The organism is Georgenia sp. Z2081 (assembly GCF_055326445.1).
In genome coordinates, this window is the sequence record NZ_JBUZNK010000014.1 from 53,562 (window position 1) to 95,670 (window position 42,109).

At 72.7% G+C, this 42,109-nt stretch carries 46 protein-coding genes and 1 other RNA gene (1 of these 47 running past the window's edge); 15 read left to right on the forward strand and 32 right to left on the reverse strand.

The annotated features are described in order from the left end of the window. Positions 1-296 carry the 3' portion of a nicotinate phosphoribosyltransferase gene (locus ACZLKG_RS15305; RefSeq protein ID WP_425708148.1) on the forward strand. It extends 1,063 nt beyond the left edge of the window, so only the last 296 of its 1,359 coding nucleotides appear in the window; its start codon lies off the left edge, out of view; the stop codon is at positions 294-296. A gap of 86 nt (positions 297-382) precedes the next feature. On the opposite strand, the gene ACZLKG_RS15310 is transcribed toward ACZLKG_RS15305, so the two are convergent. The 5 genes from ACZLKG_RS15310 to ACZLKG_RS15330 all read right to left on the reverse strand — a co-directional run bounded on the left by ACZLKG_RS15310 (position 383) and on the right by ACZLKG_RS15330 (position 4,817). Next, entirely contained in the window at positions 383-589 is a 207-nt protein-coding gene (locus ACZLKG_RS15310) for a hypothetical protein (protein WP_425708149.1), read from the reverse strand. 142 nt (positions 590-731) lie between these two features. Further along, positions 732-2,570, reverse strand: a complete 1,839-nt coding sequence (locus ACZLKG_RS15315) for a DEAD/DEAH box helicase (RefSeq protein WP_463649199.1) — start codon at positions 2,568-2,570, stop codon at positions 732-734. Beyond that, positions 2,567-2,896 (reverse strand): DUF3039 domain-containing protein, encoded by a 330-nt coding sequence (locus ACZLKG_RS15320; RefSeq protein WP_425708151.1) that lies wholly within the window; start codon positions 2,894-2,896, stop codon positions 2,567-2,569. Before ACZLKG_RS15320 ends, ACZLKG_RS15315 begins: the two co-directional genes overlap by 4 nt. A gap of 165 nt (positions 2,897-3,061) precedes the next feature. After that, the gene (locus ACZLKG_RS15325) at positions 3,062-3,346 is read right to left on the reverse strand and encodes an HU family DNA-binding protein (protein WP_425708152.1); all 285 of its coding nucleotides are present in this window, start codon (positions 3,344-3,346) and stop codon (positions 3,062-3,064) included. A 196-nt stretch (positions 3,347-3,542) separates the two neighbouring features. Continuing rightward, positions 3,543-4,817 carry an NAD(P)/FAD-dependent oxidoreductase gene (locus tag ACZLKG_RS15330; protein ID WP_463649200.1) on the reverse strand — a complete coding sequence of 425 codons (1,275 nt, stop codon included), beginning with the start codon at positions 4,815-4,817 and terminating at the stop codon, positions 3,543-3,545. A gap of 71 nt (positions 4,818-4,888) precedes the next feature. Here ACZLKG_RS15330 and ACZLKG_RS15335 point away from each other — a divergent pair, with 71 nt between their 5' ends. The 5 genes from ACZLKG_RS15335 (at position 4,889) to ACZLKG_RS15355 (ending at position 10,204) form a co-directional block, all read left to right on the forward strand. Beyond that, positions 4,889-5,599 (forward strand): response regulator transcription factor, encoded by a 711-nt coding sequence (locus ACZLKG_RS15335; protein ID WP_463649201.1) that lies wholly within the window; start codon positions 4,889-4,891, stop codon positions 5,597-5,599. Between the two features lie 10 nt (positions 5,600-5,609). Beyond that, positions 5,610-7,286, forward strand: a complete 1,677-nt coding sequence (locus ACZLKG_RS15340) for an N-acyl-D-amino-acid deacylase family protein (protein ID WP_463649202.1) — start codon at positions 5,610-5,612, stop codon at positions 7,284-7,286. Further along, the gene (locus ACZLKG_RS15345) at positions 7,283-8,707 is read left to right on the forward strand and encodes an SLC13 family permease (RefSeq protein ID WP_463649203.1); all 1,425 of its coding nucleotides are present in this window, start codon (positions 7,283-7,285) and stop codon (positions 8,705-8,707) included. Before ACZLKG_RS15340 ends, ACZLKG_RS15345 begins: the two co-directional genes overlap by 4 nt. Beyond that, on the forward strand, positions 8,704-9,549 hold the full coding sequence (locus tag ACZLKG_RS15350; protein WP_463649204.1) for a serine hydrolase: 846 nt from the start codon (positions 8,704-8,706) through the stop codon (positions 9,547-9,549). Before ACZLKG_RS15345 ends, ACZLKG_RS15350 begins: the two co-directional genes overlap by 4 nt. Before the next feature lie 226 nt (positions 9,550-9,775). Beyond that, positions 9,776-10,204, forward strand: coding sequence for a VOC family protein (locus tag ACZLKG_RS15355; RefSeq protein ID WP_425708158.1), 429 nt, complete (start codon positions 9,776-9,778; stop codon positions 10,202-10,204). Positions 10,205-10,222: 18 nt separating this feature from the next. On the opposite strand, the gene ACZLKG_RS15360 is transcribed toward ACZLKG_RS15355, so the two are convergent. The 5 genes from ACZLKG_RS15360 to ACZLKG_RS15380 form a co-directional block, all read right to left on the reverse strand. Then, positions 10,223-11,389, reverse strand: coding sequence for a mandelate racemase/muconate lactonizing enzyme family protein (locus ACZLKG_RS15360; RefSeq protein WP_463649205.1), 1,167 nt, complete (start codon positions 11,387-11,389; stop codon positions 10,223-10,225). A gap of 90 nt (positions 11,390-11,479) precedes the next feature. Further along, entirely contained in the window at positions 11,480-11,950 is a 471-nt protein-coding gene (locus ACZLKG_RS15365; protein WP_463649206.1) for a tripartite tricarboxylate transporter TctB family protein, read from the reverse strand. Between the two features lies 1 nt (position 11,951). Then, positions 11,952-13,613 carry a tripartite tricarboxylate transporter permease gene (locus ACZLKG_RS15370; protein ID WP_463649207.1) on the reverse strand — a complete coding sequence of 554 codons (1,662 nt, stop codon included), beginning with the start codon at positions 13,611-13,613 and terminating at the stop codon, positions 11,952-11,954. A gap of 25 nt (positions 13,614-13,638) precedes the next feature. Beyond that, the gene (locus ACZLKG_RS15375) at positions 13,639-14,607 is read right to left on the reverse strand and encodes a tripartite tricarboxylate transporter substrate binding protein (protein WP_425708162.1); all 969 of its coding nucleotides are present in this window, start codon (positions 14,605-14,607) and stop codon (positions 13,639-13,641) included. 114 nt (positions 14,608-14,721) lie between these two features. Then, positions 14,722-15,843: a tartrate dehydrogenase gene (locus tag ACZLKG_RS15380; RefSeq protein ID WP_463649208.1), complete on the reverse strand. Its 1,122-nt coding sequence runs from the start codon at positions 15,841-15,843 to the stop codon at positions 14,722-14,724. A 197-nt stretch (positions 15,844-16,040) separates the two neighbouring features. Between ACZLKG_RS15380 and ACZLKG_RS15385 the strand changes: the two genes are divergently transcribed. Next, positions 16,041-16,925: a LysR family transcriptional regulator gene (locus ACZLKG_RS15385; protein WP_463649209.1), complete on the forward strand. Its 885-nt coding sequence runs from the start codon at positions 16,041-16,043 to the stop codon at positions 16,923-16,925. Between the two features lie 263 nt (positions 16,926-17,188). Further along, positions 17,189-17,461 (forward strand): hypothetical protein, encoded by a 273-nt coding sequence (locus ACZLKG_RS15390; RefSeq protein WP_425708165.1) that lies wholly within the window; start codon positions 17,189-17,191, stop codon positions 17,459-17,461. 160 nt (positions 17,462-17,621) lie between these two features. On the opposite strand, the gene ACZLKG_RS15395 is transcribed toward ACZLKG_RS15390, so the two are convergent. From ACZLKG_RS15395 to ACZLKG_RS15415, 5 genes are read right to left on the reverse strand one after another with little or no spacing between them, the layout of a single operon-like run. Next, the gene (locus tag ACZLKG_RS15395; protein ID WP_463649210.1) at positions 17,622-19,046 is read right to left on the reverse strand and encodes a TRAP transporter large permease; all 1,425 of its coding nucleotides are present in this window, start codon (positions 19,044-19,046) and stop codon (positions 17,622-17,624) included. After that, positions 19,043-19,648, reverse strand: coding sequence for a TRAP transporter small permease (locus ACZLKG_RS15400; RefSeq protein WP_463649211.1), 606 nt, complete (start codon positions 19,646-19,648; stop codon positions 19,043-19,045). The genes ACZLKG_RS15395 and ACZLKG_RS15400 overlap by 4 nt, the downstream gene beginning before the upstream one ends. Then, positions 19,645-20,748, reverse strand: a complete 1,104-nt coding sequence (locus tag ACZLKG_RS15405; protein ID WP_463649212.1) for a C4-dicarboxylate TRAP transporter substrate-binding protein — start codon at positions 20,746-20,748, stop codon at positions 19,645-19,647. The genes ACZLKG_RS15400 and ACZLKG_RS15405 overlap by 4 nt, the downstream gene beginning before the upstream one ends. Then, complete coding sequence (locus tag ACZLKG_RS15410) at positions 20,745-21,548, reverse strand: carbon-nitrogen hydrolase family protein (RefSeq protein WP_463649213.1); 804 nt, start codon at positions 21,546-21,548, stop codon at positions 20,745-20,747. The genes ACZLKG_RS15405 and ACZLKG_RS15410 overlap by 4 nt, the downstream gene beginning before the upstream one ends. A 1-nt stretch (position 21,549) precedes the next feature. Next, a complete protein-coding gene (locus ACZLKG_RS15415; RefSeq protein WP_425708170.1) occupies positions 21,550-22,308 on the reverse strand; it encodes an HpcH/HpaI aldolase family protein in 759 nt (252 codons plus the stop codon). A gap of 108 nt (positions 22,309-22,416) precedes the next feature. Between ACZLKG_RS15415 and ACZLKG_RS15420 the strand changes: the two genes are divergently transcribed. Further along, positions 22,417-23,103 (forward strand): GntR family transcriptional regulator, encoded by a 687-nt coding sequence (locus tag ACZLKG_RS15420; RefSeq protein WP_463649214.1) that lies wholly within the window; start codon positions 22,417-22,419, stop codon positions 23,101-23,103. A 204-nt stretch (positions 23,104-23,307) separates the two neighbouring features. Here the strand turns inward: ACZLKG_RS15420 and ssrA are convergent. The 8 genes from ssrA to ACZLKG_RS15460 form a co-directional block, all read right to left on the reverse strand. Then, positions 23,308-23,676, reverse strand: a transfer-messenger RNA (tmRNA) gene (gene ssrA, locus ACZLKG_RS15425). Positions 23,677-23,826: 150 nt separating this feature from the next. Beyond that, the gene (smpB, locus tag ACZLKG_RS15430; protein WP_463649215.1) at positions 23,827-24,345 is read right to left on the reverse strand and encodes an SsrA-binding protein SmpB; all 519 of its coding nucleotides are present in this window, start codon (positions 24,343-24,345) and stop codon (positions 23,827-23,829) included. Between the two features lie 211 nt (positions 24,346-24,556). Beyond that, positions 24,557-26,056 (reverse strand): peptidoglycan DD-metalloendopeptidase family protein, encoded by a 1,500-nt coding sequence (locus ACZLKG_RS15435; RefSeq protein WP_463649216.1) that lies wholly within the window; start codon positions 26,054-26,056, stop codon positions 24,557-24,559. Between the two features lie 7 nt (positions 26,057-26,063). Next, complete coding sequence (ftsX, locus tag ACZLKG_RS15440) at positions 26,064-26,978, reverse strand: permease-like cell division protein FtsX (RefSeq protein ID WP_463649217.1); 915 nt, start codon at positions 26,976-26,978, stop codon at positions 26,064-26,066. Further along, complete coding sequence (ftsE, locus tag ACZLKG_RS15445; RefSeq protein WP_463649218.1) at positions 26,975-27,718, reverse strand: cell division ATP-binding protein FtsE; 744 nt, start codon at positions 27,716-27,718, stop codon at positions 26,975-26,977. Before ftsE ends, ftsX begins: the two co-directional genes overlap by 4 nt. A gap of 153 nt (positions 27,719-27,871) precedes the next feature. Then, the gene (gene prfB, locus ACZLKG_RS15450) at positions 27,872-28,978 is read right to left on the reverse strand and encodes a peptide chain release factor 2 (protein WP_463649219.1); all 1,107 of its coding nucleotides are present in this window, start codon (positions 28,976-28,978) and stop codon (positions 27,872-27,874) included. 14 nt (positions 28,979-28,992) lie between these two features. Then, a complete protein-coding gene (locus ACZLKG_RS15455; RefSeq protein WP_463649220.1) occupies positions 28,993-30,561 on the reverse strand; it encodes a hypothetical protein in 1,569 nt (522 codons plus the stop codon). 221 nt (positions 30,562-30,782) lie between these two features. After that, entirely contained in the window at positions 30,783-31,553 is a 771-nt protein-coding gene (locus tag ACZLKG_RS15460; RefSeq protein ID WP_463649221.1) for a septum formation family protein, read from the reverse strand. Between the two features lie 136 nt (positions 31,554-31,689). Here ACZLKG_RS15460 and ACZLKG_RS15465 point away from each other — a divergent pair, with 136 nt between their 5' ends. Beyond that, complete coding sequence (locus ACZLKG_RS15465) at positions 31,690-32,085, forward strand: Fur family transcriptional regulator (RefSeq protein ID WP_425708178.1); 396 nt, start codon at positions 31,690-31,692, stop codon at positions 32,083-32,085. 98 nt (positions 32,086-32,183) lie between these two features. Here the strand turns inward: ACZLKG_RS15465 and ACZLKG_RS15470 are convergent, their stop codons facing one another. Both ACZLKG_RS15470 and aztD read right to left on the reverse strand, forming a co-directional pair. Beyond that, positions 32,184-33,083, reverse strand: coding sequence for a metal ABC transporter substrate-binding protein (locus ACZLKG_RS15470; RefSeq protein ID WP_463649222.1), 900 nt, complete (start codon positions 33,081-33,083; stop codon positions 32,184-32,186). Between the two features lie 136 nt (positions 33,084-33,219). Beyond that, on the reverse strand, positions 33,220-34,659 hold the full coding sequence (gene aztD / locus ACZLKG_RS15475) for a zinc metallochaperone AztD (protein ID WP_463649223.1): 1,440 nt from the start codon (positions 34,657-34,659) through the stop codon (positions 33,220-33,222). 268 nt (positions 34,660-34,927) lie between these two features. Here aztD and ACZLKG_RS15480 point away from each other — a divergent pair, with 268 nt between their 5' ends. Then, positions 34,928-35,785 carry a GTP pyrophosphokinase gene (locus tag ACZLKG_RS15480; protein WP_463649224.1) on the forward strand — a complete coding sequence of 286 codons (858 nt, stop codon included), beginning with the start codon at positions 34,928-34,930 and terminating at the stop codon, positions 35,783-35,785. A gap of 53 nt (positions 35,786-35,838) precedes the next feature. After that, complete coding sequence (locus tag ACZLKG_RS15485) at positions 35,839-36,327, forward strand: hypothetical protein (RefSeq protein WP_463649225.1); 489 nt, start codon at positions 35,839-35,841, stop codon at positions 36,325-36,327. On the opposite strand, the gene ACZLKG_RS15490 is transcribed toward ACZLKG_RS15485, so the two are convergent. From ACZLKG_RS15490 to ACZLKG_RS15505, 4 genes are all read right to left on the reverse strand, one after another. Continuing rightward, positions 36,296-36,949: an NUDIX hydrolase gene (locus ACZLKG_RS15490; RefSeq protein WP_463649226.1), complete on the reverse strand. Its 654-nt coding sequence runs from the start codon at positions 36,947-36,949 to the stop codon at positions 36,296-36,298. The two genes, ACZLKG_RS15485 and ACZLKG_RS15490, sit on opposite strands and share 32 nt — an antisense overlap. Before the next feature lie 130 nt (positions 36,950-37,079). After that, positions 37,080-37,595, reverse strand: a complete 516-nt coding sequence (locus ACZLKG_RS15495; protein ID WP_463649227.1) for a pilus assembly protein TadG-related protein — start codon at positions 37,593-37,595, stop codon at positions 37,080-37,082. Continuing rightward, the gene (locus ACZLKG_RS15500; protein ID WP_463649228.1) at positions 37,592-37,978 is read right to left on the reverse strand and encodes a pilus assembly protein; all 387 of its coding nucleotides are present in this window, start codon (positions 37,976-37,978) and stop codon (positions 37,592-37,594) included. The genes ACZLKG_RS15495 and ACZLKG_RS15500 overlap by 4 nt, the downstream gene beginning before the upstream one ends. 137 nt (positions 37,979-38,115) lie before the next feature. After that, positions 38,116-38,418 (reverse strand): pilus assembly protein, encoded by a 303-nt coding sequence (locus ACZLKG_RS15505; protein ID WP_463649229.1) that lies wholly within the window; start codon positions 38,416-38,418, stop codon positions 38,116-38,118. Here ACZLKG_RS15505 and ACZLKG_RS15510 point away from each other — a divergent pair. From ACZLKG_RS15510 to ACZLKG_RS15520, 3 genes are all read left to right on the forward strand, one after another. Beyond that, positions 38,392-38,565 carry a hypothetical protein gene (locus ACZLKG_RS15510; protein ID WP_463649230.1) on the forward strand — a complete coding sequence of 58 codons (174 nt, stop codon included), beginning with the start codon at positions 38,392-38,394 and terminating at the stop codon, positions 38,563-38,565. The genes ACZLKG_RS15505 and ACZLKG_RS15510 overlap by 27 nt on opposite strands. A 295-nt stretch (positions 38,566-38,860) precedes the next feature. After that, complete coding sequence (locus ACZLKG_RS15515) at positions 38,861-39,082, forward strand: hypothetical protein (protein ID WP_463649231.1); 222 nt, start codon at positions 38,861-38,863, stop codon at positions 39,080-39,082. A 70-nt stretch (positions 39,083-39,152) separates the two neighbouring features. Next, a complete protein-coding gene (locus ACZLKG_RS15520) occupies positions 39,153-39,542 on the forward strand; it encodes an Aca2/YdiL-like domain-containing protein (RefSeq protein WP_463649232.1) in 390 nt (129 codons plus the stop codon). Between the two features lie 852 nt (positions 39,543-40,394). Here the strand turns inward: ACZLKG_RS15520 and ACZLKG_RS15525 are convergent. From ACZLKG_RS15525 to ACZLKG_RS15535, 3 genes are all read right to left on the reverse strand, one after another. Further along, entirely contained in the window at positions 40,395-40,919 is a 525-nt protein-coding gene (locus ACZLKG_RS15525) for a hypothetical protein (protein ID WP_463649233.1), read from the reverse strand. 52 nt (positions 40,920-40,971) lie between these two features. Continuing rightward, positions 40,972-41,508, reverse strand: a complete 537-nt coding sequence (locus ACZLKG_RS15530; protein ID WP_463649234.1) for a hypothetical protein — start codon at positions 41,506-41,508, stop codon at positions 40,972-40,974. A gap of 266 nt (positions 41,509-41,774) precedes the next feature. Next, positions 41,775-42,109: integrase core domain-containing protein (locus ACZLKG_RS15535; protein ID WP_463649235.1), on the reverse strand; the 335-nt coding region annotated here is incomplete at its 5' end.

Here is a 42,109-nt window from a genome sequence, read left to right on the forward strand (position 1 = left end):
CGGGCCGGATCGTCGACGGCGCCGGCCGCGCGGTCGAGGAGCTCGTCGTGTCCGGGACGTCGTCGGAGCAGGTGTGGGCGGAGGTCGACCGACAGGGGGCGCGCCGCCTCATGGTCGACCTCGTCGTCGGCGGCGAACCGGTCGCCGAGCACCACGGCCCGGGTGCGCTCGGGGCCGCCCGGGAACGGCACGCCGAGGCGCGCGCGGCGCTGCCGTACCCGGCATGGCGACTCTCGGAGGGCGAGCCGGCGATCCCGACCCGGCACGTCGACGTCGACGCGAGCGACGACACCTAGCAGCCGAGGGGTCTCGCGTCCCTGCCCCCGGGTCGCCGGGACTGCGGATGGTGGTCAGCGAGTGTGCGGCTGTCGACCCGCCCAGGTCAGCTGAAGTACGGGCCGGCCGCGCCCCGGACGTCCGACGGGCGCCCCGTCTTCTGCCTCGTGCCACCGGGCCGGGCGATCGACACGGCGAGCCCGACGACGACCAGCCCGACGCCGATCCACTGCAGCCAGCCGATCTCGTGCTCGTGGACGCCGACGACGATCGCGAGCGCGCCGAGCAGCAACGGGGTCAGCCACCAGCCCACGGGGTCCTCCTCGGTCGTGCTTCTCGTCGGTGCGTGGTCAAGGTTCTCACGCGCCGGTGCCCGCGGGCCGTGGCAGTCCTCCCCGTCCGGGCGTCGCGCGCACTCGCCGAGCAGAACTCCGCTCACTCGTCGGTGGCGGGGGTCAGCGACCGCCGACGAACCACTTCCTCACGAGCGCGATGCGTGCCTCGATCTCCTCCGTCGACGCCGTGGCCACCTCCGGGCCGCCGCACCGCGAGCGCAGCTCGGTGTGGATGACACCGTGGGGCGTCCCCGCCCGGCGCGACCACGCGGACACCAGGGAGGACAGCTCCTTGCGGGCCTGGGCGCGCCGCTTGTGCTCGTCGACCCCCGCGTTCGCCGCCCGACGACGCGCGGCCGCCGCCTGGTCCTTCTGCGCGGCAGCCTGCTTGGCCTGCCGCTCGCGCAGCAGCGTCGTCACCTGCTCCGGCTCGAGCAGCCCGGGGATGCCGAGGTACTCCTGCTCCTCGGGCGACCCGACGTCGGCCTCGGTGCCCCAGTGCCCGCCGTCGAACAGGACCCGGTCGAACGTCGCCTGCGAGCCGAGGGCGGCGAAGCCGGGGAGCGCGAGCTCGTCGGAGGCCTTCTCCTCGCGGTTCGCCTCTGCCAGGAGCGCGTCCTCGGGCACGACGAACTCCCCCTCCCGCACCGGTCGGTCGAGGGCGTGGTCCCGCTCGGCCTCGAGCTCGCCGGCGAGCGCCAGGAGCGGACCCACCGAGGGTAGGAACAACGATGCGGTCTCCCCGCGGCGCCGGGCGCGGACGAACCGTCCGACGGCCTGCGCGAAGTACAGCGGGGTCGCGGTCGTCGTGGCGTACACGCCGACGGAGAGCCGGGGCACGTCGACACCCTCGGACACCATCCGCACGGCCACCATCCAGCGCTGCTCGCCGCGGGCGAAGTCCTCGATGCGGTCCGACGAACCGGCGTCGTCGGACAGGACGACGACCGGCTCCTCGCCCGCGATCCCGGCGAGCACCCGCGCGTAGGCGCGAGCGGCCGCCTGGTCGGTGGCGATGACGAGGCCGCCCGCGTCCGGGACGGTCCGCCGCACCTCCGTGAGCCGGGCGTCGGCGGCCGCGAGCACCGACGGCACCCATTCGCCGTCGGGGTCCAGCGCGGTGCGCAGGGCCTGGGCGGTCTGGTCCTTCGTCAGCGGCTCGCCGAGCGAGGCGGCGATCTCGTCGCCCGTGCGGGTGCGCCACCGCATGAGCCCGGAGTAGGCGAGGAAGATGACGGGCCGGACCACGCCGTCAGCGAGCGCCTGGCCGTACCCGTAGGTGATGTCGGCGCGGGAGCGTCGGATGCCGTCGGCGCCGGCGACGTAGTCGACGAACGGGATCGCGGCCGTGTCGGAGCGGAAGGGGGTGCCGGTCAGGGCCAGGCGGCGACGCGCCGGCTCGAAGGCCTCCCGGACGGCGTCGCCCCAGGACAGCGCGTCCCCGCCGTGGTGCACCTCGTCGAGGATGACGAGGGTGGGCTCGGTCTCGGTGCGCGCCCGGTGCAGCGCGGGGTTGGCGGCCACCTGCGCGTAGGTGAGGGCGACGCCGTCGAAGTGCGCCCCGTGGCGCCCCTGGGCGTTGGTGAAGGACGGGTCGAGCGAGATGCCGACGCGCTCGGCCGCGGCCGCCCACTGGGACTTCAGGTGCTCGGTCGGGCACACGACGCTCACGCGCCGCACCTGACCGGTCGAGAGCAGCTCGGTGGCGACCCGCAGCGCGAAGGTCGTCTTGCCCGCGCCGGGGGTCGCGACGGCGAGGAAGTCCCGGGCGTCGAGCTCGCGGAACCGGTCGATCGCCTCGGCCTGCCAGGCACGCAGCGGAGCGACCGTGCCCCAGGCGGCACGCTGCGGGAAGGCCGGCGAGAGCTGCTCGGCCGCGGCGGTCGACGGCGCCTGGGGCGCGGGCGGTCCCGCGTGCTGGGGGGTCGGCTCCGACCTGGACGTCTGGCGGGCGGTCACTCCCCGCGGCCCCGGCCGAACGGCCAGCCGCGGCGTCCGCCACCTGAGCCCTCGCCGCCGCCGAGACCCTCGTAGATCTCCTTGCAGGTGGGGCAGACGGGGAACTTCTTCGGGTCACGGCCCGGCGTCCAGACCTTGCCGCACAGGGCGATGACGGGCCGCCCGGCCTCGACCTTGTCCTTGCGGACGTAGTGGGCGTACCGCTCGGCGTCGCCGGCGTCGAGCCGCTCCTCGTGCTCCGTCTCGGTGCGCTCGAGGACGTCCGTGGAGGTCGCCGGGCCCGCCGGGGCGGCGTGCGGCTGGTTCTCGTCCGGGATGGAGCTCATGACCGCCAGTCTAGGTCTCGGTCAGCGCGCCCGGCAGTCCCCTCAGGCGTCGCGAAGACCACGCGGGTGTGTCGCGCCGGCCGGGTGCGGCGGCTCGGCTCGAGCCGGAACGACGACGGGCGGGCGGCGGCCGCAGCCACCACCCGCCCGTCGCGGAGCCCGAGGTCACTTCGAGGAGACGGCGTCCTTGAGCTTGGAGCCGGCCGAGACCTTGACGCCGTAGCCGGCGGGGATCTCGATGGCCTCGCCCGTGCGCGGGTTGCGGCCGGTGCGGGCCGCGCGCTCGACGCGCTCGACCGAGAGCAGGCCCGTGACCTTGACGGGGTCGCCGGCCTTGAGCGACTCGATGAGGACGTCCTGGAAGGCTCCCAGGGCGGAGTCGGCCTGAGCCTTCGTCAGGGAGGCGCGCTCAGCGATGGCGGCCACGAGCTCGGTGCGGTTGACGGACATGTAATCCCTCTCGTCGTACGTGGTGAGCGCCCGGTGGAGCGCAGTGCGACGAGACTACGCACAGATCTGGCCCCATGCGTGCTTCGGCAGGCAGAAATCGGCGGTGTGGCGCCGATTCATCGGCCAGTCGCGTCACGTGGACACCATGAGTCACACCCGCAACAGGGGTGCGGGGCGCGGCACGCCGCGTCCCGGGTCATGCCGCCCGGCCAGGGGCCAGGCCGCGGGTGAACCGGTCCGGCGACAGACCCGGCACGGGGTGAGGGGCGGAGCCGTCCACATGCCCGGCCACGAGCTCGGCGGTGACGGGCGCGAGCACGAGCCCCCACATCCCGTGCCCGACGGCGAGGACGAGGCCGTCCGCCGCCGCCGACGGGCCGATGGCCGGCAGGCCGTCGGCCAGGACGGGCCTCTCCCCCGCCCACGTGTCGACGACCACGCGGCCCGTGAGCGCGGGGACGGCCCGCGCGGCGACCCGGACGAGGTCGGCCGCGCGACGACGGTCGAGGGGACGTCCCTCCGCTCCGAGCTCGAGGTACCCCGACACCCGGACCCGGTCCTGCATGGGGGTGACGACCACACGGTGCTCGACGAGCCGGACGGCCACGGCGGGGTCGCCCGGTCCGCGGGCGAGATCGACGACGTACCCGCGACCGCCGCGCAGCGGCAGCCGCAGGCCGGCATCCCGGGCGATCGCCGCACTCCCGAGTCCCGCGGCGACGACGACGTGGCGCGCGCGGAGCGGCCCGCGGTCCGTCCGCACCCCGACGACCGCGCCGCGGGCGACGTCGAGCCCGGTCGCGCGGGTCCCAAACCGCACCTCGCCGCCGTGGTCGCGCAACGAGGAGAGCATCGACCGGACGAACCCGCGACTCTCCGTCACGGCCTCGTGCGGATGCAGCTCTCCGCCGGCGACCGGGCCCAGTGCGGGCTCGAGCGCGCGCAGCTCGGCCCCGGACAGAGCGGACGCCACGCCGCGCCGGGCGCGCCCGGCGCCGGTGAGCCGGACGTCGACCGACCCGGTCCGCGACCAGGAGTCGTTGAGCCCCGAGCGGTGCAGCTCCTCGTGGAGCTCGGCGCTGCGGTGCGCGAGCCGGCCGAGCTCCTGCGCGGTGGCCGCGACGCGCCCGGACGCGGCCGCGGCGAGGAGGCGCGTCGCCCACCCGGCGAGGCTCGGGTCGGGGTGCACGCGGACCGCCGGGGGGCGGCGACCGAGCTGCCGGGCGGCGTCCCGCAGGGCGCCCGGCGTCGACAGGGGCCCGACGTGGGCGGGGGCCAGCAGGGCGGCGTTGGCGTAGCTGCAGCCCCCTCCGACATCGTCCGACGCATCGAGCACGACGACCGAACGGCCGCCCGCCGCGAGGTGCCGCGCGACGGTCGACCCGACCACACCGGCGCCGACCACGACGACGTCATGGGTCCCGCCTCCTGCCGCCGCGGTATGAGAACCTGACTCGTCCGGATCCGTCATGGAGCGACGGTAGGTAGGCCCTCCCAGGCGCGGGATCACCCCGTCGGGAGGAGCGCAGGGAGGAGATGGGCGTGGACGGGCGAACCCGGGTGCTGCTCGTCGACGACCATCCGGTCGTCCTGTGGGGCATCAAGAGCCTGCTCATGCACCGGCCGGACATGGAGATCGTCGGCGAGGCCGGCTCGGCGGCGGAGTCGCTGCGCGCGGCCGGCCGCCTGGGCCCCGACGTCGTCCTCCTGCCGGCACGTCTCGGCGGGGAGTTCATCGGGATCGACCTGTGCCGTCGGCTGCGTGCCGTGTGCGACGCGCGGCTCGTGCTCTACACGGCCTTCAGCGAGGACGTCCCCACCGCCGGCCTGGTGCGGTCGGGTGAGGTGACGGTCATCCCCAAGACGACGGACGGACCGGCGCTCGTCGAGGCCCTGCGCACCGTCTCGGGCGCGGCCGGCGGACCAGGCGCGGCCGGCGGTGCCGGGGCCGCGGGCGGTGCCGGGGCCGCGCGGCCGGCCGCGGCCTCCTCCCTCGGGAACGAGGCCCGGCTCACCGAGCGCGAGCGGGAGGTCCTCGGTCTGCTCCTCGAGCACCGGACGAACCCCGAGATCGCCGCCGAGCTCTTCCTCGAGGTCTCCACCGTCAAGACGCACGTCCGCAACGTCCTGCGCAAGCTGGGCCTGCCCACGCGCAGGGCGCTGTTCACGGACGCGCGGGGCCCGGCGGACCGAGGCGCCGGCGCCCTGTCTCCTCCCTCCGGGGGGATGCTGACCGGTCGGGCTCGTCCCTAGGGTCGCTCCGATGAGTCTCAGCGAGGAGATGTCCGAGGTCGATCTGCTGCTCGTGGGTGCCACTCTCGCCGACGGCACCGGTGCGCCCCTGCGTGCCGGCACGGTGGGGGTCGACGACGGCCGCGTCGTGCTCCTGCTGCGCCCGGACGCGCCCGAGCCGCCGGCCCGCGAGCGGATCGACCTCACCGGGCTCGTCCTTGCTCCCGGCTTCGTCGACATCCACTCCCACGCGGACTTCTCGCTGTGGGGCTCGCCGGCCGCCACCACCGTCCTCACGCAGGGCGTGACCACGCTGGTGTCCGGCAACTGCGGCTGGTCGCCGTTCCCGCACGACGGCGGCCCGGACCTGCCCTCGGCGTCGTCGTTCTTCTCCCCCGAGGTCCCCTGGGACGCGACCGGTCCCGGCTCCTTCGCCCGGACGATGCAGGAGCGCGGTACCGGCGTCGGTCTCGCGCTGCAGGTCGGCCACTCCGCGCTCCGGCTCGCCGCCGTCGGCCCGGACGACCGCCCGGCCACCGTGAGCGAGATCGACGTCATGCGCGGCCTCCTCGCCGACGCCGCGGCCCAGGGGGCCCGCGGCTACTCGACTGGGCTGACCTACGCCCCGTGCTCCTTCGCGACGACGCAGGAGCTCGTGGCCGTGGCCGAGGTCGCGGCCGAGCTCGGGCTCACGTACTCCACGCACGTGCGGAACGAGGCGGGCTCGCTGCTCGAGGCGGTGGACGAGGCGCTGGCGATCACCCGGGCCACCGGGGTGCGCACGCAGATCTCCCACCTCAAGGCCCTGGGTGCCGCGAACCACGGACGGGTCCACGAGGCGATCGCCCGCATCGAGACGGCGGTCGCCGAGGGGTTCGACGTCGGCTTCGACGTCTACCCCTACACCGCCTCCTCGACGACGCTGACGAGCCGCCTGCCCGCCTGGGCGATGGCGGCCGGGGTCGACGGACTGCTGGAGATCCTCTCCGACGCCGGGCGCCGCTCCGAGCTGGCGGACCAGCTCGACGCCGGGGCGCAGCCACTGTTCGAGCCGGACCGGCTGGTCGTCGCCGCGGTCGGCGGCCGAGGTGCGGCGGGGGCCGACCAGGAGGGCCCGGCGGGAGCGATCGGCCGGTCGCTGTCCGACGTCGCCCGCGAGAGGGGCACCACGCCCGGCCGGACGGCCGCCGAGCTGCTCCGTCAGGGCTCGGGGGCGGTCACCGTCGTCGCCCACGCGATGGCCGAGGCCGACGTCGAGGCCGTGCTCGCCCATCCGCTGTGCGCCGTCGCGTCCGACGGGTGGGTGCTGCGCGCGCAGGGTGAGGGCCACCCCCACCCGCGCAACTTCGGGACCTTCCCGCGCGTGCTCGGCCGGTACGTGCGCGAGCGCGGTCTGCTCGACCTGCCCGAGGCCGTGCGGCGGATGACCTCGCTGCCGGCCTCACGCTTCGCCCTGGCCGATCGCGGCGTCCTCGGGGTCGGTGCACGCGCCGACCTCGTGGCGTTCGACCCGAGCACGATCGCGGACCGCTCGACGTTCGAGGAGCCGTGGCAGCTCTCGGACGGCGTCGAGCACGTCTGGGTCGGCGGTCGCCCCGCCGTGGTGGGCGGCCGGGTCACCGACTCCCGCCACGGCACCGTGATCACCGATCGGCCACCTCGACCGACCGCTTCCGACCACGTCCCGACCTCACGGAGGAACCGATGAGTCACCCTGTCCCTGCCTCGGACGAGAGGCTCGAGCACGGGGCGTCGGCCCTGCGTCAGCGCATCGGGATGGTCGTCGCCCTCGGCGGGCTCGTCACCGCCGTGGTGGTCGCCCTGACCGTCGACGGCCAGCTCGGCATGTGGGGCCTGTTCCCCGTCGTGGTGTACGCCGTGCTCGTCCTCCTCGAGCTCAACGTCGTCCTGTCGACGGCGATCGCCCTGCTCGTCGCGCTCGTCATGTCTCGGACCACACCGGTCGAGGCGGGCACCCTGATGTCCGAGTCGCTCGGGTCGTTCATCGCCGTCGTCGGGCTCATCATCATGCTCGGCGGCGGCCTCGGCGCCGTCGCCTCGGAGACCGGGGCGGCCCGCACGCTCGTCGCCGTCCTACTCCGCAGAGTGGGCATGAGCACCCCGGGGCGCGCGCAGGTCGGCATCATGCTCGCCTCGACGGTCCTCGTCGGCGCGCTGGGCACCCTCGCGGGCGCGAACGCCATCCTCGCGCCGCTGGTCATCCCCGTGGCGGCGGCCGCGAGCCGGTCCCGGCCGGCCGTGGCGATCATGCTGCACACGGCCGGTGCGGCGGGCCTCGTCATCGGGCCGTACACGCCGCCGGTGGTCTCGATCATGGGCGCCGCGGAGATCAGCTACGTCGACTACCTCCTGCACGCCGGTCTGCCGATGGCGGTCGTCGTGTGGGGCGTCGGGTTCGTCATGGCCCGCGTGATCCACCGCCGCACGGTCGACGACCAGTACGAGGAGGAAGTCGCCGCCCGCTCCGAGCTCGACCGCCCCTCGACGGCGAGCGAGAAGCGCGCCGCACTCGCCTTCATCGGCACGATCCTCGTGATGACGGCGCTCGGCATCTGGCTGGAGCCAGGTTTCACCTGGGCGATCGTCACCATGCTCGTCACGACCGTGACCACGGCGCTGGCCGCGGGGCTGGCCGCCCCCAAGGTGATGGACGCGTTCTTCCGGGGAGCCGGCAGCCTCGTCTGGCTGTTCTTCCTGTTCTGGCTGTTCAACCCGCTGCTCGTCGTCATGGAGGGGTCCGGGGCGTACGAGAGCATGCTCTCCACGCTCGAGCCCACCCTCGAGAGCGTCGGCCCGTGGGGCTTCCTCATGCTCGTGCTCGTCGTCGGCTGGATCGGCATCGCCGGCGCCGCCGTGGCGCAGGTCGTCCTCATCAACCAGCTGTTCGCCCCGCTGGCCATGTCGCTGGGCATCCCGCCGGGGCTGTGGGCGGCCGCACTGCTGGGCGGCAGCCAGATCGACTGGTTCGGCCCGTTCCCCAACGCCGACATGATCGCGCAGATGGGCCTCGCCCGGTCCTCCAACCTCAAGATGATGCTCATCAACGGCTGGACCGTCATGGCGGCCACGCTGGTGATGTTCGCGGCGCTGTTCCTGCTCGTGCTGTGACCGCCCGTCCACGCGCGGCGCCGGACGCGCTCGAGGCCGCACTGGCCGAGCTCGCCGAGCGCTCCCCGGGGACCTGGTCGTTCGCGGTCTCCACGGCGGGACGGGAGACCGGCGTACGCGCCGACGACGCCGTACCGGCCGCCAGCACCGTGAAGACGGTGCTGGCGGTAGCCGTCCTGCGTGAGGTCGACGCCGGGCGGCTCGACCTCGGGCAGCGGCTGACGGTCCCGGAGGTCCGCACCGGAGGGTCCGGGACGCTGCGCCTGCTGAGGTCGATCGAGGCGCTGACCCTGCGCGAGACGCTCACGCTCTGCCTCACCGTCAGCGACAACACCGCCACCAACATGCTCATCGACCTGCTCGGTCTCGACGCGCTGGGCGAGCACGTCGCGGCCCTGGGGCTGCGCGCCACCGCGCTGCGTCGGCGGATGATGGACGCGGCCGCCGCGCGCGAGGGTCGGGACAACGTCGCGTCCGCGGGCGAGCTCGCGGTGCTCTACCGGCGCGTCGGGGCGGGCGAGCTCCTCACGCGTCGCTCGACGCAGGTGCTGCTGACGATCCTGGCCGAGCAGACGGCGAACGACCGGATACCGGCGGGCGTCCCACCCGGTGTCGAGGTGCTGCACAAGCCCGGTGAGCTGCCGGGGCTGCGCCACGACGCCGGGCTGCTGCGGATCGACGGCCAGGAGATCGGCTTCGCCGCCCTCGGCTCCGACCTGCCCGACGCCGGGGCGTCGACCCTCGTGTCGGGCGAGGCTGCGCGCGTGATCGCCGAGGCCGCGCGCCTGACGGTCCGCCACGTGCGGCAGGGCTGGGCCGTCGGCGATCGACCCGCGGGGTGAGCGCGAACGAGCCCGCCTGGTCACTGCCCGCGGGGCGGGCCGGCTCCCGCGCGCAGGGCACCCGCCCACACGGGCGGACCGGAGCCGGCCCGCCGGGGTTCCCGGTGTCGGTGACCGGCGCTAGCGTGTGAGGCGTCGACCGCGCATCGGTCGACGGGTGCCTGCGACGCCGTGGGCGCCGGACAACGAGTCGCCCGCCGGGCGGCGTCGCACGGGAGGAACCCGTATGACCGTCACACTCGTCCCCTACCTCAACTTCCAGGGCACCGCGGCCGAGGCCATGGAGCACTACCGGTCCGTGCTCGGCGGCGAGCTCGAGGTGGACACGCACGCCTCGTTCGCGCAGAGCACCGGAGGCGAGCTCATGGTTCCCCCGGAGCAGGCGGACCTCGTCATGCACGCCCAGCTGACCACCCCGTTCGGCTTCCAGGTCATGGCCGCGGACGTCCCCGCCGACATGCCGCACACGCCCGGCAGCAGCGTCCAGATCTCCCTGGTCGGGGACGCCGAGGACAAGGAGGCGCTGACCGCTGCGTTCCACGCCCTCGCGGAGGGCGGCGAGGCCACGCAGCCGCTCGAGGAGGCGCCGTGGGGCGCCTCGTTCGGGATGGTCACCGACAGGTACGGCATCGGCTGGATGTTCAACATCGGCTGACCGCAGGCCCGGGCCGGCTCAGCCCGCCAGGTCCGCCATCAGCTCGAACAGGTCGGACTTGCCCTCGAACCCGATGCCGGGCAGCTCGGGCAGCGTGACCTTCCCGTCGACGACCCGGGCCCCGTCGGGGAACCCGCCGAACGGCTGGAACAGGTCGGGGTAGGACTCGTTGCCTCCCAGGCCGAGCCCGGCCGCGATGCTCAGCGACATCTGGTGACCGCCGTGCGGGATGCAGCGCCGCGGGGACCAGTCGTGCTCGCGCAGCATCTCGAGGATGCGCAGGTACTCGACGAGCCCATAGCTCAGGGCACAGTCGAACTGCAGCCAGTCGCGGTCGCGTCGCATCCCGCCGTACCTGATGAGGTTGCGCGCGTCCTGGACGGAGAAGAGGTTCTCGCCCGTGGCCATCGGCCCCCGGTAGGCCTGGGCGAGCTGCGCCTGGAGCTCGAAGTCGAGCGGGTCCCCCGGCTCCTCGTACCAGAACAGGTCGTAGTCGCTCAGCGCCTCCCCGTACCGCAGCGCGGTCTCCAGGTCGAAGCGTCCGTTCGCGTCGACGGCGAGGGTGGCGCGCCCCGCGATGACCTCGTGGATGGCGTCGATCCGCCGCAGGTCGGTGTCCAGGTCGGCGCCGCCGATCTTCTTCTTCACGACGGTGTACCCGCGGTCGAGGTAGCCGCGCATCTCGTCCTGCAGCGCACGCAGGTCCTGACCGGGGTAGTAGTAGCCCCCGGCCGCGTAGACGAAGACGTCGCGGTCCGGCGTCCCGTCGCCGTACCGGTCGGCGAGGAGCTGGTAGAGCGGCACGCCGGCGATCTTGGCGACCGCGTCCCACACCGCCATGTCGATGGTCCCGACGGCGACGGACCGCTCACCGTGGCCGCCCGGCTTCTCGTTGGACATCATGGCGTCCCACACGGCCGACGGGTCGAGGTTCTCCCCGGTCTCGTCCACAAGCGAGGCGGGGTCGGCCTCGAGCACGCGGGGGATGAACCGCTCCCGCATCATCGAGCCCTGCCCGTACCGCCCGTTGGAGTTGAAGCCGAACCCGACGACCGGGCGGCCGTCGCGCACGACGTCGGTGACGACGGCGACGAGGCTCAGGGTCATCCTGCTGAAGTCGATGTAGGCGTTGCGGATGGGCGAGCTGATCGGGAACGTGCGCTCGCGGATCTCGACGATCCTCATGGATGGGCTTCCTCTCGGTGGGGACGGGCGTCCGGGGCGGGTGCGGGCGCGACGACGCCCGCCCCGCGCGGGACGTCGTCGTGCTCGGTCTCAGAGGCCCAGGACGGGCAGCCGGATGTACAGGAACTCGGCGAACAGGTAGTTGAAGACGACCAGGAGCACCACCGCGACGGCGACGTCGAGGACGACGCCCTTCCAGGTGGGGCGCTCCTTGCGCATGAGGAACGCGGTGAGGACGAAGAACACGATGCCGCCGACCACGTACCCCAGGAAGGGCAGCGAGAGCACCCAGCCCGAGAGCACCGCGACGGCGACGAGCAGCCGGAGCACCGGAAGCCGCTCGAGGTCCTGGTCGTCCCCACCGGAGACGTCCTTCCCCAGCAGGCCGAGGACCACGAGCACGAGTCCCAGCACGCCCAGGACGAGGATGATCGGGTCGGGGAAGGTCCCGCCGTACGGGGTCGTGTAGCTCCGCTGGCTCCAGAAGACGCCGGCGACGGCGACGATGAGGGCACCGACGAGGATGTTGACCTTGGACGAGGCCGTGAGAACGCGTGCCATGTCAGTCCCTTCCGCCTCGGTGCTCGGCCTGGCCACGGTCGGTGGTGGCCCCGTCGTGGTCGTTGGCAGCGTGAGCGTCGGACACCACCGTGTGGTCGTCGGCCAGTGCCGACGCCTTCTCCGCCTCGTGCGCCTCGGTCAGCTCGGACTCCAGGTCCGTGGCCGTCCCGCGCCTGCGCCGGATCCCCTGGATGACGGGCCACAGCAGCGTCAGGGCGGTCATCGCAATGAGCACGATGCTGATCGGGCGGGTGAAGAAGGACAGCCACGGGGTCGCGTCACCCTGGGAGGTGAGCAGGCCCTGGACGAGACCGGTCTCCGCGATCGTGCCGAGGATCAGTCCCAGCACGATCGGTGCGGAGCTGATCCCGACGAGCCCGAGGAGGTACGCCAGCACGCCGAGGACGAGCATGATGACGACGTCGACGACCGACGAGCGGACAGCGAACGCGCCGACGATGGTGAGCACCATGATCCCGGGCGCGAGGTAGCGGGCCGGCAGTGCGAGCACGCCGCGCTGCAGGCCGCGGCCGGCGATGAGCCCGACGGGCACCATCATGATTGCGGAGACCGCGAGCGCGACGATGAGGGTGCCGACGAGGTCGCCCGAGGTCTCGAAGAGCTCGGCGCCGGGGCGGAGCCCGTGCAGCAGCAGGACTCCGAGGATGATCGCGTCCGGCGGCGTGCCCGGCACACCGATCGTCAGCGTGGGGATGAGGCCGGCGCCGACGGTGGCGTTGTTCGCGGACTCGGCGGCGACGACGCCCTCGACCTCGCCCTTGCCGTAGTTCTCCTTGACCTTCGAGGCCCGCTTGGCCTCGCTGTAGGCGACGAGGTTGGCCACGCTGCCCCCGGCCCCGGGCAGGATGCCGACGACGGTGCCGATGACGGCCGAGCGGATGGCGTTGAACGGCTTGCCGACGGTCTGGCCGATCATCCGCCAGACGCTGTCGCGCTCCTTCGGTGCCAGCTCCATCTCCGCCTCGCGGCCCTTGCGGGCGATGAGCTTGATGACCTCGGGGATGGTGAAGAGGCCGACCATCGCCGGCACCAGCGGGACGCCACCCTGGAGCATCGGCTCGCCGAAGGTGAAGCGGACGTCGCCGCCGACGGGCGCGATCCCTACGGTCGCCAGGAGCAGTCCGATGGCACCGCCGATGACCCCCTTGAGGATCGAGCCGGTCGACATGCTGACGATGATCGTCAGACCGAAGATGGCGACCCAGAAGTACTCCTGGGGGCCGAACCGCAGCGAGAAGTCCGCCAGCGGCGGGGCGAGGAAGATGAGCGCGACGACGCCGACGATGCCGCCCACGAGCGAACCCATGGTGGCGGCGACGACCGCGAGCTCGCTCTTGCCCTTCTTCGTCATCTTGTAGCCCTCGAACGCGGTCGCGACGGACGACGGCGTGCCGGGGGCGTTGACGAGGATCGCGGTGAACGAGCCGCCGTAGATGGCCCCCATATAGAAGGCCCCGAGCAGGACCATCGCGTTCGTCGGGTCCATCGTGAACGTGAAGGGGACCAGGAGCGCCAGTCCCATCGTGGCGCTCAGTCCTGGCATGGCGCCGATCGCCATGCCGCCCGCCGCGCCGACGAGCACGAGGAGCAGCATGGACGGCGCGAGGTTCGCCAGGAGTCCCTGGCCGAGCATCTCCAGCATGGTCTCTGCTCTCAGCCGCCGGTGGTCAGAGCAGGCCGAGACGCTCGAACAGGTCGGTGTAGACCTCGCGGCGCTCGTCGATGAGCTCCCGGGCCTCGTCCGGCCCGATGTTCTCGAGCACGAACCCCTGCTGCTCGAACTGGGAGACGAGCTCCTCGTCCTCGTTGACCTCCTCGAAGGCAGCGACGAGCTGGTCGATGATCTCCTGCGGCGTCTCGGGCGGGACGGCGACACCACGGTAGGCGCCGTCGGCAAGGTCGACGTCGTTCTCGATGAAGGTCTCGTACTCCTCCCACTGCGGGAGGCGCTCCTCCGTCGCGACGGCGAGGACGCGGACCTGGTCGCCCAGCTGGTCGATCATCGGCGTGTAGGTCATGAGCGCGTCGACGTGGCCGCCGAGGAGCGCCGGGGTCGCCGCGCCGGTCCCCGAGAACGGGGTGTAGGTCGTCTCGATGCCCGCCTCGTCGTTGAGCAGGAGGGTGCCGACGTGGTTGGCGCTGTAGTCGCCCGACCCGCCGATCGACAGGGTGCCGGGGTTCGCCTGGGCCTCCTCGACGAAGTCCGCGAAGGTCTCGATCTCGCTGTCGGCGCTGACCATGAGCACGTTCGGCGTGCTCTGGAAGAAGTAGACGTGCTCGAGGTCGTCGGTCTCGTAGCCGGCGTCGTCGCGCATCATCGGCTGGAGGATGATGTGCGGGATGTTGTGGCCCATCACGGTGTAGCCGTCCGGCGCGGTGCGGGTGAGCTCGGACCACGCGAGCGCGCCGCCGCCGCCGGGCTGGTTGGAGACGGTGATGTCGACCCCGAGGGCCTCCGCCAGGGGGTTCTGCTGGAGGCGCGCGGTGATGTCGGACTCGCCGCCGGCGTCGAAGGCGACGACGTAGTCGATCGGCTGCTCGGGGTAGTCGGCGGCATCGCCGCCGCCACCGCCGCAGGCGGCCAGCAGGAGCGCGCCGGCCAGGAGCGGCGCCGCGGTCTTCGTCGGTCGGTTCATCTCTCGTCCTCCGTTGGATCGTGTCGTGCGAACCGGGTACGTGCGTCGTGCGCGCGGCGACGCGGTGGGCGCGTCGCCGCCGGATGGTCGGCCGGGGCGGCCCCGGCCGGCCGGTCAGCGGGCGGCGGTTCCTGCACCGGCCCGGGCGGTCGCGGCGTCGCCGGCGGAGCGCAGCTCGGCGAGCAGCGCGGACGTGACGTCGGCTGTGCCCGAGGTGCCGCCGAGGTCGGGGGTGAGCACCCCGGACCCCGTCACGGCGTCGACGGCGGCCCGCACCGCGTCGCCGGCGTCCGTCAGGCCGAGGTGGTCGAGCATGAGCGCACCGCTGAGCACCGCGCCGATGGGGTTGGCGACCCCGGTCCCGGCGATGTCGGGCGCCGACCCGTGGACCGGCTCGAACATCGACGGGAAGCGGCGGTCGGGGTCGAGGTTGGCGCTGCTGGCCAGCCCGAGGCTGCCGGCGAGCGCGCTGCCGAGGTCGGAGAGGATGTCGGCGTTGAGGTTGGAGGCGACGACCACCGAGAGCTCCTCGGGGCGCAGGACGAACTTCGCCGCCATCGCGTCGACGAGCACGCTCTCGGTCTCCACGTCCGGGTAGTCGGCGGCGACCCGGCGGAACACGTCGTCCCACAGGACCATGCCGTACTGCTGTGCGTTGGACTTGGTCACGCTCGCGACCTTCTTGCGGTCCCGCGTACGGGCGAGGTCGAACGCGAAGCGCATGATGCGCTCACAGCCGGACTCGGTGAACAGCGAGCTCTGCACGGCGACCTCGCCGCCGTCGCGGGCCGAGAAGTTCCGGCCCCCGATGCCCGCGTACTCCCCCTCGCTGTTCTCCCGGACCACGACCCAGTCCAGGGGCGTGGTGTCGGCCTTGCGCAAGGGGCTGGTGATCCCGGGGTGGAACACGACCGGCCGGACGTTCGCCCACTGGTCGAACCCCTGGCAGATGGCGAGCCGCAGGCCCCACAGGCTCACGTGGTCCGGGACGCCGGGCCAGCCGACGGCGCCGAAGTAGATCGCGTCGTGCTCCTTCAGGCGCTCGAGGCCGTCGGCCGCCATCATCGTGCCGTGCTCGGCGTAGTAGTCGGAGCCCCAGGGGTACTCGGTCCACGTCAGGTCCGCGTCCCCGCCGGTCGCGGCGACGGCCTCCTCGAGGACCTGCCGGCCGACCTCGACCACCTCACGCCCCACCCCGTCGGCAGGGATGACGGCAATGCTCAACGACTTCGTCACGACACGCTCCTGTGCGGCTGCGGCTGTGCGCTGCGTCCTCGCAGCGACCCGGCCAGTGAAGCGCGTGGCAGCGGAGCGCGTCCAAGACGAGTTGCGGATCATTCAGATAGGCAGCAGCTATCGTCCGAGCGAATCGTGGCCGTTCAGACCGGGCAGGATCGGCGCTCTGATAGGTCGCGCCTCGGTATCGTCCCGTCATGGACGCCCGACAGCTCGAGTACTTCCTCGCCGTGGTCGACGAGGGCGGGGTGCACCCGGCCGCCGAGAAGCTCTTCGTCGCGCAGCCGTCCGTGTCGCAGTCGATCAAGAACCTGGAGCGCAGCCTGGGGACGGACCTGTTCACGCGCACGGGCCGCTCGCTCCGGCTCACCGCCGCGGGCGAGGCGCTCGTCTCCCCCGCCCGGCAGGTGCTGCACTGGCTCGCGCTGTCGCGCGCCAACGTGGAGGCGGTCTCCGGGCTGCGCCAGGGGCGCCTCGTCATCACGACGATGCCGTCGCAGGCGGTCGACCCGCTCCCGGCGGTGCTCGACGCGTTCGCGCGCCGGTACCCGCTCGTCGAGATCGTCATCCGGGCGGCCGGCACGCCGTCGACGGTGAGCGCGCTCGTGCTGTCCGGGACCGTCGAGGTCGGGGTCGCGGCCACGACGACGCCGATGGACTCCGGCAGCCTCACCCTGGTGCCCGTCACCCACCAGGGCTTCATCGTCGTCGCCCCGCGCGACAGCAGCCTGCCCGCGGGCCGGGCGCTGACCTACGCCGACCTCGAGGGGCTCCGCCTCATCGCCGGCCAGGAGGGGACGGGGATGCGCAAGGTCGCCGACGAGGTCGTCGCCTCGAACCGCTCGACGGCCATCGTCATCGAGTCCGAGCACCGCGAGGCCATCCTCCCGATGGTGCTCGCGGGGACGGGGACCGCGATCATGGCCGAGGGCTGGCGCTCGCTCGCCCGCCACGCCGGCCTCCAGGTCAACGACCTGCGCACCGAGGTCGGGCTGACGGTGGTCGCCATGCACCGGTCGGGCGAGCTGAGCCCCGCCGCCTCGGCGTTCGTCGACGTCTTCCGGTCCGCCGGGTCGCTCTGAGCGGTCGGCGGAGAAAGACGCGACACACCCGTGGCTACCCTCGTAGCGTGAGCGGCATGACGCAGCACTAGAGGACGCGCACGGGACGAGGCCACGTGACGCGCGAGACGACACGGGAGCCGCCCCTGCTCCTCGACGTCGGGCATGCCTGCCCGACGGGGCGATCACCCACGACCGGGCGCTCGAGCACTGCCCGAGCACGCCCCTGACGCACGCACACCCGACGGGCGCTCCCGCGCGCCCACCACCGCGAAGGACACCCCATGCCCATCCCCAGCACCCTCGACCCACCCCTGATCGGCACCGCCGTCCGGGACGCCGGTGTCGACGAGCCGATCCTCGTGATCCGTAAGGAGCACGGCGCCACGGTCACCACCCCCGAGGTGCACGCGCCGACGGCCATCCCGCGCAGCGGAACCCTCGCCGTCGTCCGACGCCTCCTCGGCCACGACGTCGGCGACGATCTCGACGCGAGCACGGGCTACGAGCGCGCCGAGCTCGGCCGGCACCTGCTCGCCGCCGGACTCCTCCGGTGAGGCGGACGGGCCGCCGAGCGGGAGACTCGCACCCTCCTGGCTCGTCGGCACGCACGCGAAGGATCCCGAACCGTTCGGTTCGGGATCCTTCGTCGTCCGGGCGGTCACGGGGTCGGCCGACGCGATCTCGACCGCGCCGCCTCCCTGGTGGCCGCCGCCGTCAGGCGTTGCCCATCTCGGGCAGGAACGTGACGATGTCCGGCACGAGGATGAGGATCGCGACCACCACGATGTCCGCCACGATGAACGGAACGATCCCGCGGAAGACCCGCCCGAGCCCGGCCTCCGGCACGGAGCCGGCGTAGACGAAGGCGTTCATGCCGACCGGCGGCGTGATGAGGGCCATCTCGGCCACCTTGACCACGAGGATCCCGAGCCAGATGCCGTCGAACCCGTACTCGGTGAGGATCGGGTGCAGCAGCGGGGCCGCGACGAGGATCATCGACACGCCGTCGAGGAACATGCCCAGCGGAAGCAGGATGAGCAGGCACAGGACGAGCACCAGGTAGGGCGCGAGGTCGGCGGAGACCACGGCGTCCACCAGGGCGCTGCTCGCGCCGGACAGGGCGAGGAAGTAGGTGAACACCCCGGCCCCGGCCATGAGCAGGAACGTCATGGCGGTGAGCCCGACGGCCTCCGTCACCGACTCCTTGAGCACCGTCATCCACCGCGGCGGCCGCGTGCGGATCAGCAGGATGATCAGGGCCGCCGTCGCGCCGAAGGACGCCGCCTCGGTCGGGGTCGCGATACCGGCGTAGATCGAGCCGATGGAGACGAGGAAGATCACCGCGAGATAGGCGACCCCCGCCCGGTCGGGCCTGGCGACCGGCGCCGGCCGGGCGCCGTCCGTCCCGGCCACGTCCGTCCCGGCGCCGTCCGTGGCCGGACGCGCGGCCTCGCCGTCGGCCGCGGCACTCCCGGTGGACCCGCCGACGGCCGCCGCGGCGGCGGGGGCCCGGGCGGCTCGCCGCCGCTCGCGCACGACGAGGAGCACGATAGTGATCCCGTAGACGAGGATCGTCAGCAGGCCCGGTCCGATGCCGGCCAGCAGGAGCTGCCCGATGCTCTCCTCGGTGACGACCCCGTAGAGGACGAGGACGATCGACGGCGGGATGAGCACCCCCAGCGTGCCGCCCGCGCTCACCACTCCGGCGGCGAGCTTGATGCCGTGACCGGCCTTGACGATCGCGTCGGTGGAGACCCGGGCCATGGTCGCGACGGTGGCGACGCTCGACCCGGTGACCGCGGCGAACATGCCGGACCCGGCGAGCGAGGCCAGGGCCGACCCGCCCGGGAACCGGCCGAGCATGCGGGAGGCACCGTCGAAGCCCGCGGCGGCGAGCCGGCCGTGCACCGCGAAGACACCCATGAGCATGAACAGCGGGATGATCGTCAGCGAGTAGTCGGCCGAGGTGGAGAACGGCTGGCTGGCGACCGTGCTCACCGCGGCGTCGGTCGTGCGCAGCATGACGACGCCGACCATGCCGGCGAGCATGAGCGAGAGCCCGACGTGGAACCTGACGGCGAGCAGCGCCAGGAAGACGACCAGCACGGAGGCCAGTGCGAAGAGATTCTCGGCGCTCATCGCGCACCTCCGTCGGTGGTCGTGGTGGCGGTGGTCGTGGTGGTCTGCGCGGTGCCGAGCAGGCTCTCGTCGACCGTCTGGTCCGCCCACGAGGGGGCGAGCTCCTCGCCGCGGCGCAGCCGCCGGACGTCGAGCACCGTCGACCACACGGCCGTGACGAAGAACAGGGCGAAGGACACGACGAGCGCCAGCTTCGCCGGCCACGTGGGCAGGCGGAGGATGTCGTTGGTGGTCTCACCCCGGCCGTGGGCGCTGAGGAGCTGCTCGGTCAGGCCCCACGTGAGGACGGCGCCGAGCAGCACGAGGAGCACGCACCGCGTGAGCGCCATGGCCACCCGGGCGCCCTGCGGCAGCCGGGCGTCGACGAGGTCGACGTCGACGTGGCGGCCGTCGACCTGGGCGGCCGCGAGCCCGAGGAAGGCGACGCCGAGGAGCAGCATCGTCGAGATGTCGACCGTGCCCACGATCGACCGGTCGAACACGGACCGCCCGACGACGTCGGCGACCGTGAGCAGGGCGAGCACCAGGAGCAGCGCGCCGGCGAGGAGGCTGAGGACCTGGGCGAAGCCGGTGATCGGGCGGGGCAGGCGGGGCGCGGTCACGAGGCCTGCTCCATGCACTGGTGGAGGGGGTCGACGTAGGTGGACGTCGCGGTCTCCTCCTCGATGATCTGCCGGTAGGTGTCGAGCACGGCACCGGCGTCGTACCCGCGGTCGTCGTAACGGGCGATCCAGTCCTCGTCCGCCGCGGCGGACTCGCGCCAGGCGTCGACGTCCTCGTCCGGGAGGGACGAGAACTCGGTGTCGTTCGCCTGCAGGTCGGCGCACGCCTCGTCGCCGAGCACGCCCATCTCCTCCAGCCCCGTGTCGACGGCGTTCCCCGAGGCCGTGAGGATCGCGTCCTGGTACTCCGCCGGCATCGAGTCGAAGAGCTCCTCGTTGACGACGACGATCGAGGAGGCGTACACCCCGATGCCGGGGTCGAGGATGTGCGGCGTGACGTCGGACAGGCCGAACGTGGGCAGGCTGGCGAGGGCCAGCGACGTGTACCCGTCGATGACGCCGCGCTCCATCGACTCGTACACGTCGGTGGCGGTCATGGCGACGGGGTTGGCACCGGCCGCCAGCAGCACCTCGGCGGTGAGGCCACCGGCGCGGATGCTCCGGCCCGCGAGCTCGTCCAGGGACTCCACCGGTTCGTTGACACCGACGACCGCACTGGCGAGCGGGAGGGGGAAGAGCTGGCGGACGCCCTGCCGGTCGAAGTCCTCCCGGTAGATCGGGTCCTCCTCGTACATCCGCTCGATGGTGCGCATGTGCACCTCAGGGTTCTCCGTCTCGAACGGGAGCTCGACGACGGTGAACATCGACAGGTCGGAAGCGGCGTACAGCGATCCGACCTGCGCGAGGTCGGCCCGACCGTCGAGGGTGGCCTGGACCGACTCGTCGGCCCCGACCAGGCTCTCCGAGTAGTGGAACTCCACCCGGACTCCCCCGTCGGTGAGCTCCTCGACCTCGTCCGCCCACCGCTGGACGGTCAGGCTCTGGTCCGAGGTCGCGTTGGAGTAGGTCGTGTAGTGCAGGACGAACTCCTCGCCCTCCTCCGCGGAGGTGCCGCAGGCGGCGAGCCCGAGGCTTGCCGCCGTCGCGGCGCACGCGAGCGCCGCGACCGGCCGACGGTGCCGCGTGCGACCCGACGTCATCGCTCTCGTCGCGGGACGACGGCGTACCGGCGCAGCTCGAGCGCGGGGTTGACCGTGCGCACGTGGGCGAGCCGGTCCGGGTCGAGCTCGGCGACGGCGACGCCCGCGGCCTCGCCGACGCCCGCGACCGCGATTCCCATCGGGTCGAGGACGACGCTGTTGCCGGCGCCGGTCGGCGCGCACTGGTCGGCCGCGACCACGTAGGCGGTGTTCTCGATCGCCCGGGCACGCAGCAGCGTGTTCCAGTGGTACTCCTTGAGGGGGCCGGGAACCCACTCGGCCGGCAGCGCGAGGACGTCCGCCCCGGCGTCGACGAGGGTCCGGCTCACCTCGGGGAACCGGAGGTCGTAGCAGGTCTGCATCCCCACGGTGAAGCCGTCGACCTCGAGGAGCTGCGGCGCGGCGGGGCTCGCCGCGTCGACCCGGTCGGACTCCTTGTAGCCGAAGGCGTCGTAGAGGTGGACCTTGCGGTAGACGGCCGCGACCCGACCGCCCTGGAGCCCGACGAGCGTGTTGTGGATGCGGCCGTCCCCGGCGGGCTCGTTGACGCCGGCGACGATCGTCAGGTCGAGCTCGGCGCCCAGCTCGGCGAGCCTGCGCACGGTCGGCCCGTCGAGGGGCTCGGCGCTCTCGACGAACCGGTGGTCCATGGCCGGGACGGTGAAGACGGCGTACTCGGGGAGCACGACGAGCCGCGCGCCGCGGGCGGCGGCCGCACGGAGGTGCGTCTCGATCTCGGCCAGGTTGGCGTCCTTGTCGTTGCCGGGTGCGAGCTGCACCACGGCTGCCGTGAGCGTCATGTCAGGCGTCCTTCCCGCGCGACTCGATCTCGAGCAGCGCGTCCCTCGTCGTCGTGAAGCCGTTCAGCATGGCCCCGTACTGCATGACGGCCACGATCGTGTCCGCGTTCTCCTCGACCGCGAGTTCCTGCTCGGCGCGGCTCCAGGCGGGCAGGACCCACGGCTTGCCGGCGGCCTGCGCGGCCCTGGCGACGGTGCGGACGTCGTCGAGGTCCTCGGCCTGGACCGAGTAGGCCCCGCGGTCCCGGCGCAGCGAGAGGTCGGACGGGCCGACGAAGACGCCGTCGACGACGGGAAGGGCGAGGATGTCCTCGATCGCGTCGAACGCGGAGGCGTCCTCGATCATCGGGTAGCAGGCCGTGCCGGTGTCCTGGTCGCTCACCCACTGGTCGGTGAAGCCGCGGTAGGAGGAGGTCCGGCCGCCGGCGAAGGAGCGGTCTCCCAGCGGCGGGAACTTGGCGAAACCGCAGATCTCGGCCGCGTGCTCGGCGGACTCGATGTGCGGGATCGCGACGGCGTGCGCGCCGAAGTCCAGCGCCTGCTGGATGGGCCCGCGCTCGGGACCGAGCACCTTGGCGATCACGCGCATGCCGGTGGCCCGGATGAACGGGATCAGCGAGTCGAGCGCGGCGAGGTCGAACAGGCCGTGCTCGATGTCGAGCACGATCGTGTCGTACCCCGCGATGCGGGCCATCTCCACCGCGGCGGTGGACGGCTCGGTCAGCCAGACCGCGTGACGGGACTGCGTTCGGGAGTTCATCTTCCTCCTTCGTCGGAGGTGCCCGGAGAGCAGCGGTGGCCACCGGGAACCATGTGCACGCCATGTATACACGGCGTGCATCCGACGTGCAACGCTATGCTCTCGGGCATGAGTCGGACTGCGAGGAAGCCCGCGAAGGAGCCCCGACGTCGCTCCCCGCGTACCCGTCCGGCCGGCGACCGGGCCTACGACTGGATCGTCGAGGCCATCCTCACCGGCGAGTTCGCCGAGGGTGAGTTCGTCGAGGAGGTCGCGCTCGCGGAGCAGGTGGGGACGTCCCGGACCCCGGTGCGCGAGGCGCTCCAACGGCTCCAGGCCGAGCGGTACGTCGACCTGGTCCCCCGGCGCGGCGCGCAGGTGCGGATGGTCAACGCGCGGGAGATGGGCGAGATCTACCAGGCCCGCTTCGTGGTCGAGTCGCACGTGGTGGCGAACATCTGCGAGCGACGGCGCGGGGCTCCGCCCGAGCTGGGCGCGGTCGCGGACGAGATGGACCTAGCCGCCGCGGAGCTGCGCTGGCACGACTCGGCCCGACTGGACCAGGAGTTCCACCAGCAGCTCGTCCGGTGGAACGGCAACGACGTCCTCACCCAGATGTACGAGTCGCTCCGGTCGCGGCAGATCCGCCTCGCGCTGCGGACGATCACGACGGCGCCGCAGCGCTACGAGACGATCTCCCGCGAGCACCGCGAGCTCATCTCGGCCCTGGAGGACCACGACGCGGAGCGCGCCTCACGGCTGATCGCGGTCCACCTGCGCGAGGTGCCGGAGCTGGTGCAGGCCTTCGGAAGCTGACCAGCGGCGGGGTGGCCGGCGAGCGGCGGGGTGGCCGGCGAGCGCCCCGGGTGGGCCTGATACGGGCCTGACCCAGGTGCCTTGTCGGGAGGCGACGGCGGAGCGTCACACGCGGACCCCGCACGACGGCGACCCCGACCTCTCCGCGCCAGGGCAACGAGAAGCCCGGACCCTCGCGGGCCCGGGCTTCTCGCTCAGGGATGTCTGTGGAGATGGCGGGAATCGAACCCGCGTCCGACGGCGTGAGAACAGGACTTCTCCGGGTGCAGTCCGCTAGCAGATTTTCTCGGCCCCAGCAGTCACGCGGACAAGCTGCTGACAGGCCCAGTCAACTGAGTGTTCCCGCAGCCCCGCTGACGAGGGCTACGAGCAGTGGCTCTCTAGATGACGCCAGGAACCGGGACGAGAGCAGGCCCGGGCTGACGGACTTCGAGGCTCGCTCAGGCGGCGAGGGCGAAGTCGGTGCGCTTGGAATCGGCACCTATTGGTTTGCAGAGGGCGTTAAAGAGATAACTCTGCATCCTCTACCCGCTTCTCCTGGAAGCACGACCATCGTCGAAACCGATCATCCCCTGTTGAGTTGTGCTGCGCCGCGGTCCGGTCCCCCGGGTTGCCGCGGTGCGACTGTCCATCATACGTGCCCAACGTAGTCCGGCGCGAGGCTATTCCTCGCGACCCGTGCCACCGCGTCCGTGGGCGCGCGACCCGCGCCTCCGCCCGCGGTCAGCCGTGGTTGCGCAGGCTCATCGCGCGCCGGGCCTCCATCTCGTCCTGGCGCTCGCGGAGGGTCTGGCGCTTGTCGTACTCCTGCTTGCCGCGGGCGAGCGCGATCGAGACCTTCGCCTTGCCGCCGATGAAGTACAGCTCGAGCGGGACCACGGTGTGTCCCTTCTCCCGCGAGGCCACCGCCCACTTGGCGATCTGCTCCTTGTGGAGCAGCAGCTTGCGCCTGCGCCGCGGCGCGTGGTTCGTCCACGTGCCCTGGGCGTACTCGGGGATGTGGACGTCGCGCAGCCAGGCCTCGCCGCGGTCGAACTCCACCCAGCCGTCCACGAGGGAGGCGCGGCCGGCGCGCATGGCCTTGACCTCGGTCCCCCACAGCGACAGCCCCGCCTCGAGGACCTCGTCCAGGTGGTAGTCGTGGCGTGCCTTCTTGTTGCGCGCCACGATCTTCTTGGCGTCCGCCTCGGCCTTGGCGCGTTCCGCCTGGGTCGGCTTGGCCGCCCTGCTCATCCTGCTCATGACCGACCTCCGTCCGTCTCGTCCCCGCCGCCGGCCGTGTGCCCGACGCGGTGTCTGCCGGCCCGCGGACGGGATGCCGTCAGGGCCGAGGACCAATCCTAGCGGGACGTGTCCAGCCCGATTCCGGACCCGGCACGGCCTCGGCGGTCCGCTCCCCCGCGCTCGCCGGAGGACCTTCCTCGGGTCGCTCGGAGGACGTTCATCGGGTCGGTCAGAGGACGTTCATCGGGTCGGTCATCTGTCCGTCGAGCCACAGCTCGAGGTGCACGTGGCAGCCGGTGACCATGCCGGTCTGGCCGGTGGACCCGATCGCCTGTCCCTGGCTGACGGACTGTCCGGGCGACACGGCGAAGGACGAGAGGTGGTTGTAGATCGACACGGTCGAGCGCCCGTCGACGATCCCGTGGTTGATGATCACCTGGTTCCCGCTCGTGCCCGTGGCCCCGGAGGGGTTCGTGGCGGAGACGGTGCCGCCGGCGATGGCCACCTGCGTGTTGCCGCAGGCGCTGCGGAAGTCCACGCCGGGGTGGATCGACCATGCCCCGGTGATCGGGTAGATCCGCGGGCCGTACGGCGAGGTGATGACGAGCGGCCGCGGCACCGGCGGGATGAACGTCGCGCTGCTCTCGGGCGGAGGCTCCGGGGACGGCGCGGGCGGCGGCGTGGGGGTCGGCGCCGGGGCCGCCGGGGGCGGAGCGACCGGGTTGGCCTCCATCTCGGCCTGCTCGCGGGCGATACGGTCCGCGCGCTCCTGCGCCTCCCGTTCGCGGCGCGCCTCCTCGGCGGCCTCACGCTCGCGCTGCTCGCGCTCGAGACGCTCGCGCTCGAGACGACGGTTCTCCTCGTCGATCGCCGCGATCTGCTGCTGGGTGGTGAGGCTGGACCGGCCGATCGCGTTGATCTCGGCGTTCAGGTCCTCCTCGCGCCCCTCGAGCTCCTCGACCAGGTCGGCCTGCAGCGCCTCCAGGTCCTCGACCTCGGCCAGCGCCGCCTCCTGCTGGCCGCGGAGCTCGTCGGCGGCGGCGACCGCCTCGACGGCCTCGTCGTTGAGGTCGTCGACGCGCTGCGTGAGCGTGTCCTGCCGGAGCCGCTGGTTGCGGTTGGTCGCGTTCTCCTCGGCCACCCGGTCGAGGAGTCCGGTCTGCGTGCGCACGGCGGTGCTGACGACCGAGTAGGAACCGATGAAGTCCTCGGCGGAGGACGCCTCGGTGATGAGCGCGAGCGTCGATGGCGCCGTGTCGCCACGATAGGTCGACCGGGCGAGCTCCCCCAGCGCATCCTGCGTCTCTTCCGAGGCGGCCTCGCCGTCGGCGATCTCGGCCTCCAGGTCCGCAAGGTCGGACTCGGCGACCCCGAGACGTCCCTCGACCTGCTCCTGGTGCCGGTCCGCGGCCGCCAGGTCCTCCTCGGCCACGCGCAGCGCCTCCTGCGCGACCGGGATCTGCTCCCGGGTGAGCTGGAGGTCGACCAGCGTGGTGGACAGCTCGGCGGACACGCCCTCGAGGTCGTGCTCGAGCTCCTCGCGCCGCTCCTCGTTGTCCGCGAGCCGCTCGACGAGCTCGTCGCGGCTGGGGTCGTCGTCGTCGGCGACGGCACCGGGGCCGACGAGCGTGCCGGCGAGAGCGACGGTCGCCACGAGCGCCGCCCGGGCGCGCAGCCGGGTCGTCCACGAGCGCCCGGGGGCTCGGCGGGTGCGGGGATGCGTCGGCATGGAGGACCTAGACCTTCGTGTAACGGGCGAGCGAGACGACTGAGGACAGGCCTGCCACCAGCACGGCGGCAAGGACGAGAACCGGGGCGACTCTCCACACGTCGGACGTCGTGACGAATGGTACCCACGGGGCGGACGGAGCGAGCCATCCTTCGACGCCGTACCGCACCGCGGCCAGAAGGCCGCCGACGGACAGGACGGACCCGAGGAGGGCCGCGATCGCGCCCTCGAGCATGAACGGTGCCTGGATCACCCAGTTGGAGGCACCCACGAGCCGCATGATGCCGGTCTCGCGGCGCCGGGACAGGGCGGAGAGCCTGATCGTGGTGGTGATGAGCAGGACGGCGGCGACGGCCATGACGGCGGCCATGCCCAGCGCGACCGCGGTGGACCGGTTGAGGATGACGAACAGGGGCTCGAGCTGCTCGCGCTGATCGACGACGATGTCCACGCCGGCGCGTCCCTCGAGCTCGTCGGCGACGATCCGGAACTGCTCGGGATCCTCCAGCCGGACCCGGTAGGAGACCTGCATCTGGTCGGCCGTCACCTGGCGCGACCACGCCGAGTCCTCGAGGCGCTCCCGGAAGTTCTCGTACGCCTCCTCCTTGGTCTCGAGGAAGACCTCGGCGACGTACGGCTCGAGGTCGGAGGACTCCAGGAGGGTCCCGACGGCGTCGATCTCCTCCTCTGTGGCCTCGCCGGCGGCGCAGGCCGGGTTCTCCGACGACGTCGGACACATGAAGACGGCGACCTCGACGCGCTCGTACCAGTCGTCCTTGAGCCGGTCGACCTGGGTCTGCAGCAGCAGGCCGGCGCCGACGAAGACGAGCGACACGAAGGTGACGAGGACGACGGCGACCGTCATGGCGACGTTGCGGCGGATCCCCTGGGAGACCTGGCCGAGGATGAACCGCAGCCTCATCGCGCCACCTCGGCCTCGTCCTCGGTGCGGCCGGCGGCACGACGCGCCGCCGCGACGACGGCGAGGTAGGAACCACCGGCCTCGTCGCGCACCACGCGGCCGTCGACGAGCTCGACGACGCGGCGGCGGGCACGGTCGACGAGGTCGTCGTCGTGGGTGGCCATGACGACCGTGGTGCCGGTGGAGTTGATCCGGGTGAGGAGCTCCATGATCCCGCCGGACGTGTCCGGGTCGAGGTTGCCGGTGGGCTCGTCGGCCAGCAGGACCTGGGGCCGGTTGACCATCGCGCGGGCGATCGTCACGCGCTGCTGCTCGCCGCCCGAGAGCTCGTGCGGGAGCCGCTTCTCCTTGCCGGTGAGGCCGACGAGGTCGAGGGTCTGGGGCACCACGGTGAGGATCTGGTGGCGGGGACGACCGGTCACCTGCATGGTGATGGCGACGTTGTCGAACACCGACTTGCCCGGCAGGAGCCGGTAGTCCTGGAAGACCATGCCGATCTGCCGGCGGTGCCGGGGCATGCGGAAGCGGGAGAGCCGAGCGAGGTCGTGGCCGAGCCCGTACACCGTCCCGGAGGTGGCGCGTTCCTCGCGCAGCACGAGCCGCAGGAAGGTGGACTTGCCGGATCCGGAGGCGCCGACGAGGAAGACGAACTCGCCCCGTTCGATCTCCAGGGTCACTTCGTCGAGCGCGGGACGTGCGCCCCGCTTGTAGACCTTGGAGACGTTGTCGAGTCGGATCACAGCAGCGGTGGCCAGTCTCGGGGTCGGGGAAGGTGGAACCTGGCCGGTTGGATGCTACGTCGCCGCCGGTCACCGGGTGCGCACGCCACGCCGCCCCGACACCGGATCGCTCCCCTCGTCGTCACCTGCCCGTGTCCCGACGGCCCGGAGCGCTCAGTCCTCGGGGTCGGCCGAGCGACGCCAGCGGATGCCGGCGTCGATGAAGTCGTCGATCTCGCCGTCGAACACGGCGGACGGGTTGCCGGACTCGTGCTCGGTGCGCAGGTCCTTGACCATCTGGTAGGGCTGCAGCACGTAGGAGCGCATCTGGTCACCCCAGCTGGCCTTGACGTCGCCGGACATCGCCTTCTTCTCGGCGGCCTCCTCCTCCTGTCGCAGCAGGAGCAGGCGGGACTGCAGCACGCGCAGGGCGGCGGCGCGGTTCTGGATCTGCGACTTCTCGTTCTGCATCGACACGATGATCCCGGTGGGCACGTGGGTCATGCGCACGGCTGAGTCGGTCGTGTTGACGGACTGCCCACCGGGGCCGGACGACCGGAAGACGTCGACCTTGATCTCCGACTCCGGGATCTCCACGTGGTCGGTGTGCTCGATGAGGGGGATGACCTCGACCGCGGCGAACGACGTCTGCCGACGGCCCTGGTTGTCGAACGGGGAGATCCGCACGAGTCGGTGGGTGCCGGACTCGACGGACAGCGTGCCGAAGGCGTAGGGCGCGTCGACCTCGAACGTGGCGGACTTCAGGCCCGCCTCCTCCGCGTACGCGGTGTCCATGACGGTGGTGGCGTAGCCGTGCCGCTCGGCCCAGCGCAGGTACATCCGCATGAGCATCTCGGCGAAGTCGGCGGCGTCGACGCCGCCGGCCCCGGCGCGGATCGTCACGACGGCGGCGCGCTCGTCGTACTCGCCGGACAGGAGCGTGCGGACCTCGAGCTCGCCGAGCGCCTTGCGGACGGCCGCGAGCTCGGTCTCGGCCTCCTCCTCCAGGTCGTCGTCCTCCTCCTCGGCGAGCTCGACGAGCGCCTCGAGGTCGTCGATCTTGGTACCGACGCGCTCGAGCCGCTCGAGGTCGTGCTGCGCGTGGGACAGCCGGGAGGTCACTGCCTGGGCCGCCTCCGGGTCGTCCCACAGGTTCGGCGCGGAGGACTCCTCGGTGAGCTCGGCGATCCGGGCGCGCAGGGCGTCAGGGTCGGTCACGGCCGAGATGGTCGCGTAGGTGCTGCGCAGGTCCGCGATCTCGGAGGAGAAGTCTGTAGCCACGAGGGTCGAGTCTACTAGTCGCGCGCTCCCTGGCCGCCGTGCGGCGCGGTGGCGCCGGGGCCCGCGGCCGACGCGTCCTCGTCGAGGAGCGAGCCCTCGAACCACTCGTCGTCCGAGCCTGTGGTGGCGACGCACAGGATGGTGCGGTCACCGGCGCCGAAGGAGAAGGCCGTGGGGGCGAGCGCGACCATGGCGGGCTCGCCGGCGGTCGCGAGGCCCGGCGGCGGGTCGGAGTCGACGAGCCGTGAGCAGGACTCGGCGGCGCTGCGCAGCATGGCGTCCTCGCCGGGGAAGGTCTCGAGGTGGAGCGTCATCTCGGCCACGACCTGCGCCTGGAACGGCTCGTCGCAGCTGACGAGCTCGGTGCGCTCGGACCGGTCGGCGAATGCCTCGGCGGTCAGGCAGTCGCCGAGGGAGAGATCTCCTGCGGTGCCGATCCGCTCGGGCGTCCCTTGCTGCCGCAGCTCGACGCCGCCCTCCCGCTCGCCGCGCTGCAGCCCTGGCGGCGCGAATGCGCTGCCCGGGTCACGGGTCGGCTCCTCCTCGAGCGTCTCGCCCGGGGTCTCGTCCGGGGCCTCGTCGGGTGCCCCGTCCTCGTCCCCGTCCTGCGCGCCGTCCTGCGCGGCGTCCGGGGCCTCCTCGGGCGCCCGGTCGGTCGTTCCGCCCGCTGCCCCGGGAGCGGTCTCCGCGTCTGTGTGCGCGGCACCGTCCTCCTCCTCGGACAGCGCCGGCGGGTGGCCGAGGTTGCTCGACAGGTCGTCCCCGCCGACGAGGGAGAATGTGGTGGCTCCGACGACGACGGCCATGGCGAGCGCCGCGGCGGCACCGATGAGGACCATCGGGCGCCGCCGTCCGGAGCGCGCAGCGCCGTCCGCGTCGGGTCCGGCCGAGGTGGGACCGCGCCAGGCGTGGGCCCCGCCGGCCGGGGCTCGGCCCGGGGCGTCGTCGGACATGCGCGGCAGGCCGACCGCTGCGCCGGCTCCCCCGCCCGTGTCGAACGGACGGGCAGCGCCCTCGCTCGGATCCTCGATCTCCACGGAGCTCGGCACCGCCGTCGGACGCGCCTGGTCGGGCCGCACCGTCGCCGAGGCGGACTGCAGCCCGTGGAAGACCGTGCGCGGGAGCGCGCGACGGGCCGTGGGGCCGGTGGGCGTGGCTCGTCGCTCCTCGTCGGTGTCGACCCTCGCACCGGCGGGGGGCCGCGCACCACTGGGGGCGGGCAGGGCCGTGCCCGGGCGGGGGGCCGGCCGGGCGCCCGAGCCGCGACTGTCCGCGGCCTCGGGCGGCGCGGTGGGCGGCGAGTCGGCCGTCGGGGCGAGACGCGAGCGGTCGACGGTCGGTTCCGCTCCCGCCTCCGGGTGGCCGGGCCGGCTGCGCAGCGCGGGCCACCCGGCACCGGGCGGGAGCGGCACCTGGGCGCGCTCGACGGGCGGTTCGTCGTCGGGGATCTCGTGGTGCGCGGCGCCCCCCGGTGCCTCCTCGGCGGAGGCGTCGTCGGCGGAGGCGTCGTCGGCGTGCGCGGGAGCGCGATCGGGCCCCGCGAGCGCGGGCCGACCGCCCCGGAGGCGCGACGAACGAGTCACGCAGCGACGATAGATAACGCGACGGAGGGCTCGCACCGCGGCGGATGGGGTGCGCTCCCCATGCCCCGTGGCACCACGACCTCACGGCGTGAGGCAGGGGTGCCCGGACGCCTCCGAGGAGGAGCTGCGTCGCACCGGGGACAGGGCGGCTCGGCCCGGGGTCAGGAGAGCGCGCGCGGCGCGAGGAGATCGCGCCCGGGGTCAGGGGATCGGGCCCGGGGTCAGGAGACGAGGACGGCCGAGCCGTCCTGGAAGTTGCCCTGGATCGTGTCGGTGTCGTCGGCGGTCCGGGCGATGCACAGGACCTCGCGGTCACCCTGCTCCCAGGTCGCCTCGGACGGCGCGAGGGTCGAGAGGTTGATGCGGGACAGGTCGAGGTCGACCTCGGGCAGCGTGTTCCAGAACGCGTCGCACTCCTCGCGAGCCTCGGCGTTGATGGTCTCGACGCCGGGGAACTGGTCGCGGTCCTCGACGTCGAACACGTGGAAGAACTCCATGTAGTGCGGCTGGGCGCACGGCGTGAGGACGAGGTCGTTCGACACCGCGGTGTAGTCCTGATAGAGCGCGCAGTTGCCGACCTCGATCTCGAAGACCGTGGTCGCTCCCGACGCCTCGACCCCGGGGGGCGCGGTGGGCCCCGAGGGCTCCGTCGTCGTCCCGCCGCCGGTATCCGGGCCCGGGCCGGGCGTCGAGGTCGTGGTCTCCGCGCCCGAGCCGGACGTGAAGCTGCGGTGCAGGAGCAGGCCGGTCACCACGAGCGCGACCACGAGGACGGCCGCGATGCCGAGGACGATGTACACGGCGCGGTTCCCGCCGTCGGGGCCGCCACCGCCGTTCCACGGGCCGCCGGGTCCGGGCTGCATCGGCGCCGGGTACTGACCCCCCTGCCAGGGGCCGCCGGGGCCGTAGCCCGCGGGTTGCTGGGGCGTCTGGGCGCTGCCCCATCCGCCCGGCGCACCGCTCCCGGGGCTCTGCGCACTCCACTGGTTCACGGGGTCACCGTAGCCAGAGCGGCGCACCACGGTCCCGCGCGTGGCGGGGTACACCTGTCCAGGCGCTCCGCCGCCGCCCGCGGGAGGCGTGGCGCCGGACACTGACGCGCCGTCGCCGATGGGCGATGATGGGCCGATGACCCGGCAACGCCAGACGTGGCAGCAGACCGCCGTCCGGGAGGCCATCGGGGCCGACTCGACGTTCGTCAGTGCGCAGGAGCTCCACCGCCGCATGCAGGGGTCCGAGCGGCAGGTCGGCCTCGCGACCGTGTACCGGGTCCTCAAGCGGCTCGTCTCCTACGGGGTCGTCGACGCCCTGCAGACCTCCGACGGCGAGACCCTCTACCGCGCCTGCGAGGTGGGGCACCACCACCACCTCGTGTGCGAGTCGTGCGGGGCGACCGTGGACGTCGAACCGCCCGACGAGTCGTGGATGGACGAGGTCGCCCGGCAGCACGGGTTCGAGAAGGTGCGCCACGTCGTCGACATCTACGGCCGCTGCGCGAGCTGCCGGGAACGCGCGGGCGCCTGAGTGGGTCGCGCCGCCGCCCGAGGCAGCCGCTCGGACGCCCGAGGTGGTCGCGCGGACGCCCGGCACGGTCCCCCGCTCCACGGACGTCCGCGAGGCACTCACCCGTCGCAGACGAGGCCGCGCTCGAGTGCGGCGAGGTTGGAGCGCATGACGTCCAGGTAGTCGGCCTCCGGGTCGGTCTGCCCCTCGATCGGGTCGAGGACGTCCGTGTCCACCTCGAGGTCGGCCGCGAGCGCCTCGACGACGTCGGGCCCGGCGATGACCTCGAAGTACAGGGTCTGGACGCCCTCGGCGCGGACGACCTCGCCCACCTCGCGCAGCCGCGCGGGTGACGGCTCGACCTCGGGGTCGATACCGCTGATCCCGACCTGCTCGAGCCCGTAGCGCTCGGCGAGGTAGCCGAACGCCTCGTGGGAGGTCACGAGTGTGGCGCCGGCGCACGCGGCGAGCCCCTCGCGGTAGGCGTCGTCGAGGTCCGTGAGCTCGGCGACGAGGTCGGCGGACCGCTCGGCGTAGTCCTCGGCGTTCTCGGGGTCGAGGTCGCCGAGCGTGTCCGCCACGCCGTCCACGAGGGGGACCACGAGGGTGGGATCGAGCCAGAAGTGCGGGTCGCGGGCGAGGTCGTCCTCCGCGACCCCGGCGGCCTCGGCCGCGTCGAGCACGGCGGCCGGGTCGGTGACGCCGATGGCGTCGTCGGTCGCCGCCTGGAGCCCGGGCACGTAGGCGACGAGGTCGACCGACTCGAGCTGCGCCACCTCCGCCGGCGATAGCTCGAGGCTGTGCGGGTCGGCCCCGGGCGGGGTGAGGTTGTCCACCGACACGTGCTCCCCGCCGACGCGCTCGACGACGAACTGCAGCGGGTAGAAGCTCGCCATCACCTCGACGGTGGCGGCGTCGGAGGCGGAGTCGTCGGCGTCCGATCCGGAGCAGGCGGCGAGCAGCGCGACGGCGGCGAGCGCCGTGATCGAGGTGCGCGCGGTGGCGGCGCGGGTCGGCACGGTCCGGCGGGTGGCGGTCCGGCACAGGTGGCCGCGTCGGGAGGAGCTGGGTGTCGGTCGGGGGCGTGCGTGCACTTCTGTCCTTCCGGGGCGGCGGGGTGCCGGGCCGATGCGGCCCGGCACCCCGCGCGAGCGATCAGTGGTCGTGGTCGTCCTCGCCGTGGTCGGACCCGGTCTCGTCCCCGTGGTCGTGCCCCTCGTGCCCGTCCTCACCGGCGCCGTACTCGGTCGACCCGGCCTCGACGTCCCCGGAGATCCCGTTGATCTCGTTGGGCGTGACGCCGAGCTCGGCGGTGTTCCACACCTCGCCCGTGAGGATGTCGACGGCGTGGATCGAGCCCGTCGCCGGCTCGGTGACGTAGGCGGTGCCGTCGTGGACCCAGAGCGCGGGTCGCGGCTCCTGCCACTCGATCGGCTCCTCCCACGGCTCCACCACGGGGTGGGAGGCGGTCAGCTCACCGGTGGTGGGGTCGATGACGTGCAGGTTCCCGTCGGTGCCGAGGACGAGGGCCTCGCCGTCGTCGCCGCGGGCGAGCGAGCGGAAGCTGTAGCTCGAGGGCAGGTCCACGAGCGAGAGCTCGCCGGTGGTGGTGTCGATGAGCGAGACGCGCTCCGGTCGCTCGAGCTCGGCGCCCTCGTCGGTCTTGTAGTCGCCGAGCACGATCGGGGAGACGTCGCTGCCGGCCTGGTTGCCGATGCGGCCGTACTCGTCGGGGCTGTCGACGTGGGTGATCTCGCCGCCCGAGTAGACCAGTGCGCCGTCCTCGCAGCCGATGACGACGACCTCGCCCTCGGCGGTCGCCTCGCCGTGGACGCCGGGGCACTCGTCGGAGGCGGCGATCTCCTCGCCGGCCTCGTCGAGCACGCGGATGCCGGTGCGGGCGTCCTCGGTGCCCTCGGAGACGACGAGCGAACCGTCCGTGAGCTCGAGCGCGACGCCGTGGTGCGGGGACGGCGTCGTGTAGGTGCGTCCCTCGGCGTCCTCGTCGGCGACGGCGGAGGAGTCGAGGACGACGATCTCGCCGGTGGCGTCGTCGAACAGGGCCGTGCGCCCCTCGTGGGGGACGACGTGGCCGGGCATGCCGGCCTCGACGAGCTGCTCGGTGAGCGCCGGGGGCGCCGTGTAGTAGTGCGAGTGGTCGCCGTGGGGCTCGGCCCATGCGCCGGCGTCGAGGAGCTGGAAGCCGCCCGTGGTCGAGACGTAGAGGTGGCGGCCGTCGCCCGCGGGGTTGAGGCGGTTGAAGCCCTCGAGCTCGACGTCCTCGATCACCTCGAGGGTCGTGGCGTCGAGGACCTGGATGCCGCCGTCGTAGGTGAGGGCGATGCGCGGCGTGGCGGCGGCGGCCTCGGTGGCCGCGCCGGCGTCGTCGTGGTCGTCGTGGCCGGCCTCGGACCCGCTCTCGTCGGAGGAGACCTCCGAGGCCGACTCGGTGGCGTCGTCGGCGCCGTTCGGGGACGGGGCGTCGTCGGTCGGGTCGCCCTCGGCATCGCCGGAGCAGCCGGCGAGCAGGGCCAGTGGGAGGACGGCGAGCATCGCGAGGGCGCGGCGCCGTCGGGGGGCGGTGGTGGTGTTCATGGCTGGTGGGGCGCCGCCGGCGGCGGGCCCGGCTCCTTCCGGACGGGTGATGCGGACCGGGCGACACTAACATCTATGAGAATCATTATCGTTCTCTGTTCGGGGCGATCTCGTGGCTGGATCCCGGGCCGGCTTCACGGCCGACCGGTCCGCCCGGCCCGACCGCGGACCCGGTCGGTCCGCCCCGCGCCGGCGCAGGGTCCGATCGCCCGCCCGGCCCGCCTCGCGACTACCCTCGAAACCTCCCCCGCACCCCCACGAAGGCCTCATGAGCTCCGAACCAGCACCGACACTCGGCCCGACGGGCGGCCCCGGCGCCGCCGCCGCGCGCATGCGGTCGCTGGTCGCGGCGCGGCGCGGCGCGCAGCTCGCCCAGGGCGCGGACACGGAGGAGCTGGCGGCGCAGCTGCGGGAGGCCCTCGACGGTTTCGCCGCTCTGCGGATGCACTACCAGGCGGGTATCGAGGAGGTGCGGACGAAGGTCGACATCCTGCGCCAGGAGTTCGAGCAGATCCACGACTACAGCCCGATCGAGCACGTCCGCACGCGCCTGAAGTCCTCCGAGAGCCTGCTGGACAAGGCGTTGCGGACCTGCGACGAGCTCTCGCTCCCGGCGATCCGCCGTCAGATCCTCGACATCGCGGGGATCCGGATCACGTGCAGCTTCGTCTCGGACGTGTACTGGATCGCGCAGATGCTCGAGCGCCAGCCCGACCTCGAGGTGCTGCAGGTCAAGGACTACATCGCGCGGCCGAAGGCGAACGGGTACCGCTCGCTGCACCTCATCGTGCAGGTGCCGGTGTTCCTGTCCACGCACACCGAGCATGTGCCGGTCGAGCTGCAGATCCGCACGATCGCCATGGACTTCTGGGCCAGCGTCGAGCACAAGCTGAAGTACAAGTACGACGCCGACCTCCCGGCCCACCTCGCGGGCGAGCTCGACGAGGCCGCCCGGCTCGCCACCGAGCTCGACGAGCGGATGGGGCGCCTGCGCGAGGAGATCCGGCCGATGCCGGAGAGGGCCGGGGACGCCCTCGGCGGGTCGGGCACCGACCTCGGCGCTGTGCCCGATCACGAGGATCCGCGCAGGAACGTCGACCGGGCGAGGAGGATGAGCGGTCAGTGAAGGCACGTCCGGCAGGGCCGGTCGTCCCGGGGACCGCAGCCCCACGCACCCTGATGGCAGCGCTCACGGGGTTCGCGCTGTGCGCAGTCCTCACCGCGTGCGGTCCGCCCTCCGGCGGCGCGGGCCCGACGACGGAGAGCGGCTCCCAGGGGGCCGTCGCGACCTCCGGCGCCGACTCTCGCGCGGCCGCGCGCGCCGAGGAGCCGGTCGTCGAGTCCCTCGTCCGGGAGGTCGCCGCGAGGCTCAGGCCGCAGGACCCCGAGGAGGTCACGGCCCGAGACTGGGTGCACGGCTCGACCACGGCGTGCTCGGGGCGCACGGGCGGCCCGGTCTCCTGGACGGGTCGGGGTCAGATGCGCGCGGCGGACCCGGAGGCCCAGGTGCTGGAGCTCGCGGACGGTCTCGACCCGGAGTGGGAGCCCGTCGAGTCCGGCGCGACGTCGGCGCGCCACTTCCAGGACTCCGGCGGTTACCTGCTCACGCTCGCCTGGAGCACCGACCCGGACGCGATCAACGTGTCCGTCGAGTCGCCCTGTCACTGACGCCGGGCACGCGCACCAGGTTCTGGGCGGCCAGATTCTCCTCGTCGAGGACCCAGCCGAGCACGCGGGCCGTGAAGCCCCAGATGTAGGTGCCCTCGAACCGGAACGCGGGCCCGACCCACCGCCCGCGGTAGGTGACCGTGGTGCGGTTGCGCGGGTCGAGGAGGTGGCTGCGCGTGACCCAGTGGGCGGACCGGGTCTCGTCGTCGTGCGCGATCCGCGGCAGGTGATCGTCGGCGCCGAGCCGTGCGAGCACGGGGGTGACGACGTTGCCGCTCGCCCCGAGGTACAGCGCGGGCAGGGTGCCGAGGATCTTGGCCTCACCGAGCAGCACCCCGGTCTCCTCGCCGCACTCGCGGATCGCCGCGGCGACAGGCGTCTCTCCCGGGTCGATCCCGCCGCCGGGGAAGGCGTACTCGCCTGCGTGGTAGCGCAGCCGGGTGGAGCGGCGCACGATCAGGTAGGCGAGGTCGTCGCCGACGGGCCTGGTCAGCACCACGACGGCGCTGGCGCGGGAGGTCCGGTGGTGCTCGGAGGTGGCACGCGGCAGGCCCTCCCAGCCCCACGAACGGCTGGCCCACGGCAGCGGAACGGTGCCGGCGTCACGCAGCGCCTCGATCATCGGGCCCCTCCTTCCGTCCGGCCGTCGCGGCGCCCACGTCTCGAGCGCGACGTCGTCCTCCGGACGCGGACCGCCGACGCCTATCATCGCGCACCCGCGGTGGTCGCCGCCCGGGGCTGGTGGGAGGTCTCTACCCGTTCTCGACGTCGATGGCCCGCGCGCGCCCGGTGACCGTGATCGTCACCGGCCCGACGGCGTCGCTGACCAGGGCCGGGACGAACATCGGGTCGACGACGGCGACGAGGGTGACGACGGCCGTCTCGCCGTCCTCTGTGCCGGTGGGCTCGCCGAGCGCCACCGAGCGGATGCCGCCGCTCGAGGTGAGGTTCACCTGCTGCAGGTAGGCGGCCGCCTCGGTACGCACCGTCTCGTCGGTGAGCAGGGCGTCGCGCTCCTCCGCGTAGAACGCAGCCTCCGCGACGGCGTCGGCCGCCGCGGCGGCAGCAGCGTCGGCGGCGGCCAGGGCCCGCTTGCGGTCGAGGTGGATCGCCGAGACCGAGGTGATGACGAGGACCAGGGCGACCAGGACGACGAGGAACCCGATGCCGAGCACCATGATCCGTCCCGCCTCGGGGTCCTCCTCGGCACTGGTCGTGCGGGGTGCGGGTCGTCGGCGGTGCTCACCCTGCTCCGGGGCGGGCGTCACCCGGTCCCCCGGTGGTCCTCGACGAGGACGAGGTGCCGGGACTCCACCGACATCGATGTCGGCACGCCCGCGATCGAGGCGGGGAGCAGCGGGAGTGCGACGGCCGTGGCGACCTCGACGTCGATCCGGGCGCCAGGGGTGTGGCACGGGTCGGCGGCGCACGTGACGGCGAGCGCCTCGGAGCCGTCGACGTCGAACCCCTGGTCGGCGAAGGCGAGCTCGACGGCGGACGCGGCGGGGCCGGCCGCCGCGGACTCGCTGTCGGCCTGGGCGACGATGCGGCCGGCCTCGCGCGCGGCCCCCTCCGCGGCGAACGACGCCGCCTGGATCCGGCTGATCGCCACGACGACGTAGATGAGCGGGAGCAGGAGCAGCAGGGCCACGCCCAGGTACTCAAGGACGGCGCTTCCGGCCTCCGGGTCCCGTTCCGGACTGCGCGAGGGACGGAGACGGGCGCCGGCACTCCGGCGCGCGCGGTGGCGGTCACGGGGGCGAGGACTCCGGCTCGGGCGCGGACGGCTCACGGCTCCATCTCCAGCGCGGCGTGCCCGACGACCTCGAGCTCGCCGCCCGGTCCGAACAGGCCCACGACCGGCAACGGCGCACGCACGCGGACCTGGACGAGCGGGACACCGCCGGCGGTGACGACATCCGCCGAGACGTCCTCGGCATAGGAGTCCGCGAGACCGGCCCTGATGAGCTCGGCCGTCCGGGCGGCACCGTCGGCCGGGTCGGAACCGAGGAGCGCACCGTGTCGGGCACCCTCGGACGCGGAGTCGATGAGCGTGTTGCGCACGTGAAGCAGGAGCGCGAGCTGGAGCACCGCCGCGACGAGGAGCAGGAGCAGCGCCGAGACGAGGACGAAGTCGACGATGGCCGACCCGCGCTCGGTGTCGCCGGCCGCCGGCTCTCCACGGTCGTCCTCGGCGGCAGGGCCGCCCGTGACGACGCGCCGCTCCGGTCGGACTAGTCCCCGCCGCCGAGCACGCGGTCGATCGCGGTCTGGAAGAGCTCGCCGAGCTGGGTCTCCGCGATCGCCCAGATGATGATGACCAGCCCCGCCGTCATCAACGTAACTGCGCACTGCAGCCACCTGCGAGAGGCGGTGTCCTCGACCTGATTATGCCGAGTCAAGGCAAGCGCCCACCGATCCTCCCGAGTCAGCCGGCGCCAACCCCTTGACGCCCCACAAAGTGTGGGGTCGAGTTGAGGTGTCAGGTCAAGAGGAACAGCCCCAGACCTCGAGGCCAGAAGGAGCCGAGATCATGCGCTACACCACCATCACCGACGGGATCGAGCAGGACATCCTCCCCGCGCTGGGCGAGTACGCCGCCGACTACGACGTCGAGGCCATCGCCGCCGAGCTCTTCGAGTACCGCGTCGACACCGACGAGCAGGGCCGCGAGCTCCTCAACTCCGCAGGCTTCGAGTCCGTCGTCGATGAGGAGGACGAGTTCTGGGCCGTCGCCGCCCGCCACGAGAACTGACCCACCCCACCGCCGGCCCCGCACCCCGACCGCACGGGGCGGGGCCGGACCCGTATCCGAGAGGACAGCCATGACAGAGACGACGGACGAGGACCGAATGGACCCCAGCGAGCTGCGCATGGTCCGCGAGCACCTCGGCCTGACCACCGAGCACCTCGCCGCCATGCTGAGCGTCCGCCACGACACCGTCCGGCGGTGGGAGACCGGCCGCGAGTCGATCCCGATCAGGGTCCGCGAGGAGGTCGAGCAGATCGAGGCGTACACGGCCCGAGCGGTCAGCGAGCTCGTCGACGCCCTGAACGACGCCCAGGACCCCGTCGTGGCCCTATACCCCACCGACGCCGAGATGCACGCCGCACGGCCCGACACCGCACACCTGCCCGCACGCTGGTGGCGGCACGTCGTCGCCCGCGCCGCCCACGAGGTCCCAGGCGTCCAGATCACCACCGCCGGCCGGTAAGCGGCCACTGCCACGCACTGGAAAACTGTTCCAGCACCGGCGTCCCGCGGTTACGGCTCGTCGACCGCCCACCGGTCCTCGAGCATCGTCCCCACAGGCACGTGACTCGCCACCCAACCAGTGACGTCCACACACCCCTCAGCGACGAGCGACCCGCACGACCACACCCACAGCGTGTGCGGCCCGGCCCCGCACCGGCACGGCAGATAGGCCTCACGCGGCCGACCGGGCCCCGTCTCGGGCCACGCCCACCCGCAGCCCGGACACGCCGCCGGTGGACGAAGCATCATCCCCGCCGGGGTGCGGATCCACCGCGAGCCAGTCACGAGCGCCGACAGTAGACGCGAGCGGGGACATGAGCTTCACGCAGAGCCCCGACCTGACACGTCGGCCAGGCCGGGGGTACGGGCGTTACTACTTGCCCTCTGCGACACGAATCGCAATAACGAAGAGGGCTAAGAATAGGATCGCTTCTGCCATCTCTGCTCCTTCCGCTGGTTGGCTTGACCGCCGCGGTCGGATCGCATAGCCTGGCACTACCACAAGCACCAGAACGACCCTTTCGGCAGTTCTTAACGGATGACCAGCGTTACTGCGCTGGTCATCCGTTATTTTATCATATCGATGATTCTTTTGTGCGCTGTTTAAACGCCACCTGTGCTTAAAGGTGGCTATTCTTTGAAATCGCGCTCATTACATATGACGAAAGCGCCCCCGCCCAGCCGAAGCTGAGCGGGGGCGCGAGGTTTCTCGTCGAGTTTCCCGGACCCTCACACGGAAGGTCAGGGGCGAAGCCGGGTAGTCCCGGCAGCACGCCAGGGGGTGGGTGCCACCGGGACTACGCGAGCGAGGCTAGCCGACGGGGCGCGGATACCCCACCGATGGGGACGCGTGGGGGGCACCGAGCCAGCGGCCGTCCGGCTGATCACCGTCCACATAGCCGGGGTCGCCATGGCCGGCGCTGAGCATCACCCGGTCGAAGTAGCCGATCAGCACCCCAGCCGGCAGGTCGCCCACGCGGCCGATGAACTCGACATAGGTGCGCTCGAACGGCGCGGCCGCGACGAGCTCGAAGGCGAGCCTGCCGCGCGTCCTCGGAGCGGACATCCTCCCCGACCCAACCACCACATTGGCGCCTGGGTCGTACAGGTAGATCCGCACATCCACACCCGGCAGTGCCGCCTGCACGTCCACCGACAGCCGGTAAGCGCCGGCACCCAGGCGGTCCCCGAAGTGGATTGCTCCAGCACGACTAGTGACGTCCCCGACGGAGAGGCCATTCCCGCCGGCCCACCCGCCGAACTCAGCACCGGCGTACCGGTTCCACACCTGCGGGGACACAGCCCGGAACCGCGGATTCTGGATCAGATTCACCACCGGCTGCCACCGCGGATCCACGACAGCCGCCCTCACGAGACGGCCCCCGCGGTCAGAGCATCGCGATACCGAACCGAGCCGCGAGCGCCTGGCGGACGCCCCAGACCTCGGCATCGGACAACGCCCGCGCCCAGGCCATCACCGTCAGCTGCGTCCCGTAGGAACGCAGGTACAGCGGAGGAGCACCCCGGTACGGCGACAGCAGCGCGATGTCCTGGTGCCCGCCGGGCGCCCAGATCGACGCCACCTCGGGCGTGGTCCGCACAGCGACCACGTCCAGTCGACCCGGCGAGTAGGTACCCGATGTGATCGGGAACCGGGCGCGGTCGTCGGTGTCGACCGCACCGATCCATCCCCGGTAGCTCGTCACGTTCGTCGTGATGTGCGCAAGCCGCGCGGCGTCCGCGTCCTGCACGGAGACGGTGGACTCCGCAACGCCCGACTCGGCCACCGTCCCGACCGCGACGAGCGTGACCCGATCCGTCGTCGGCACCGGCAGCAACTGCCGGCCGAATGCGCGCTGCCAATCCTGTGCGTCCGGCAGACCCGCCACAGCCTCCACCCGTCCGTCCACCACCGCGGCCCTCACGCCGCCACGACCCAACGGTCGCGAGCAGCGTGGGGAACGGAGTTACGAGAGAGAGAGAGAGAGAGAGAGAGAGAGAGAGAGAGAGAGAGAGAGAGAGAGAGAGAGAGAGGTGCCGGACCACGCCCAGCACCTCGACCCCGGTCAAGGCGCGGTCGTAGACGATGCCACGAACCGGACCAGACCACCGGTAGCTCGCCTGCACACTCCGCAGAGACCCGATCCCGTAACTGCGATGGGTCTGCTGCACGGATAGGTGACAGGTGTTCTCAGGCCGCGAGTGCGATCTGAGTGGTCATGATGGTCTCGTACTCGATGGGGGTCAGGCGACCGAGCCGGTCCTGTCGCCTTCGGCGGTGGTAAGTCCGTTCGATCCAGGTCACGATCGCGATCCGCAGCTCGGCCCGAGTGGCCCAACGACGGCGGTTCAGGACGTTCTTCTGCAGGAGCGAGAAGAAGGACTCCATCGCGGCGTTGTCCCCCGCGGAGGCGACCTGGCCCATCGAGGTCACGAGGTCGTGGCAGCGTAGGGCGGCCAGGAATCGGCGCGACCTGAATTGGGAGCCGCGGTCCGAATGCACAACGCAACCGGCGACATCACCGC

Bases quoted from the DNA above. Each gene is read 5' to 3' on its own strand.
- ACZLKG_RS15395 (WP_463649210.1), bottom strand. From the start codon at position 19,046: ATGAGCGCCGAGAATCTCTTCGCACTGGCCTCCGTGCTGGTCGTCTTC.
- ACZLKG_RS15345 (WP_463649203.1), top strand. From the start codon at position 7,283: ATGAGTCACCCTGTCCCTGCCTCGGACGAGAGGCTCGAGCACGGGGCG.
- ACZLKG_RS15480 (WP_463649224.1), top strand. From the start codon at position 34,928: ATGAGCTCCGAACCAGCACCGACACTCGGCCCGACGGGCGGCCCCGGC.
- ACZLKG_RS15370 (WP_463649207.1), bottom strand. From the start codon at position 13,613: ATGCTGGAGATGCTCGGCCAGGGACTCCTGGCGAACCTCGCGCCGTCC.
- ACZLKG_RS15520 (WP_463649232.1), top strand. From the start codon at position 39,153: ATGACAGAGACGACGGACGAGGACCGAATGGACCCCAGCGAGCTGCGC.
- ACZLKG_RS15420 (WP_463649214.1), top strand. From the start codon at position 22,417: ATGAGTCGGACTGCGAGGAAGCCCGCGAAGGAGCCCCGACGTCGCTCC.
- aztD (WP_463649223.1), bottom strand. From the start codon at position 34,659: ATGAACACCACCACCGCCCCCCGACGGCGCCGCGCCCTCGCGATGCTC.
- ACZLKG_RS15325 (WP_425708152.1), bottom strand. From the start codon at position 3,346: ATGTCCGTCAACCGCACCGAGCTCGTGGCCGCCATCGCTGAGCGCGCC.
- ACZLKG_RS15415 (WP_425708170.1), bottom strand. From the start codon at position 22,308: ATGAACTCCCGAACGCAGTCCCGTCACGCGGTCTGGCTGACCGAGCCG.
- ACZLKG_RS15485 (WP_463649225.1), top strand. From the start codon at position 35,839: ATGGCAGCGCTCACGGGGTTCGCGCTGTGCGCAGTCCTCACCGCGTGC.
- ACZLKG_RS15340 (WP_463649202.1), top strand. From the start codon at position 5,610: ATGAGTCTCAGCGAGGAGATGTCCGAGGTCGATCTGCTGCTCGTGGGT.
- ACZLKG_RS15385 (WP_463649209.1), top strand. From the start codon at position 16,041: ATGGACGCCCGACAGCTCGAGTACTTCCTCGCCGTGGTCGACGAGGGC.
- ACZLKG_RS15320 (WP_425708151.1), bottom strand. From the start codon at position 2,896: ATGAGCTCCATCCCGGACGAGAACCAGCCGCACGCCGCCCCGGCGGGC.
- ftsX (WP_463649217.1), bottom strand. From the start codon at position 26,978: ATGAGGCTGCGGTTCATCCTCGGCCAGGTCTCCCAGGGGATCCGCCGC.
- ACZLKG_RS15515 (WP_463649231.1), top strand. From the start codon at position 38,861: ATGCGCTACACCACCATCACCGACGGGATCGAGCAGGACATCCTCCCC.
- ACZLKG_RS15435 (WP_463649216.1), bottom strand. From the start codon at position 26,056: ATGCCGACGCATCCCCGCACCCGCCGAGCCCCCGGGCGCTCGTGGACG.
- ACZLKG_RS15330 (WP_463649200.1), bottom strand. From the start codon at position 4,817: ATGACGGATCCGGACGAGTCAGGTTCTCATACCGCGGCGGCAGGAGGC.
- ACZLKG_RS15365 (WP_463649206.1), bottom strand. From the start codon at position 11,950: ATGGCACGCGTTCTCACGGCCTCGTCCAAGGTCAACATCCTCGTCGGT.
- ACZLKG_RS15355 (WP_425708158.1), top strand. From the start codon at position 9,776: ATGACCGTCACACTCGTCCCCTACCTCAACTTCCAGGGCACCGCGGCC.
- ACZLKG_RS15390 (WP_425708165.1), top strand. From the start codon at position 17,189: ATGCCCATCCCCAGCACCCTCGACCCACCCCTGATCGGCACCGCCGTC.
- ACZLKG_RS15405 (WP_463649212.1), bottom strand. From the start codon at position 20,748: ATGACGTCGGGTCGCACGCGGCACCGTCGGCCGGTCGCGGCGCTCGCG.
- ACZLKG_RS15375 (WP_425708162.1), bottom strand. From the start codon at position 14,607: ATGAACCGACCGACGAAGACCGCGGCGCCGCTCCTGGCCGGCGCGCTC.
- smpB (WP_463649215.1), bottom strand. From the start codon at position 24,345: ATGAGCAGGATGAGCAGGGCGGCCAAGCCGACCCAGGCGGAACGCGCC.
- ACZLKG_RS15465 (WP_425708178.1), top strand. From the start codon at position 31,690: ATGACCCGGCAACGCCAGACGTGGCAGCAGACCGCCGTCCGGGAGGCC.
- ACZLKG_RS15410 (WP_463649213.1), bottom strand. From the start codon at position 21,548: ATGACGCTCACGGCAGCCGTGGTGCAGCTCGCACCCGGCAACGACAAG.
- ACZLKG_RS15360 (WP_463649205.1), bottom strand. From the start codon at position 11,389: ATGAGGATCGTCGAGATCCGCGAGCGCACGTTCCCGATCAGCTCGCCC.
- ACZLKG_RS15490 (WP_463649226.1), bottom strand. From the start codon at position 36,949: ATGATCGAGGCGCTGCGTGACGCCGGCACCGTTCCGCTGCCGTGGGCC.